Here is a 57671-nt window from a genome sequence, read left to right as displayed (position 1 = left end):
ATCTTTTTGAAGGTTATTAATTATTATGAACTCCTCATTTGTTATCTCATAATAATCCTTAAATATCTTGCTTTCAAAAGCCTTTAGCAGGTCATTTAAAAGATAGGTCTTTCCAAGTTTTTCCTCTTTTCCCATAAGCATCTGAAGCTGAATATTTAAAAACTTAAAGAGCTTTGTATCATCCATAACAGGTCTTTTTGACGGTGCAAAATCATTTGGAAATACCCTGTAAAATATATTTTTTTCAACTGCTGGTGAGTATATATTTCCATTTTGAGCATCTCTCATCTCAATAAGTGAAATTGCCTCCTGAAGCTCATTTTTAAAGATATATACATCTATTTTCTTTTTATCTCCATCTATCTCTGGCACTGATACTTTTTTTAATTTCAGATTTTTCTCATCAAAATCCTCTTTTTTCATCTGAAGTACCAGACTTATATCCATACTCTTTTCTCCAAGTTCATAGATTATATCCCTATATAACTTTGGAAATTCTACTATATCAATAAATATCACTGTTTCAAAATTCTTAATCCATTCCTTGTTAAAATGCTCCATACTTTCCAGCCAGTCACTTGGAATATAGTTGTATCTTTTACACATTTCATCAAAAGAGATTTTTATCTTATGGAAATATTCAAGATATCTCTCCTGCCACTTATGAGGCTCTTTAATTGATGTGTTACAACTTAGATTGAGCTCTCTATAATATGCAAAAAAGTTATTTGCAAAATCAATAATGTCAAAATAAGATGTTATCTCCAGCTCTTTTCTCACATCTTCTGGAATGGATTTGAAAAAGGCTAAGATTCTCTTAGCCTCTTTTAAAACTATCTTGTCAGATAGAAATATTCTCTCTTTTAATTCATCAAAAGTCACAAGAACTGGGTTTTTAGAAAACAGCTTCCCTGCCACTTTTCTTGTGAAAATCTCTTTCATACGGTTATCTACAAAAACAAAAAGTATTTTATCTGAAGAAAAATACTTGTTATCTTCAAATAATTTATAAAATTTTTCATCATACCTAATATAACTAAAACTAACTCCCAAAATATCCTCCTATACTGTTACATAACTCCATTTTCCTTTTTTGAATACTACATAACATGCTATACTTCTAAATGCCAGGTCAATAGTCATAACAATCCATGCTCCAGCAAGTCCTGTATGCAGCTTATATAGGAAAAAGTAAGTTATTGGTATTCTTATAAGGTACATTCCTATTATTGTAATCCACAGTACTGCTCTTGTATCTCCAGCACCTCTTAAACATCCACTTAATACCATTGATACTGCCTGGAATGGCTGACATATTGATACAAGTCTTAAAGCAATTGTTGCCATATAAAGTATCTCAGCTTCCTTGGTAAACATCTTGGTAATTGTACCAGGAATTATAAAGAAGAGAAGACCAAATATTGACATAAGTGCTATTGCAAGATTTGTAGTAGCAACACCATCACGGTAAGCATCCTTTGCAGAGCCTCTACCTAGCTGCTGACCTACTAATGCAGTACCAGCAACAGCAAATCCAAATCCCATATTATAGGAGAATGCTTCTGCTGTAAGTGCAATTTTATGTGCTGTATAAGCCATTGTGCCTAAAGAGATAACCATCATTTCAAATATGAGCATACCTATTCTGAATACACCCTGTTCAACTGCAGCTGGTATACCTACTTTCAATATTCTTCTGGCCATTTTTTTATCTCTTATCTTAAGTGCACTGACAGGTATAGAGACCCAGAATCTGTCTGTAAAAAGTGTTATATATACAAAAAACAGTGTTACAATTCCACGAGATACAGTTGTAGCAAGTCCTGCTCCAAATACACCCCATCCAAATGTAAAAATCATAATATAGTTTAAAAATATATTTATAAATACATTTGCTATATTTGCCACCATTGGAATATTAGCTTTTGAAACTGACCTGTATGCAGCAAAGAATATAACATTAAAACATAGAAATGGCATTCCTAATAATACACTGTTATAATAATCCTTTGTAAGCTGCAGGTTCATATCATCAGCTCTTCCAACCAAGCCCAATATCTGATTGTTAAAAATAAATAAAAGCAGTGTTATCACAATGGAAATAGGTATTGCAAGCAATAGTGACTGTGACATTGCAAGCTGTCCCTCTTCCCTGTTATTGGAACCAAATGCCCTACTCACAAGTGCTGTAGTACCAATACTTACTGCAAAGAATATCGGCATCACTGCATTCATAGGAGCATTACCAATCCCCACGGAACTTATGGCCACAGGACCTAATCTACTTACCATTAGCATATCAAAAAATCCCAGTAAAGTTTGAGCAAATAAATCTGCTATTGCAGGTAATGCTATAGTCATTATTGCTGCAAAAACAACCTTGTTCCTCCTCCACACCCTCTTCAAATTCATATATCCACCACCATTAATATTATTTTATTTTAACCTTGATGAACCTCTGTATTGTTTACTTTATTTTTCTTTGTAACTAACAGCTGGTCAATCTTGAATCTATCAACATCTACAACTTCAAAACTATAATTTTCAAATTCAACTTTTGCAGCTTTTTTAGGTATTGTCTTAAGCATATACATCATAAAACCTGCAATTGTCTCATAAGTATCCTCTTCAGGGAACTTTTCAATATCATCTAAAACCTTTTTAACATCTTCAATAGGAGTAGAACCATCAATAAGCCAAGAGCCCTCTCCACGTGATATTATCTGCTCTTCCTGCTCCTGGTATACTATATCTCCCATCAGAGTATTAATAACGTCATTTAAGGTCACAAGCCCCACTACGAGACCATATTCATTTAGAACTATTGCAAAGTCATCTCTAACCTCATTAAATCTGTCTAAAGCCTCAGAAAGAGTAAGAGTATTAGGGATAACTAAAAGATTTCTATTATAGATATCCTTTATATCTGCAAGGCTATTTAATTCACCTTTAACTATACGAGGAAGGATATTTTTCGAACTCACATATCCAAGGATTGAGTCAATATCATTTTCACACACCAAAAACTTAGAATGTGGCTCTTCAGCTATTTTCTTTCTGATACTTTCCTCTCCCTCTGATACAGTCAGATATACAATATTGTCTCTAGTGGTCATAATGGAGGAAACCCATCTTGACTCAAGCTCAAAAATATTTTCAATTAAAGAGTGTTCTTTTTTCTGAACCACTCCAGCCTCAGCTCCAGCATCAACCATTGCAAATATATCGTCATAGGTTATGCTCTCCTCCCTTGTAAGAGGGATATTAAACATTTTAAAGATAAGATTTGCAATTCCATTGAATATAAATATCAAAGGTTTAGCTGCTTTAATAAGTATCATCATTGGTACCACCACTGTTACAGCTATTTTTTCAGGTGCAATCATAGCTACCCTTTTAGGTATCAAATCTGCAAATTGAATAAATAGTGCAGTAATCAGAATAAATGATGTCAAATTACCAATAAATACAGCTTTTGTCCCTAAAGTTGGAATAAAAGCATCTATAAAATCCACTACATACGGCCCAACAATATTATTTCCAATAATACCACCTAAGATTGAAACAGCGTTGATTCCTATCTGAACAGCTGTAAAAAAGTTTCCTGAATTTTCCTGAATCTTCATTACCTTAGTGGCATTTTTATTCCCCTCATCCTCTAAAATCTGAAGTTTTATATTTCTTGCAGAAGCGAGAGATATCTCACTTATTGACAGAAACATACTGATGCCAATTAAAATCACAATACAAAATATTTTTAGTATCAAACTCATAATAATTCTCCTTGTTTTATCTTGTAAATTTTGTAAAATCCCTTATAAAAAGAAGTTTTAATTATTTGTAGAAACTGTTTTTTTCTTCCCACCAAATCTATCTTAATTTCCTTATAAAAAGCGACTTTTCTAACTTGTTTATACTCCTTTAATTATAGCACACTTTTGTCTACTTTGCCTAGCTTTTAACAAGGTAAAATCACCAGTGAAAGAGTTTTTTCAAAGATTAATTTTTATTGACTTAAATCTACAAATAGTCTAAACTACTTTTATAGATAAAAATTTTAAAATTGGAGGAACAATGAGAAACACAAAAAATCAACTTTCATCACTTTTTTTCGTACTATTTATGGGATGTGGATATCCTTTAATTCGTTTTATAAGTTCAGTTTTTAATCCTGTAAATATTAACGCAATAATGTTTTTATCAGGGGGAACACTTTTCTTACTTATGAGTCTTATAAGATTCAGGGACCAATTCCCTATTCTTATATCAAATAAAAACATCATACCTAGATTGTTTATTTTGGCAGGTTGTACAGCTGCTAATATGTACTGCTTCGTAGCAGGTATGAGCCGTACTTCAGCTTTAGCTGGAAGTATATTTGGACTTTTAAGTATGCCTTTTTCAATACTTATGGCTGCAATATTCTATACAGATGAGAGAGAAAAAGTTAAACATTTTACTTTTATAGCTGGGTCTATTTTAGCAATCATAGGTTCACTTATATTTATCTTCAGTGGAAGCCATCACAGCAACCACAGCTCTGAATTTCTACTTGGAATCCTGCTTCTTGCTGGTACAGTTGTAGTACAGGCTATTCAGGCATTAGTTGTAAAAGGAACTACAAGAGAGGTTCACTCTGCAGTAATAAGCAGTACTACTTCACTTATTACTGGAGCATTTTATCTGATACTTTCAATTGTAACTGGTCATATAAGTGAGATATTAAATGCACCATTTAGTAAAATTGCAATGGTTTCAGGTACAGGAATGTATGCAAACTTTGTTGGAATGGTTTTAACTTTCTATATCATTCAAAAACAGGGAGTAGTTGTGTTAAGTGTACTTAAATTTTTAATTCCACCAGCTACTGCAATTATTGGATACCTTCTTTTGAAAGAAAATGTTTTACCTTTACAAATTGTTGGAGGTCTAGGAGTATTGGGAGGTTGTCTTCTTGCTTTGAGAAGTAATATCAACAAAAATTAAGTATAATTATACAAAATTTAGAAAAAGCTATTGACAAATGAAATAAAATGGTCTATCATTACATTTATCAAATCAATTAAAAAATATAAAAATTGAATAAAATTCGGATGAAGATATAGGGAGAGAGCAGAAATGCCACCGACGAAGTGAATCTTTCAGGTAAAAAGACCTATATTGGACGAGCCTCTGGAGAGACTCTTAGAGCACCGAAGGAGCAAACCCAAGCAATTGGACTAAACTCTCAGGTAAAAGGACAGAGGAATTATGCAGCAAATTTTCATATTAATTTTTAGTGTATAATTCTTTTTTAATAATTCCAGAAGGTATTTTTTGTACCTTCTTTTTTTATTCATTTTTTATTTACACAGGGAGGAATTATAATGGAACAGTTAGTAACAACAATTAACGATTTTTTATGGGGGAATTTTCTTATAGTACTTCTTTTAGGAACAGGGATTTACTTCACTTTCAAGCTTAATTTTATACAGATAAGAAAATTTTTCGAAGGGATAAAACTGGTTACTGGTTCAATAAATTTAAATGGAAAAGCTGCTGATAAAAATGGTATGTCTTCATTTCAGGCTCTTGCTACAGCTATTGCAGCACAAGTAGGAACAGGAAACCTTGCTGGAGCAGCTACTGCTATTGCATCTGGAGGACCTGGAGCAATATTCTGGATGTGGGTAAGTGCTTTCTTTGGAATGTCTACAGTTTATGTTGAAGCTATACTTGGACAGGTATTCAAACGTAGAGTAAATGGTCAAGTTACTGGAGGACCAGCATACTACATTGAAAAAGCAATAAAAAATAAAAAAATAGCTAAATTTTTAGCATGTTTCTTCTCAATTGCATGTATATCAGCTTTGGGACTTATGGGAAATGCAGTTCAAGCAAACTCAATTTCTACAGCTTTTAATAACGCCTTTGGAGTATCTCCTCTAATTGTTGGAGTAATTATAGCTATACTTTCTGGACTTGTATTCTTTGGTGGAATTAAAAGAATTGCATCTGTAACAGAAAAGATAGTTCCTGTTATGGCAGGATTATACATAGGAGCTTGTGTACTTATAATAGTTTTAAATCTTCCTCAAGTTGGACATGCTTTTGCGTCTATATTTGCTTCAGCTTTCAGTTCTAAAGCTGCATTTGGTGGAGTAATGGGTGTAAGTGTTAAACAGGCAATAAGATATGGAGTTGCAAGAGGACTTTTCTCTAACGAAGCTGGAATGGGTTCTACACCTCATGCTCATGCTGTTGCAAAAGTTGCTCACCCTGGACAACAAGGTATAGTTGCTGTTATCACAGTATTTATTGATACATTTGTTGTACTTACAGGTACTGCACTGGTTATCCTAAGTTCAGGAATCTCATTAAATGAAGGTGCAGGAATAATGATTACTCAAAATGCTTTCTCATCTACACTTGGAAGCATTGGATATGGATTTATAGCTATCTGCCTTTTCTTCTTTGCATTTTCTACTATCATTGGATGGTATTTCTTTGGAGAGGCAAATATCAGATATCTATTTAACAGTAACACATCAATAAATGTCTACAGAGTTTTAGTTATGGTTATGATTGTTATTGGATCTCTACTTAAAATCGAACTTGTGTGGCAACTTGCAGATATGTTCAATGGTATGATGGTACTTCCAAACCTTATAGCTGTACTAGCTCTTGGAAAATATGCTAGAACTTCTATGAAAGAGTATGAAGGATATTCAAATCTTTGTGCAATCTAAAACTCTCTAATCTAATATAGTAAAAAACACCCAAATCAATAAAAACAAAAGCTACCAGACTCTGTAATATTTACAGGTTCTGGTAGCTTTTTTATAATAAAAAAACTCTGAAAAAAATTCAGAGTTTAAAATTCAATTTATGGTGCTCCAGAGTGGAATTGAACCACCTACCTCTTGCTTACCATGCAAGCGCTCTGCCATCTGAGCTACTAGAGCAATGCTTGAATTATATCACATAAGATGGTATATTTCAACCAATCATTTCCTTTCTATGGTAATCTGAGAGTTTTCCACTGGAACATAATGTTTATTATGTACAATTGGCATATCTTTATTTACATAGATAACCTCTTCTAATAAAAAGCTTTTCTTTCCATTTACAAGAGGATACTTTGATGATACAAAGTTTCCTGCCTGAGAGTAAGAGAACTTTATATGAGAGTGATTTGGTTTTTTATAGACACTCTCCTCTAAAAATTTTAATAAAGTCTCTTTCTTAGATAGGTCTATATTGTTAGCTGTCACTGTTTCAATTGGGATTATTGAAAGAGTATAGGCTAAAGTCTTTTTATTTTTCTTGTACCATCTATCTACAAAAATCACTGCAGCTGGTTTTACATGCAGTACCTTATTTGTATAATCAGATGGTGGAACTATTTTAAATTCCAAATCCACACTGTCTATCTCCTCTATTAAACTTGCATGTATTGGATTTTGCAACACCTCAAGTCCTCTTTTTACCTCTTTGGAATTTTTAATTAAAAAGTTTCCCTTTCCATGTACATTTTTTATTATTCCATCTTCTCTTAATAATGCAATTGCCTGTCTAAGAGTCATTCTGCTGACTCCCATCATCTGAGCAAGTATTGGTTCTGAAGGTAATTTTTCCTCATTATCAAAATGCCCATCATTTATCATTTTAAAGAGTTTATCATATATTGCCACGCACTTTGGCACTTTCTTTTTACCCTCTATCCACACTTTTAAGTCTTCCATACTAATTTCCTTTCGTTACCTTTGTTTCTTTTACTTCTTTATTTTTGTTTCTTTGTTTTCTTCTTCCCATATACTACTGTATCATATTTTTTCAAAAAATCCTTCTTTATTTCTAAAAATTCCTCAATATCATTTAAAAATTGGAAGAAAATAGCTCTACTTTCAAACTCTACACGGCTTTGTGGAAGTGGCATATTTCCAAATTTTTCTCTCACTGCCACAAGTTCTTTTAATACATTTTCATGCTCATCATCTTTTCCAATAGTATTTGCAACATGTCTTGCAAAATCAGCTACTAAATGTGCATGTTCACTACTTATATAGAATCTATAAAAATGCCCTCTCATCCTCACTAATACCTTATACTGACTTCTCTTCATATTTGCCATATCCAGTTCATATGTAGAAGAGTTAAAAAGGTCATTATTGTACTCTTTAAAGGCAAGATTTCTATAGAGGTCTACATTTCCCTTAAGCTTATTAAAAACTGTCTCTTCATCTATAAATATAGCCCCAGTTATTAGTACCTCTCCAAAATAGTTAAATATTCTTTTCATCCCTTCATCAATTTCCATTTGCACTTTTACTATATCCTCTTTTACATATGGCATATACATATTTAGTACCAGTGCAACAACAGTACCTAAAAGCAGAATCTTAAACTCATTAGCTACACTATCAAGGGATACATCTTTTATAACAAGCATATGGGTCACAAGTACAACAGTTGCTAAAAATCCCTGAAACAGATTAAATTGAATACATATAGGCATAAAAATCAGAACAAAGATTCCAAATACCAAAGGGCTGAACCCAATAGTATTAAAAAGTAATACTGCTATACATAGTCCAACTAAAGAAGCAACAAATCTTTCTATAGCTACTTTTATTGATTCTTTTTTTGTCCCTTGTATAGTGATAATAGTGATTATTCCAGCAGTTACTCCAAAGTTAATATCCAGTAAATCTGCCAGATAAATTGAAATAGCAGTACCTAGAGCTGTCTTTATTATCTTATGGTCAAAATACTTCATCTTTCGCCTCCTTACCTACATTATAATATATATTTTACTATTTGTCATAAATTAAATTTTGTGATAAAATAAGAAGTCACAAAATTTTTGAAAGGAGTTGAAAATGGGAATAAGATACAATAAAATAACAGATAAACATTCTCGTGAAATAGTACTTTTAAAAAGCTTTCCATGCAGATATGGTAAGTGCAGTTTTTGTAACTATATTGAGGATAACTCTATAAATGAAGAAGAGATAGATAAGACTAATTTTCCAGTTTTAGATATGGTAACTGGTGAATATGGTGTTTTAGAAGTTATAAATTCAGGGTCAGTCTTTGAGCTTACACCTGGTACATTAAACAAAATAAAAGAGGTTGTTACCAAAAAGAATATAAAGGTACTTTTCTTTGAAATATATTATGGATATCATAAAAGATTACAGGAGATAAGAGATTTCTTTCCAGGTGTTGAAGTAAGATTTAGAATGGGCCTTGAAACTTTTGATAATGAATATAGAAAAGAAGGGTATAATAAAAACTTCACTTTAACTGAAGAAGACCTTTTAGATTTAGGTAAAAAGCTTTACTCTGTATGTCTTTTAGTATGTACAAAGGGGCAGACTAAAGAGATGATTGCAAAAGATATTGAGCTTGGACTTAAATATTTTACAAATATTACAATAAATATATTTATTGACAATGGAACAGTTGTAAAAAGAGATGAAGAGCTTGTTAAATGGTTTGTAAAGGAGTATGCTCATCTTCAAAATGATGACAGAGTTGAATTATTAATAGACAATAAAGATTTAGGAGTATTTGAACAATGATAAGACTTAACAACGAAATTTTATGGTTTTTTATGCTGGTAGTGAACTTTTCTCTTATAATATTTGCTTATAAGAAATTTGGAAAAATCGGTTTATATATATGGATTCCAGTATCTACAATAATAGCTAATATCCAGGTAGTACTACTTGTTGACCTATTTGGATTTGGAACTACCTTAGGAAATATCCTCTATGCTGGTGGATTTTTAGTTACTGATATATTAGCTGAAAACTATGGTAGAAAACATGCTCAGAAAGCTGTTTATATTGGATTTTTCTCACTTATTGCACTGACTGCTATAATGCAGATTGCTGTATCTTTTACACCAACAAATGTGGAAGAGGCAATAATTCTATTTGACGGTGTAAAAAGAATGTTTGATTTTATGCCAAGAATTGCAATAGCATCTCTTGTAGCATATCTTGTGTCTCAATCACATGATATCTGGGCATATGAATTCTGGAAAAAGAAGTATACAGCACCAAAATATATATGGATAAGAAACAATGCAAGTACTATGGTAAGTCAGATTATAGACAATGCAATATTTACAATGATAGCATTTTACGGAGTTTACCCAAAAGAGGTATTAATTGAGATATTTTTAACTACATATCTTATGAAATTCTTAGTTGCTGTATGTGATACACCATTTGTATATATGGCACATTACCTGAAAAAGAAAAATATGATAGAAGAGATAGACTAAAAAAAGGGAGCTGTTGCAAATTGCAACAACTCCTTTTTTTATTTAATCTCTCTCTCTATTCTGGGACTCAAAATAGATAGTAATTGGTAGATTGGCATATCATTGTGCTGAGTTGAATAAGGTACATTATAGTATAATTGTACTTTATCTCCCTCTTTTACCCTTGAATCTACTTTTAAAAAAGTATTATCCATTGTAACCTGTAAAATTTTATATTCTTTATTTCCAATAAGGCATGTACTTCCCTCATTGCTCTTTAAAAATCCATCTCCATACCCTATTTTTATCTTTCCAATATATTTTACCTCATCATCTATCTCATCTTTTCTTAGGCGATATGCTATATATTTACTGTCCTCAAGATCTTTTACACCTGCTATCTGTGTTTCTAAAGAAAAAACCTGTCTATAGTTTCTTTCATAAAATCCATCATTATGAAGTCCATATACACCCATTCCTGATCTTACATGTGTTACATAGTCACACCCATAAGAGAGTGTTGCTGGTGTATTTTGCAGATGTATCATCTCAAATCTATCTTTTCCTAATTTTTCAACTACTTTATTAAATTTCTCAATATATTCAAATCCATCATCATACTCTACAGTAAACAGATGAGAGTATAACCCTCTGAATTTACCTTTTTCATTATCTATTATCTCTTTTAATTTATCTACTTCAGATACAAATATTCCATTTCTTCCAAAACCTAAGTCAATTTTTATCTGAATTCTATCTGGGGATATTCCATAGGCAAGAATCTCTTTTAGCTCATCTAAGGTATTTGCTGTAATATCCAGTTGAGGCTTATCTTTAACAAGATCCAAATTCCCGATGCTCTCAAATACCAGAACTCTTACATCTTCGTAGCCCATTTTCCGTATTCTCTCTCCCTCTAAATACCTGGCCACTGCAAATTCTCTCTGTCCATACTCATATAAAAGTCCTACTATCTCATCCATACCATGTCCATAGGCATTTGCCTTAACAATTGGCAGTATCTTTTTCCCTTTAGATCTTCTCTTTAAAAAATCCATATTGTGAAAAAGATTCTCTCTATCAAGTATTATCTTCGTTGCATTTACTACCATTAAATCACCCCTTCAGTTTAATAATAACAAACACTACCATATTTCATTATAACGCACTAGAGCTTTTTAATCTATCCTATTTAGGTCTAATCAAATACTAATAAAAAAAAGCACGTAACAACTCTCAAATTGAGAATAACTACGTGCTCTTATAAAAAATCTATTTTATAACTCTCTCTATTCTGGGACTCAAAATAGTAAGAAGCTGATATATTGCCATGTTATTATGTTTAGTGACCTCAGTAACATTGTGATAAAGTATAACTCTATCTCCCTCTTTTACCCTTGAATCCACCTCTATAAAGGTATTATCCATAGTAACCTGAACTATAGTGTACTCTTTATTTCCAATAAGGCATGTGCTTCCCTCATTGCTCTTTAAAAATCCATCTGCATATCCAACCTTAATCTTACCTATATATTTGGCATTTTCTCCATATCCACCTTTTTTTAGGGAATATGCTATATATTTACTATTTTCCAAATCTCTTACTCCAGCTATCTGAGTTTCCAAAGAGAAGACCTGTTTTAGATTTCTTTCACAATATCCCTCATCCTGAAGCCCATATACTGCCATTCCCACTCTTACGTGAGTTACATTTTCACAGTCATAGGTAATAGTAGCTGTACTGTTTTGCAGATGTATCATCTCAAATCTATCTTTACCTAGTTTATCTATCACTTCATTAAATCTATCTATATAGTAAAGTCCATCTTCATAATCCACAGCAAAAAGATGTGAGTATAGGCCTCTAAATTTTAGATCTCTGCTCTCTATAATCTCCTTTACCTTATCTACTTCAGATAGATATATTCCATTTCTTCCAAAACCAAAATCTATCTTTACCTGAATTCTCTCAGTTGGTATACCATATTCCAGAGCAGATTTAAACTCATCTAAAGTATTTACAGATATATCAATCTGAGGCTCATCTATTATCATAGAGTAATCTCCTATGCTTTCAAAAACAAGAATTCTTATATCTTTAAGTCCCATCTTAAGTATTCTTTCAGCCTCTATAAAACGTGCCACTGCAAACTCTCTCTGCCCATACTCATATAGAAGACCAACTATCTCCTCTGTTCCATGTCCATAGGCATTAGCTTTAACTACAGGAAGTATTTTTTTCCCTTTGCTCTCTTTTAGATAATCCATATTGTGATACAGATTATTTTTATCCAGTAAAAGTTTTGTTGTATTTGCTATCATCTATCTTTCTCCTTTATCTTATTCTTTCAATTAATAACTAACAATATAGTACTAATTATATAAAAAAATTCTCTCAAAGTCTACAAAACTTTGAGAGAATACTCTATATAAATACCCATAACCCATTTTAAACTATTTTTAAATACCTGTCATTTTCTTCAAATCATTACAGATAAATTGTGCTTTTGAACCAAATATTGCTTGTACTCCATGAGCTCCTACCTTTAATACTCCTGAAGCTCCAAGTTGTTTAAGCTGGTCATCTTTTACAATCTTAGCATCTTTTACTTCTACTCTAAGTCTTGTAATACATGAATCTAGTGATAATAAGTTGTCTTTTCCTCCTAATGCTTCTAGCACACCCACTGCTAAAGCATCTCCAGATACAGCTTCTTTCTTATCATCAGTAGTATTAGCTGGTGCATCATCTCTTCCAGGTGTCTTTAGATTGAATTTTCTAATTGCAAATCTGAAAAGACAGTAATATACAATTGCAAAACAGATTCCAACTACTATTACCATATACCATCTTGTCTGGAATCCATTAGTTCCTGGTAATACACCAAATACTATATAATCAACTAATCCACCTGAAAATGTAAGTCCCACTCTTACACTTAATAGGTTCATTATCATAAATGATAGACCTGCAAGTAAACAGTGAATTCCATATAATACTGGAGCAACAAATAGGAATGAGAATTCCAATGGCTCTGTAATTCCTGTTAAGAATGAAGTTAATGCTGCTGAGAATAGGATACCACCTACTAATTTCTTTCTCTCAGGTTTTGCTTCATGATACATAGCAAGTGCTGCTGCTGGAAGTCCAAACATCATAAATACAAATTTACCAGTTAGGAATTTCCCTGCTCCCTGATATGTAGCTGAACTGAAGTTTGTAATTCCATCTCTTAACATTGCAAACCATATTGTCTGGTCTCCTTGAACTACCTGACCAGCTTTAGTTGTATACTCTCCAAACTGATACCAGAATGGTGCATAGAAGATATGATGAAGTCCAAATGGAATCAATGATCTTTCTATAACTCCAAATACAAATGTAGATATATTTGTATTAACTTCATTTGCTAAGAATGATAATTTTCCAAGTCCGATTTGGATTGGTTGCCATATTGTTGGCATTGCAAGTCCAATTAAGAATGCTGCTACTGCAGTTACAATTGGAACAAGTCTTTTTCCAGCAAAGAAACCTAAAAATGCTGGTAGTTCTGTCTTGTAGAACTTTTTATAACATATAGCTGCGATTATCCCTGCTAACAGACCCCCAAATACCCCAGTCTGTAATGTAGGAATACCTAAAACAGTTGTGAATGCAAGATTTCCACTAGCTACACCAGCAGCTGCATCTGAAACTATACCCATTGTTGTGTTCATGATAAGTAGTGCTACTACTGCAGCTAAACCTGCTATACCATCTCCACCAACTAGTCCAATTGCCGCTCCTATTGCGAACAGTAAAGGAAGATTTGTAAATATTACCTGTCCTGCCTGCTCCATCAATTGAAAGTGTAACTTATTCCCAAAAGCTAGAAATAATCCTGCTGCTGGAAGAATAGCAACTGGAGTCATTAAAGCTTTACCAATTTTCTGAACTTCTGCAAATACTTTCATAATACCCTCCATTTATTAATATTACATACTAACTATACATTAACTTCTAAAAAAAGTCAATATTTTTTTATTATAATTGAGCCTTTTTTAAATTAAATTTGCTTTTTTTTTATTAATATTGTATTATTTTATTATAGTAAATTCAGATAATTAAGGAGTTTATAACTTTTATGGATAAAGAAATTGAAATTTATCGTTTCAAAATAATTGAGCCTTTTTTGAAAAAAGAAAAAAAGCTTAAAGAGATTGAAAAGGAGCAAAATATCTCCTATGCAACTCTTAAAAGATGGGTTCAGGCATATAAAAAGAATGGGATGTTAGGACTTGAGAAAAAAACTCGTGAAGATAAGGATTCTTTCCGTAATGTAGATGATACCCACCTGAAAAAGATAGAAAAGCTTTGCTCAGAAACTACTGAAACAAATATCACCAAACTATACAGACACTATAAGAAAAAAATTACTAAAGATCTATCAATAAGCTATGCAACATTTTATAGAATTGTTAATAATATAGATGCCTTTTTTAATAAGGATACTATTATGTATTTAGATAAGATTAAAAAAGAACACCAATGCTATATTCTATTGGATATTCCTCTCTATATATTTGCAAACAGAGAGGATAAAAAAGATATTATTCCACAACTTCTTATAATTTTAGATGTTGCATCATTAAAACCTATACATTTCATGATAAACAGTGATGTTGCAAGTCTCAATGTTATCTTAAACTTTATAAGAGAGACTCTTATTAAAACAGCTATTCTCACAGGAAAAAAACTCTTCCCTGAGGATATTTTAGTAGCATCACAGGAGATAAGCAATAAACAGCTTTTAAAAGAGATATATCAGGAGACTGGAATAAGAATCTATGAACACTACACTGAAAATAGTGAAATTGCTAAATTTGTTGAGTTTATAAAAGCTGATATTCAATCTTTTTATGATGAAAATAATAAGAATATCTCTATAGATGAATTGTCAGGTTTTTTAAGCAGCTATCTCTATATTCAGGAGAAAGACTATGCCTTTTCTCCAAATATTAAACTTCTTGAAAACAGTAAGTTCTTAAGAAAACTTGATATACTTCTTCAAAGTGCTACTAGAAAAATTAATGATTCTAAGGTAAGACTTAGAAATCTTCAATATACAAATGAATATTTTTCAGGTATGAATGGTCAGAGTGTCACTATAAAATATCCTGTTATAGATGATAGAATTATCTATATTTTTCATAAAGACAGGTACCTTTTTCCAGCATACCTATTAAAATAAAAAGGCTGTTGCATCTCTAAAATTATAAAAATATAATTTTCCATATTAGAAATGCAGCAGCCACTTTTCTAGAATCCTATTCCGTAAGATATTCCTTTGCTCTTACTCTTTGTTGTTGTTTTAGTAACAGTGTGCGTACTTACACTTCCGTCATCTAATACTGTAGTAGATGTGTTTTTATCCATATTACTACTACTCTTTGTTTTTACTTTGCTCTCTCCTACTGATACTCCGTGATTATTATACAGAGCTGTAGCTATTATTGAGTCTAAAATCAATGCCCCAGTTGAATATTGACTATCTCTATTATTAGTATTGTTATTAGTATTAGTACAACCTATCAACATAAAAACTGTGATAATAAAAAATACTATTTTTTTCATTAAATCTCCTTTGTTAATTTTGTTGATAAATTATACCTATTTCACTCTACTTTGTCAATTATTTTTTACACTTTCTTCACTCTTTTTTGCTCTGTTATCAATAATCTCTTTAACATTGCCGTTTTCCATTACCACAATTCTATCAGATATCTTATTTACAAAATCAAGTTCGTGGCTTACTATTACCATAGTCATATCACTGTTGTCTTTCAGATGCTGAATTACATTTTGAACCTCTTTTACCATCTCTGGGTCAAGTGCTGATGTAGGTTCATCAAATAGCATAACTTCAGGGTTTCTTGCCATTGCTCTGGCTATAGCAACTCTCTGTTTTTGTCCACCTGACAGTGCCTTTGGATAGAAATCTGCTCTATCTGCAAGTCCAACTCTATCTAAAAGCTTCATCCCAATCTTTCTGGCATCTTCCTTTTTCATCTTATCTACCACAACAAGTGATTCCATAATATTTTGAATAGCAGTCATATGAGGGAAAAGATTAAATGATTGAAATACCATTCCCATTTTTTTCAATTCAGGTGTATCAATACTTCCACCATCTATCTCTTCAAGTCCAATTATGCATCTTAGAAGTGTTGATTTTCCACCACCAGAAGCTCCTATAATTGATACTACTTCTCCTTTGTTTATTGTAAGATTTACTCCATTTAAAATATTATCTGTACCATTGTATTTTTTATACACATCTGAAATTTTGATTATCATTATATCATCACCTTTTTCTCTAATTTTTTACAAATAAGAACTACCACAGTTGAAATAATTAGATATATCACTGCACAGATTATAAATGGAGTGATAGAAAAGTCTCTAGTTACTATTTCTCTTGAGTTTCTTAATATTTCTGCCATTCCTATTGCTGATATTAAAGAAGTATCTTTGATTAAAGATATTGCTTCATTAGTAAGAGGTGGCAATGCTGTAATAAGTGCTTGTGGAATTATTATTCTTATCATTGTTTGTGGATAATTCATTCCTAAAACCTTAGCTGCCTCATACTGCCCATCATCTATTCCAAGGATACTTCCTCTAAAAATCTCACAGAAATAAGCTGTATAGTTTACTATAAAAGTTAAAGATGCTGCAGTAAAAGGAGATAAAGTAATCCCAATTACAGGTAATCCATAGTATACAAAGAATAGTTGCAGTAAAAGAGGAGTTCCTCTAAATATCCATGTATACACCTGAATAGCATTGTTTAATATACTATTTTTTGATATTCTTCCTAGTGATAATAAAACTCCAAGGGGAAGAGAAAAAATCATAGTAGCTATATATAGCTTTATTGTAAGTCCTAATCCCTGTAATATAAATAAAATATTTTCTTCCATTTTTATCTCCTTTTTTTATTATAAGTTATTATTTGCCTAGCCATTTATTTTTTAAAGTGTCAAATGTTCCATCAGCTTTCATTGCATTTAGCTGTTTATTAATCTCATCTGTTAAAGCTTTATCATTTTTTCTAAGTGCTACTGCAAACTCTTCATTAGCAAGTTGTTCTACAGAGTAGTTTAAAGTTGATTTCTTTTTGTTGTAGTATTTTCCTGATACTTCATCCATTACTACTGCATCAAGTCTACCAGCTTCAAGGTCCATAAGTGCTTCAACATTTGTAGCATATTTTTTAACATCCTTAATCTCTTTTCTAATAGCACTTTTATCCACTGCTAATGCTCCAGAACTTCCAAGTTGAACTCCTACAACTTTACCAGCTAAATCTTTTATGCTATAAGTTCCTTCATCTTTTCTTGTAAAGATTATTTGGTTATTTGCAAGGTAAGGTTCTGAAAATAGTACCTGTTTTGCTCTTGCTGGAGTTACTGTCATACCATTCCATACCATATCTATATTTTTACTTCTAAGATCAAATACTATTCCATCCCATTCACATGGTTTGAATCTTGCTTCAACACCCATTCTCTTAGCTACCTCTTTAGCAAGATCAATGTCAAATCCAACAAGTTCCCCATTTTCATCTCTATATCCCATAGGTGCAAATGTAGCATCAAGTCCAACTATGAAATATCCTTTATCCTGTACATCTTTTAATGAGTTATCTGCTCCAAAAGCTGAAGTTACTAGAATTCCAAATAACATTGTGATGAATACTAAAATCTTTTTCATTTTTCTCTCTCCTTTTTTATTTTATCACTATTTTAAGAATAAAAAAAGCCATCTGTTTTTATCCAGATGGCTTACAAATTTATGAAACTTTTTTGATTTACCATCATAGACACGACTCTTAATTTGTGCACTAGAACAAGAGTCTGCATCTATGATAAATATCATAACAACAAACTCTTTTACCTATGATGGTGATGATGAATTGTTTTCTTGTTAATTGATAAATCTAAAAACTGTTCCATAATTATCTCCTCTTTAAATATTGTGTTTATATCATACAATAATTTTTTTTAAATGTCAATTATTTTATCTGAAATGGATTTCTCCATTTTCTAGAGAATCAACAATTGCAAGAGATTCAACTCTTAATCCATTTTCTTTTAAAATCTCTTCACCTTTTTGGAATCCTTTAGTAATAGCAATTCCTGCTCCTACTACAGTTCCTCCAGCTGTTTCTACTATTTTTTTTAGTCCCATAACTGCATTTCCCATAGCTAAGAAATCATCAACTATAAGGATTCTGTCTTCTGGTCCTAAAAATTCTTTTCCAATACAAATTGTATACTCTTTCTTCTTAGTGAAAGAAACTACTTTAGTAGTATAAAAATCGTCCATTGTAGATGGTACTTTTTTCTTTGCGAATACTAAAGGTACATTTAGTGCATAAGCAACTGCAAGTCCTATAGCTATTCCTGAAGCTTCAATTGTTAAGATTTTGTTGATTTTTTCTCCTTCAAATCTTTTCTTGAACTCTTTACCAATTTCCATCATAAGATTTGGATCTATCTGATGATTCAAAAAGCTATCTACTTTTAAAACTTTTGAATTTATACTCTTACCATTATTTAATATGTAGTCTTTTAATAACTTCATTAAAATTAAGCCTCCATGTTTAACAAAATGATTCAATGATATTTATATATTATATCATAAAATCCACTTATTTTAAATACATTTTTCTAAATATTTTTTCACTTGTCATTGGAAGACTTCTCATTCTTACATTTGCAGCATTATATATAGCATCTGCAATAGCTGGAGATGCAGTATTTATAACAACCTCTCCAATTGATTTTGCTCCAAATGGTCCTGTTGGCTCATTTGAATAACTGAAAACTACATCAATATTTGTTCCAATATCCTCTCTTGATGGAATCTTATATTGCATAAGAGAATCCTGCAACATCTTTCCTCTCTCATCAAAAGTTATCTCTTCAGTAAGTGCAAGACCTATACCCTGAGCTATTCCACCTTCTACCTGAACTCTTGCAAGAGCCGGGTTAATTGGAAGACCACAGTCTACAACTGATAGGAAATCAATTACCTTAGTTTCCCCAGTTAATTTGTCCACTTCTACCTCTACAAAACTTGCAATAAATGGAGGTGGTGATGTTTCTCCTCCCCAAGTTCCAGTAGTAGTAATCTGATTTTTAGCCTCAAAAGATACTGCTCTCTCTCCAATATCTCTTAAAGTCAATCTGTTTCCATCTTTATCTTCTACATACTCTCCAAAGTACTCAATCTCTTCAACTGGCTTCTTCATAAGTTGTGCAGCCATTTTTATAATCTCATCTTTCATCTTTTTAGCTGCAATTATTACTGCATTACCTGTTACATATGTTCCACTTGATGCATAAGCACCTGGATCATATGGAGATATATCTGTATCAGCAGTATGAACTATTATCTTATCCATTGGTACATCTAAAATCTCTGCTGCTATCTGAGTATGAACTGTATCACAACCCTGTCCCATATCTGTTACTCCTAAAAGAAGTGAAAAATCTCCACTGTCATGGAACTTAATAGTTGCAGAACCAGTATCCAATCCAGCTATACCAGATCCCTGCATTGTAACAGCCATACCTTTAGCTCTCACTTTACCATTTCCAAGGTCTATATTTTTTCTTGTATCCCAACCAAATTTTTCTTTACCAATCTGGATACATCTTTTTATATCTCCACTTACAGTGCTAGACTGGTCTACGAGATTTTTCATTCTTATCTCTGTTGGGTCAATTCCTAATTTATGTGCAAGTTCATTTACAGCTGATTCTACAGCAAATGTTCCCTGTGTAGCTCCGTATCCTCTAAATGCTGCTCCAACTGTTGTATTTGAATATACGATATTGGCCTTACATCTCATTGGTACCTTTGCATATAGCGGGAATGTTTTATATACAACAAGTGCTGTAACTGTTGGAGCATGTTCTCCATAAGCACCTGTATTAGATAGTACATCTATATCTATGGCCTTTATATTTCCCTCTCTGTCTGAACCTATTTTTACTTTTAATCTCATAGCATGACGTGTATTTGAACATGCCTGAGTCTCTTTTCTTGTATAGACTATTTTAGATGGTTTACCAGTTTTTAATGTAACAAAAGCTGGATAGATTTCACAAACAGATGTCTGTTTTCCTCCAAATCCACCACCTAATTTTGGTTTTACCACTCTTATTTTGCTGCTTGGATACTCAAGTGCTCTTGCTAAATGACGTCTTACATGGAATGGTATCTGTGTTGAAGAGATAACATTTAATCTTCCATACACGTCAAAATAGCATGCAGTTCTGTAAGTTTCCATCATTGCATGAATCTGAGGCTGTGTATAGTATGTATTTTCAATAATTACATCACTATTTTTAAATCCCTCATCTACATCTCCCTTTACCTCTAAATATGAAGATGAAAGGTTCCTTTTATTGTCATATCCAATATCATAATTTGTCTGAGCTTTCTCTTTATGAATTATAACATTTGAATCTAAAGCTTTTTCATAGTCAACAACTGCTTCTAATACTTCATATTCAACTTTAATAAGTTTCATTGCCTTTTCAGCAGTTTTTTCATCTACTGCAGCAACTATTGCTACAGGGTCTCCAACATATCTCACATACTCATCTAAGATCTTTCTATCATATGGAGATGGTTCTGGATAAGATTGCCCAGCCAGTGTAAACATAGTTTGTGGCACATCTTTATATGTATAAATTGCCTCTACTCCAGGTACTTTTTCTGCAATAGAGGTATTGATAGTTTTTATTCTTGCATAGGCATGTGGAGATCTTAGAAGTTTTACAATAAGAAATTCCTGATTAGCAACAAGATCATCAGTATAAAAAGGTTTTCCAGTAATAAGACCTATGCTGTCAACTTTTTTAATCTCTTTATTTACAATCTTCATCTTTCTTCACAGCCTCCATATATTTTTTTATTCCTCTTAGCTGAGAAACATACCCACTGCATCTGCAAAGATTTCCATTTAAATAATGTAAAATCTCCTCATCACTTGGGTTTTCATACTCTTTCATCATAGCAAGAACTGTAAGAGTAAATCCTGGTGCACAAAATCCACACTGTTCAGCTCCTTCTGCTGCCATAAATTCAGCAAATCTCTTTGCCTCTTCCTGACACCCCTCTATTGTTGTGATTTTCTTACTCTGTGCTCTAACAGCAAGTGTACTACATGAAAGTACAGGCTTATCCTCTACTAAAACTGTGCAAAGTCCACAAGAACCTGTATCACAACCTCTTTTTACACTGAGATATCCCAATTTTCTAAGTACATCAAGAAGATACTCATCTGGAGAGATTATAGTTTCTCTAACTCTCCCATTTACATTTAATGTCAAAAGCATTATAATACCTCCTTGATTGCTCTATTTACCAGTACCTTTGATACTGCTTCTCTATACTCTTTACTTCCTCTCATATTACCACCATAAGTAACATCATCTGTAATATGATTGCAAGCCTCATCTATTATCTCATCATTTAATTGTGGAGCCTGGTTTAATATCTCCATAGTTTTAAGTGCCAGAGTTGCCTTTCCAGGTCTTACTCCTATTGCCACTCTTATTCCATTTTCATCTTTAGTAACACAGCAGTTTGTAATAGCATAATCTGTCTTACTCTTTCTTATACTTTGAAAACTTCCCTTACCATTTAGATTTCTTATTTTTAATTCTACAAGTATATCTCTTCTCAGTCCTTTTTCATTTAAATAGTCCTCTAAAGGAATCTCTCCACCATTATAAAGCACTACTGTTGTATCCATTGATAATAGTGTTGGAATAAGGTCTGAAAACCCATATTTTGAAAATACTGTTGCACCAACTGTTACATTTCTTCTAAACTGAACTCCTAAAATATGTCTTACACATTGAGATAGTATCCCTGAATATAACTTTTTAGTTATCTCATTTGTCTCTAACTCTCTGAAATTTGTCATTGCACCAATACGAACAAAATCTTTCTCTTCCTTAATATAAGAAAGAGAAAGATTTGAAAGGTCGATTGCTGTATTAAAAGAAACATTACCCATTCTAAGGTAAGATGTTCCTCCTAATATTATATTCTTTTTATTTTTTAACAGTTCATTATAAGCTTCTTCCATTGTAGATGGTGCTATATAATTCTTAAAACTAAACAAAGCCAACCTCCTGTATCTTTAAAAGATTTTATCCTTTTACACTAACGCACTTTTTTTCTTCTTCATCCATTGGAAGTATCATATTAAGTATTACTGCTATAGAACCTGATACAACAATACCTGAACCTCCAAATATTAATCTTATGCTTTCTGGGAAATTAACAAGTGCATTTGGTACACTTCCAAGTCCATAACCAAGTCCTAAAGATACTGAAAGAATAAGTGCATTTCTTCCTCTTAAAGGTTCTTTAGTTATCAGATTGATTCCAGAAATACTTATCATTGCAAATACCATTACCAAACTTCCACCAATTACACTTGCAGGTACTATTGCAAGTAAAGCACCGATTTTTGGTATGAAGGCTCCTAATACCAGAAAAGCAGCTCCAACTGCAACAACAAATCTGCTCATTACTCCAGTCATTGCCACAAGTCCTGTATTTTGGCTAAATGAAGTTGTTGGTAAAATTGAGAAACAACTAGCTAAACAGCTTCCAACACCATCTGCAAGGATTCCTCCAGACAGTTCCTTATCAGTTAACTCTCTGTTAGCTCCACCCATTGTTACACCTGACATATCTCCAACTGTCTCAACTGCTGATACAATAAACATCATAATCATAGCCATACAAGCATCTAAATGGAATGTAAATCCATAAGTGAATGGTCTAGGGATGTTTATATATCCTGCATTATAAACAGCTGACAAATCAACTTTTCCCATAAATATAGCTACTATAAATCCAACTATTGTTCCAATAAATATTGAACCAGTACTTGTGATTCCCTTAGTAAACTGTTTAAAGAAAATTATTGTGATTAAAACAATCATTCCTAAAAATAGATTTGAGAAAGAACCAAAATCTGCAGCTCCAACTCCACCAGCAAAGTTTTTAACTCCAACTGGAAGAAGTGATAAACCAATTGATAGCACAATAACACCAGTTACTACAGGTGGGAAATATCTTCTTATTCTTTTTATAATAAGTCCTATGAATGCTTCAAAAATACCACCAACTAAGGCAGCACCTAATATTGCTTCATATCCATATTGAGTTCCAATTGAAAGTGCGACAGGAACAAAGGCAAAACTTGTTCCAACAACGATAGGTAATCTCGCTCCGACAGGTCCTAGAGTATATGCCTGTAACATAGTGTTTAATCCTGCTACCAGCATAGTACATTGAATTAGAAAAGTCTTAGTATCAGCAGGCAGATTAAGTGCTCCTGATACAATGATTAAAGGTGTGATATTACTTACAAACATTGCAAGTACGTGCTGTAATCCTAATGGTATAGCCTCCTTTAAAGGTGGTATCCCATCTAAGTGATAAGCTGATTTGTTTCTCATTTCCGTCCTCCTAAAGTTTTTTAATATTTTATCTCATATATAGGAGTGAAAATAAAAAGCCCTAAACTGAATACAGCTTAAGATTATATTTTATATTCAACTCATAGCGGCTTGTTACAATGGCAACCCGTAGAAACTCCTGACCTTATTACAGGTATATATGAGTATATTTTTAAATAAAAGTCAATACAATAAATACCAACAGTCCAACTTTCTTAATGATATTTTGTATTCCATAGTTCTGATATCTGAAATGGTATCATAACTTTGAAAAGATTTCAACCATTTTTTACTAAATTTCTATCACAACTTTTCTTTTTTTCTAAATCAGTACATTAATTTTAAAAAAATTTAGCTTTTTTGTATTATATCATTTTTTATCTACTTGTATAACATTTTTTTCTCTTTTTTCCTAATAAAATTATCCTCTATTTTCCTATATTTACTGGTAATTTATCTCAAATAATTATATAATATTACCAATACATTAAAAGGGGGAAGTATTATGAAAAAACCTGTAATTGGAATTACTGTTTTTAAAGAGAGAAAAACAAGAGGAGTATATAATTCTGTAAGTTATGAATATGCAGATTGTGTTATAGCAGCAGGGGGAATACCTCTATTTATACCATTATCTGAACCTGAAAATGCAAAGGATTATATGGATATAGTTGATGGATTGATATTTAGTGGTGGAGAGGATATTGCTCCTAGATATTTTGATGAAGAACCAGTTATCAAATTAGGTGGAGTAGATTCAATTCGTGATGAATTTGAATTTGCACTGTTTAAAGCTGCTACTGAAAATCATAAACCTATCTTAGGTATATGCAGAGGAGTTCAGATAATCAATGTTGCTTTAGGTGGAAACCTTTATCAGGATATAGATTCTCAAATTAAAAATGTCAAAGGACACCATCCAGATGTAACTGCTAAAGATGAGCTATACCACAGTGTAAATATAAAACCTGAAACTATATTAAGCTCACTTTTCAACAAGGAAAAAATATATGTAAACTCATTCCATCATCAGGCTTTAAAAGAGCTGGGAAAAAATTTAAAAGTGTCTGCTCTTTCTGAAGATGGAATAATAGAAGCTGTTGAATACAATGATTTAAATGAACAGTTCATACTTGGAATACAATGGCATCCTGAGGGTCTAGGAAGAAGATATCCTGAATTCATAAAAATATTTAAAGTTTTAATTGATAGAGCAGCTAAATAATTTTTTAAGTGGTAACATATGTTACCGCTTTTTTTTATTTTCTCCTATATGATATTCCTATAAGGAAAAAAGAAATCAAGGAGGAATTAAAATGTGTAATCAAATGTTTTGTTACCAATGTCAGGAAACAGCTATGGGAAAAGGATGCAGTATGATGGGGGTATGTGGTAAAAAGCCTCAAACAGCAAATCTTCAGGATATGCTTATATATACTGTAAAAGGACTAGCTTGTGTAACTTCTATATTAAGAAACAGAGATAAAGAAAATAAAATAATAACTAAAGAGATAAATAGATATATTTTAAACTCACTTTTTATAACTATAACTAATGCCAACTTCGACGACGTTGCAATACTTACAGAGATAAAAAGAGGAATGAAATTAAGAGAAGATTTAAAAGTAAAACTAACTCAAGATGAAAAAACAGCACTTAAAAGATTTGGTGAGATAACTGAATATCTATCTGATTCAGATGAAGAAATCATAGCTTATTCAAGAAATAAAAATGTAGGAATAGCCAGAACTGAAAATGAAGATATCAAATCTTTAAGAGAACTTTTAACTTATGGATTGAAAGGTATGGCTGCTTATGCTGAACATGCTCTAAATCTTGGAAAGTTTGACCAAAATATAGTATCATTTATTGAAAAAGCTCTTATTGCTACAATAGATGACACTTTAAATGCTGACCAACTTGTTGCTCTTACTTTAGAGTGTGGAAAATATGGAGTGGAAACAATGGCTCTTTTAGATAAAGCTAACACTGAAGCTTTTGGTAATCCAGAAATCACTAAAGTAAATATCGGAGTAGGAACAAGACCTGGAATACTTATAAGTGGTCATGACCTAAATGATTTAAAACAACTTTTAGAGCAAAGTAAAGATAGCGGAGTAGATATCTATACTCACTCTGAAATGCTTCCTGGACACTACTATCCTGAACTTAAAAAATACCCTCATTTCTTTGGAAACTATGGAAATGCATGGTGGAAACAAAAAGAGGAATTTGAAAAATTCAACGGACCAATTGTGTTTACAACTAACTGTATAGTTCCACCTGCTCCAAATGCCTCATACAAAGATAGAGTATTTACAACAAATGCTGCAGGATTCCCAGGATGGAAGAAAATAAAAATAAATTCTGATGGAACAAAAGATTTTTCAGAAGTAATTGAAATAGCTAAAAAATGTGCATCTCCAGTTGAAATTGAAAAAGGAGAAATTATTGGTGGATTTGCTCATAATCAGGTTTTAGCTCTTGCTGATAAAGTTGTTGAAAATGTAAAGAACGGTTCTATTAGAAGATTTATAGTTATGGCTGGTTGCGATGGAAGAATGAAAAACAGAGAATACTATACAGAATTTGCTCAAAAACTTCCTAAAGATACTGTAATCCTAACAGCTGGTTGTGCTAAATACAAATATAACAAGCTAAATTTAGGAGATATCAATGGTATCCCTAGAGTTTTAGATGCTGGACAATGTAATGACTCATACTCACTTGCTGTAATTGCATTAAAACTTAAAGAGGTATTTAATTTAGCAGATATAAATGAACTTCCAATTACATATAACATTGCATGGTATGAGCAGAAAGCTGTAATTGTATTACTTGCTCTTCTATATCTTGGAGTTAAAAATATCCATTTAGGACCAACACTACCTGCATTCCTATCTCCAAATGTTGCAAAAATTCTTGTTGAAAACTTTGGAATTGCTGGTATCACAACTGTTGATGAAGATTTGAAAAAATTTGACCTTATGTAATTCTACAAAAATATCTAAAAGCCACAATGACTTTATACAAAATATAAATCTATAAAATAGATAAAAGTACTAACTTCAACTTTATATAAACACAGATATCAAACCCTATGAAAATACAGATAAGAGGTAGCTCTAACCTCCCTTAAAAAAAGCTGATAGAAATGGATTGAAACTACTTTCCACTCTATCAGCTTTTATTCTGTTATTTATTTTATTTTTTCAACTAAGTTTTCCTTACAAAGTTAGAATAAACTTTTTACTCCTTTACACATACAAGAAGAATAATTCCACAGACAATTAGCATAGCTCCTGCAAATCCAGTAACTGCTCTTTCATATTTTCTTACTCCAGCTTCTCCAAATTTGCTTCTGATAATGCTTCTTACCAGTCTTCTTCTTCCCACTTTTCCATAATTACTTATCCAATTCCAATCTAATATAGCTCCAATTATCACTACTAATCCTGCTATAATAAGAAGATACTGATAGTGAAATTTAAAAAAATACTCAAAATCATCAATCATCTAAATACCCCACTTTTTTAATTTATTTTTTTCCCACTTCTGATACTCTTTTTCCAATAAAACTTTAATATTTTTATAGTACTCCTCGCTGTATGGAGTAAATAGATAGTTTTCATCTTTGTATCTATCTTCATTATATCTACTCTCTATATAGAGTTTAGCAGAGTTCATAAACAACCCTGGGACCTTTTTATCTCCATATAGATGTTTTATAAAATCTTTTCCATCGTTATTGAAAAGAATTGTACCAAGTCTACCATTCATACTGTATAAAATAACCTCTCTTAAATCTCTACAGCTATCTATCTCAAGATAATCCCTTAAAAATCCATAGAAGTTATCTAAAAAATCTGATATCATACCCTTTTCAAAAGCAAATCTTAAAATATATGCAAGATGATTTAAAGTAGTAAGTCTTCCAACATTGAGCTCTTTTTTCAATACCTCTTCATAGTGAAATCTGTAATCATCATAAAATTTTCCACCATCTTTATCATTTTTAAAGTACTCATATTCAAATCTCATCCTGTCACTAAATTTACCAAACAGTTCATCTATCTCTTGACTATTGAGACTTTCACAATATATATTATCATACCCAAAACTCTTAATTTTATCCTTTGGTAGATTATTTACAATAAAATAATAATCAAGAGGTGGAGTGAGTTCATGATTTTCCTTTTCAAATTGCACAAACCATGTCTGAAGTTCCCCATAATCTATAATCAATTCATGATTTCTTGGTTCTACATTTGGAGAGATTTTCAGTGTAAATTCTTTTCCATATGGAATAAGATAATATCCATAAACACCTTTTTCATTTTCCTCTGGATTTGTAATATAAAATCTCTGTTCTGGCCTTGACTGGATATTCTTATTACTAACAGTTGCAACCTCATCAAATGATGCTACCATATCACGAGATTTAAGTACCTTACTTAAAGTCTTTTTATCCAAAGTTAAAATATCCATAGTTCCTAAATGAACCTTGTCCATATCATATTTTTCAAACATATCGCTGATATGATAAAGTCCCTCTGCTATATTTTCTCTATAATCAAAGTTTTTTAGCTCTTCTACACTGTATTTTTCCCCTTTATCACCAATTATCTCTCCACTATACTTTTGGACAAAGCTCTCTATAAATTCAAATGCTGTTTCCCAATCTTTAGTGGTACTTGGTGATAACATCCTCACACTGAATACCTTATACTCTTTGGAATATTGAAATCTAAAACCAAAAACTGTTCGCCCTTTTATCCCAAGGTTGATATTACAATCTTCTACTGGTATCTCAAGCATCTCTTTATAATGAAAACTCCCAAAAGGTTCATCATATAGATATTGATATCTGTTTTCAAAATCAGCAAGAAACTCTTTTAATCTCTTTTTTTCAATACCTGTTTTTTCTATTTTTATTATAAAACTCTTAGCCATTATGCTCCCCCAAACTCAAAGTAAATTTTCTATTCTCATATCCTGGATTTTTACTCTCTAATAAATTGAAACTAAGATATTTTTTCTTTTCTGGTATGCCATTCTATAGAAGGCTTTCATATTTTCCATTATCTCTTTTAAATCACTTATTATTATATCTCTATCACTGTCCCAAATATCTGGATAGATATTATTTTCTTTGCAGCTTTCTATATCCAAATGAGATATGACCTTATCTACATCTACTCCCTCTAACGCTCTCACTATCTTATGAACACGCTCTTTAGTAGTATATGAGATAAAATACTCTTCACACAATACATACTCTCCTACTACTGCTTCACTTAAAGGATACTCCTCTATTGGACTGCTTGCACTTATCCCACACAGAATAAAATGTAATACATCCCACATCTCTCCTATATCAAGAATTGGCAAATCCTCATTCTCCTGTGAATCCTCAACAAATTGCAAACATCCCTCATCATCTTCAATATCAAGCAATAATTTTAGCTCCTCATCATCGATTATCTGGTAATTTGCTATCATTCCCATACTAATTTTCCCCCTTTTCACTCCTTAGTTACTCATAGCCTAAGTAAAATAAGATAAAAATTCTGTAATTGAGAACCTATCATCATCCTGAATATTTTCTACCCCTTATTTCTATTATACATTACATCAGTATAATTTCAATTTATTTTTACAATATATTTTAAATAATACTCGATAGAAATGGAATAACATAATACAAAATAAGATGTTTCTTTTAAAAATCATACATATTTTTTATAAATAAATTGACAATTTTTAAATCTTCCTTTATAATTGCTATACGTTTATATTATTATTTATTATATTGATGGAGGTATTAATGAAAAGAATAATTATTAGTTTTTTATCTGCTATGACACTTCTAGCTTCAACAGCCTATGGAGCAGTTGCTGAAGGTGTAGGTAATGGATATAAAGGTGATATAAAGGTTAGAATGACTTATGAAGGTAATGAGATTAAAGAGGTTGACGTATTAGAACACTCTGAATCAAAATTTACTAAAAAAGCAATGAATCAAGTAATTGATAATATAATTGCTACACAAAATGTGGATGTTGATAATGTTTCAGGTGCTACTTATACATCTGAAGGTATAAAAGAAGCTGTAGAAGCTGCAGTTGCTGCTGCTGGAATCACTCTTCAAGCAAAAACTCCTGCTGAAAAAAAAGTAGAAGCTGTAAAAGATACATCTACTGATATAGTTGTAGTAGGTGGTGGAGGTGCAGGACTTACTTCTGCAATCGCTGCTAAAGAAAAAGGAGCTAATGTAATTTTACTTGAAAAAATGTCTATGCTTGGTGGAAACACTAACTATGCAACAGGTGGAATCAATGCTGCTAACTCTAAATTACAAAAGAAATTAAATATTGAAGATAGTGCTGAACTATACTATAAAGACACTATGAAAGGTGGAAAAAATAAAAACAATCCACAACTGTTAAAAACTCTTACAGAAAATTCTGGTGAAATAATCACTTGGCTTACTGATAGAGGTGTTGACTTAACAGAGGTTTCTTACAGTGGAGGACAAAGTGTAAAAAGAATCCACAGACCTACAGGTGGTAAAGCTGTTGGTCCAGTTGTTGTAGATGCATTAGCTGCAACTGCTGAAAAAGAGGGAATCGATATTAGAACTGATAGCTATGTTACTGAAATCTTAAAAGATGGAGATAGAGTAACTGGAGTAAAAGTAAAACACAATGGACAAGTTTATACTATAAAAGCTAAAGCTGTTATTATGGCTACTGGTGGATTTGGAGCTAACCCTGAAATGGTTACTCAATACAAGCCTGACTTAAAAGGATTTGGTTCTACAAACAGTCCAGCTATAACTGGTGAAGGTATAAAAATGGTTGAAAAAGCTGGTGGAGCTTTAGTTGACATGACTGAAATTCAAACTCACCCAACTGTTGTTCACCACAATACTGCAATGATTACTGAAACAGTAAGAGGAGAAGGAGCAGTATTAATCAATAGAGATGGTAAAAGATTTATAAATGAACTTGAAACAAGAGACGTTGTATCTAAAGCAGAACTTGCTCAAAAAGGAAAGAGTGCTTTCTTAGTATTTGACCAAGGAATAAGAGAAAAATTAAAAGCTGCTGATGGATATGTTAAAAAAGGATTTGCAAAAGAAGCTAACACTTTAGAAGAGCTAGGAAAGAAAATCGGTGTAGATTCTAAAAATCTTGTTAATACAGTAGCTCAATATAATAAATACGTAAAAGAAGGAAAAGATACTGAATTCAATAAAAACATTCTTCCTAAAGAATTAAATCAGGCTCCTTTCTATGCTATTGAAGTATCACCTGCTGTACATCACACAATGGGTGGAGTTCGTATCAATACATCTGCAGAAGTTTTAAATGCTAAAGGACAAATAATAAAAGGACTTTATGCAGCTGGAGAGATAACAGGTGGAGTACATGGTGGAAACAGAATAGGTGGAAATGCCATGACTGACATAACTGTATTTGGTAAAATAGCTGGAGATAATGCAGCTGAATTTATAAAAACTGTAAAATAATAGTATCTTTAATAAAAAAATACCAGTGGAATATTCCACTGGTATTTTAATTTATAGCCTATTTATTATTTACTACAAATTTGATTTCATCATTTTCAAGAACTACATCTACATTATCTCTTTCCTTAATCTTGTTAGATAGGATTAATTTAGCAAGTGTAGTTTCTATCTCTTTTTGAATATATCTTCTTAAAGGTCTAGCACCATATTGAGGGTCATATGCACTGTTTGCAAGATACTCAATAACTGGTTCTGAGAAGTTAAGTTTGATATGTCTATCATCAAGTTTTTCTTGAACACCTTTAAGTGAAAGTCTAACAATACCTTTAATAGATGCAAGGTCAAGTGCTTTAAAGACAATGATCTCATCTACTCTGTTTAAGAACTCAGGTCTGAAGTTAGCCTTTAATTCATCTAAAACAGCTTCTTTTGTCTTTTCTCCAAGATTTATATCTTCAAGAATCAATGGGCTACCTATATTTGATGTCATGATAATAAGTGTGTTTTTAAAGTCCACTACTCTACCTTGTCCATCTGTAAGTCTACCATCATCTAGAACCTGTAATAGAATATTAAATACATCTGGGTGAGCTTTTTCAATCTCGTCAAATAGTACTACTGAATAAGGTTTAGTTCTAACAGCTTCTGTTAATTGTCCACCTTCTTCGTATCCTACATATCCAGGAGGGGCACCAATTAATCTAGTGGTTGAAAACTTATCCATATATTCACTCATGTCGATTCTAATTACACTCTCTTCACTGTCAAATAGATTGTATGCAAGTGATTTAGCAAGATATGTCTTACCAACACCAGTAGGTCCTAAGAATATAAATGAACCCATAGGTCTATTTGCATCTTTAAGTCCAGCTCTGGATCTGATCATAGTATCAGCAACTGCTTTTACTGCTTCATCCTGTCCTTTTACTCTCTCTTTTAGTGATTGTTCCAAATGTAATATCTTTTCTTTTTCAGTTTCAGCAAGTTTTGCTACAGGTATTCCTGTCCATTTTGAAACGATATCTGCAATTTCATCTGATGTAACTTCCTGTTTTAGAAGTCCACTTCCACCATAAGCTTCATCAAGCTTATCCTGCTGCTCTTTCAGTTGTTTTTCTAAAGTTCCTAATTTTCCATATTTCAACTCTGAAAGTTTAGTCAGGTCATAGTTTCTTTCTGCCTGTTCCATTTCAAGTTTAACTTTTTCTATCTCTTCTTTTATAGATTTAACTTTTGAAATATCTTTCTTTTCAAGTTCCCATTGAGATTTAAGTAAAGCTTTTTTAGAGTTAACTTCAGCAAGTTCTTTTTCAAGAACATCAAGTCTCTCTTTAGAAGCCTCATCAGTTTCCTTCTTTAAAGCTTCTCTTTCTATCTCAAGTTGCATACTCTTTCTTGTAAGTTCGTCAAGTTCTGCTGGCATTGAATCTATCTCTGTTCTAATCATAGCAGCAGCTTCGTCAATAAGGTCAATAGCCTTATCTGGAAGATGTCTATCAGAGATATATCTATTACTTAATGTTGCTGCAGCAACTATTGAACCGTCTGTAATTCTTACACCATGGTACATCTCAAATCTCTCTTTAAGTCCTCTTAATATAGAGATTGTATCTTCAACTGTTGGTTCATTTACAAGTACAATCTGGAATCTTCTTTCAAGAGCTGGGTCCTTCTCAATATATTTTCTATACTCATCTATTGTAGTAGCACCTATTACTCTTACCTCTCCTCTTGCAAGCATTGGTTTTAGAATGTTTCCAGCATCCATTGCTCCATCAGTTTTTCCAGCACCAACTATTGTATGGATCTCGTCAATAAATAGAATTATCTGTCCATTAGATTCTTCTACCTCTTTTAATACACCTTTTAATCTCTCTTCAAATTCCCCTCTGAATTTTGCTCCAGCTATAAGTGCACCCATGTCAAGAGAGTAGATTTTCTTTCCTTTTAATGATTCTGGAACGTCTCCTCTCAATATTCTTTGTGCAAGTCCCTCTGCAATAGCAGTCTTACCAACACCAGGTTCACCTATAAGTATAGGGTTGTTTTTAGTTCTTCTTGAAATAATCTGTATTGTTCTTCTGATCTCACTGTCTCTTCCTATAATAGGGTCGATTTTACCTTCTCTTGCTAATTCAACTAGATCTTTTGCATATTTTTCAAGAACTTCATATTTAGCCTCAGGATTTTGAGAGTCAACCTTTTGGTTACCTCTTATTTCCTTTACAACTTTTATATAACTATCTTCATTAATACCTAATTTTCTAAGTAATGGTAGATTTCTTATTAAAGCTAAAAATAGATGTTCAACACTTAAATAAGAGTCACCCATCTTTTCCATTATTTTTTCTGCGTCAATAAGCACTCTGTGAGTACCCTGATCCAGACTTACATCTCCCAAACTGCTTCCTTCAACTTTAGGAAATCTCGAAATTTCATTTTCAACTTGGTTTATAATAAAGTTAAGATTTAAGTCAAGTTTTTCAATAATTCTCGGAATAAGTCCTTCGTTATTCTTTAGGAGAGCCAAAGCCAAAAATTCAGGTTTAATAGTTTGTTGTTTAGCCTTCATTGTAAGCTCTTGAGCTTCTTGTAAAGCCAATAAAGAATTTTCAGTAAACTTGTTTTGATTCATATATAGACCTCCTTTTAAATTTCATTACTAAATTGTAATGATTACTACTTTGTATAATTTGATTATAGAACACATTTATTTTTTTGTCAACTGTTTTGATACATTTTTTTTACTGTTTTTTACTTCAAAAAACCATTGATTTATTGCGGAAAATATGGAATAATATAACTATATAGATTAAAGTAATTATAATAGGGAGGGTAATATGGGATTATTCGATTTTTTCAAGAAAAAAAATAATGAGGAATGGTTTGAAATTTATGCACCAGTAAATGGTAAAGTTATCGACCTTTCTGAAGTACCTGATGATGCTTTTGCTCAAAAAATGGTAGGAGACGGATGTGCAATAGAACCAACTGAAGGAGTTATTTGTGCACCAGTAGATGGAGAGATTGATATATTCGAAACTAACCATGCTGTCAGCTTTGAAACTCCAAATGGACTAGAAATGATAGTTCACTTTGGTATCGACACTGTTACATTAAAAGGAGAAGGATTCAAGAGAGTTGCTACTTCTGATACTGTAAAAGTTGGAGACAAATTAGTTGAATATGATTTAGACTTCATTAAAAGCAAAGTTCCTTCTACAAGAACTCCAGTTATCATCAACAACATGGAAGCTGTAGAAAAAATAGATGTAGTTGCATTAGGTAAAGACGTTAAAGTTGGAGACCTAATTATGAAAGTTTTATTAAAAAAATAATTTAACTTAAAAAGGATGTCCTGTGACATCCTTTTTTTATACTATAAGTTTTCTTCTTTTTAAAATTAAAGTTGTAATATAAGTCATAAAATCTGAAATAGGAAGTGCAAGCCACACTCCATTTTCTCCTAAAAACTGTGGTAACACAAATAGAGCTATTGCTACATAGATAGTACTTCTGAGCATAGACAGCATATTTGCATATCTTGATTCCTCTCTTGCCTGAAGATATGCTATCTCTATAAAGTTTGCACCTAAAAAGATTATTGCACTTGTGTAAAGTATCATCCCTTCAGAAGCCTTTGCAACTAAAGATGGATCTGTATTAAAAAGTCTTATCAGATTTTTACTGTAAAAAATTACCCATAAAAGTATCCCACTTGTAAGTATTAAAGATACCTTTTGTCCAAGTTTATATATATCTTTAACCCTATCCATAAGCTTTTCACCAAAGTTATAGCTCACTATTGGCTGAATTCCCTGACCAAGTCCTGTAAATAGCATTCTAAATATATAAGCTACATATCCTACTATACAAAATGCTGATACCCCAATCTCTCCACTATATTTCATAAATGATTTATTAAATAGAATAGTTATAAAAGCTACAGCAAACTCCATAATAAAAGATGGAAAACCAATTGTAACTATCTTAGCTAAATAGTTTCTTTTAATCTTACTAAGCTTAAATTTGAAACCTGAACCAAATCTGAAAAAATATTTTAAAAGAAATACCATAGAGCAGAACTGACCTATAGCAGTTGCAATAGCTCCTCCAAAAATACCCCATTTAAATACCATAATAAATAACCAGTCTAGAAATATATTTGTAAGTGCTCCTATTACCATTGCTATAAAAGCATATGTCGGTGATTTATCATTTCTTACAACAGCATTTAAACTGTTAGCAAGCATTAAAAATCCAACTCCAAAGGCACAAGGATAAGTATATGCTCTCACCATTGGTAAAAGTTCTGTACTTGAACCCATCATATAGAAAAGTTTATCATTAAATAAAAGTACAAGTAACAGAATCACAAGATAGGAAATAACATTTAATATAATAATATATGAAAAACATCTATTCTGTATCTTCTTATTCTTAGGATGCAATGATATAAGTGTAGATCCACCTATTCCTATCATCAGGCTCACTGCAGCTGAAAAGTTAATTATAGGATAACCTATATTAATTGCTGCAAGTCCATCTGCACCTACTCCACGCCCTATAAATATTCCGTCAACTATTGCATAAAATGCTGTAACCAACATTCCAGTTACTGCTGGAACTGAAAAAGCAAAGAAAAGTCTCCCAACTGAGTCCTTTCCTAAACTCATTGATTTAGTCATATCCCCCTCCAAACTCTAAAATAAAAACTGACTCATTGAGCCAGTTCTTCTACAAAAATCTACACAAGATTATTGAAAGTTTAAAATAATATCTTTACCTGTTAAAATCAATCTTCCATTTTGGATCTTAATCTTGTCAACTTTTGATAAATCATTAAGATAACTAGACTCTATCTCCATCACTTTTGGGTCTCCCATCATCAATGTAGAAGCAAGACCATTTATTTTAAGATTGTCACCTTTTTGTTCATAGGTACCAAAATATCTATTTACTCCTGAAAAACCATAGACTCTATCTCCGTCAAAAGTTATAGTTATATCAGAGCCATCCAGATGATACTCTTTAGCATTTATCAGCTGATTATTGGCAACTGTGTTTTTAGATATATTTGACGTACATCCAAAGATAAAAATTGATAAAAATAATAATATAATCTTTTTCATATTGCCTCCTTAAAAAATCAGTAGAGGTATTGTAGCATATTTCCATTCCATTGACAATATTTAATTGACTTTTTATTATTTGATTTTTTTAAACACTGGTTGCATCTTTTCAAAACTGCAAATATAGTTAACTCCAATGCTTTTTAAAAAGTCATAAGCCACATCAAAATCCATTCCAATATACTCATTTATATGTGCATCTGACCCTATTGTAATAATCTCTCCACCTAATTCAAAATATCTCTTAACCAAATCTGTGCAAGGATAAAATCTATCCTCTTTGTATCTGAAACCAGAGGTATTTATCTCAATACCTTTATGCTTATTTATCAAAGTTTTAAGTATCTCATCAATCAGATCCAGATTTTCTTTATAATTTAATCCACGATACTTCTCTCCACCATATCTTGTTATAAAATCAATGTGTCCATATACATTGAACTCATTATAACTTTGTACATTTTTTAATACAGTTTCAAAGTAATGTCTCTGTAACTGCTCTTTATTCATATGCTTTTGCAACTCTCCCATTGCAATATCATGTCTATCCAATGCATGAGTTGAATTTATAACAAAGTCAAATGGGTACTTCTTTACCTCATTTTCCAGATGTTCCCTTGTGTGAGGCTGAATTCCCACCTCTACTCCTAATTTTACATCAATCTGATCTTTATACTTCTCTTTATATTCAAGGATTGTTTTTGTATATCTATCCAGGTCAAGTTTCCATCTATCTGTCATTCCCACTATATCATACTCTAAGTGATCTGTAATAGCTATATCCTTCATTCCTAAATCTATGGCTCTTTTGAAAATCTTATCTAAACTTTCCTGAGAGTCTCCTGAAAATTCACTATGAACGTGATAATCATTTATTAGCATCTCTGCACCTCTTTATCTCATTTATTCTTTAACTCAATTGTAGCATATTTTTTTTAAAAGATACAATTTTTTAATCTATCTTCTATAAAAAAGTTTATAAAAATAAAAGATATTGAATAATTATCCTATGTAGTATAAAATTGAATATGTATAAGACAATATAAAATATTTGGGAGGTTGCTATGTTTGATAAAAAAGTATACGTTGAAAGAAGAGAAAAGTTAAAAGAACTAGTTGGAAAAGGTGTTATAATTCTTCCTGGTAATCCTGAATCTCCAAGAAACTATCGTGGAAATGACTATAACTTTGAGCAGGATTCTACTTTTCTTTACTACTTTGGAATAGATATTCCAAATCTTATTGGAGTTATAGATATATGTAAAAACAGGGAGTATATCTTTGGTACTGATTACACACTTGATGATATTGTATGGATGGGAGAACAGAAGCTTTTAAAAGAGTTTGCCCATGATTCTGGTGTTGATAATTTTGTTGAGATCTCTGAGTTTAAAAAATATGCTCAGGAACTTCTTAAAAATGAAAGAACTGTTAGATTCCTTCCTCAATATAGAAGTGATGTTATTTTGCAATTAAGTGAAGCCTTTGGATTAAATCCATTTAATTTTTCACAACATGTTTCAGAAAAACTTATAAAAGCAGTAGTTGAACAGAGAAATACAAAATCGCAACTTGAAATAGATGAGATAGAAAAAGCTGTAAACATAACACGTGAGATGCACCTTGAAGCTATGAGAACAACTAAGCCTGGAATGAAGGAATATGAAGTTGTAGCTGCTTTAGAAGCAGTTGCTGCAAAGCATAATGCCTCTACATCTTTCTTTACAATATTTACTAAAAATGGTCAGACTCTTCACAACCATTTTCATGGTAATACTCTAGAAGAGGGAGATTTGATTATTTTAGACTGTGGTGCAAGAAGTGAAACTGGATACTGTGGAGATATGACAACTGCATTTCCTGTAAGTGGTAAATTTAGTGAAAGACAAAAAGATATATATTCAATTTTAATTAAGATGTTTGAAACTGCAGAAAATATGATAAGACCTGGAATCAACTATAAAGATGTTCATCTTAAAGTATCTGAAGTTATGGCTCAGGAGATGATAAAACGTGGCCTTATGAAGGGAGATGCTCATGAAGCTGTAAAAGCTGGAGCACATGCTATATTTATGCCACATGGACTTGGACATATGTTAGGACTTGATGTTCACGATATGGAAGGACTTGGAGAGGATTATGTAGGCTATGAAGATTTCCCAAGAGATCCTCAATTTGGTCTAAGTGCCTTAAGACTTGCAAGAAAGTTAAAACCTGGATATATCTTCACAGTTGAACCTGGAATCTACTTTATTCCTGAGCTTATCAAAAGATGGAAAAAAGCTGGTAAATTTGAGGAATTTTTAAATTATGAAGAGATTGAAAAATACTGTGACTTTGGTGGAATGAGATATGAGGGAGATTTTCTTATAACTGAAAATGGTGCCCGTCGTCTAGGAGAAAAAATGCCTAAATATCCAGAAGAGATTGAAAAAGCAATGAAAAGATAATATATAAAAAAAGCCCCCTGACCTTATTTAAGACTCAGGGGGTATTTAATAATCTAACTATTCAACAATAAATCCACTTGCTATTACAGCATGACCATCATCATAAAAAACTACTCCTTGACCTGGAGTAATTGCTCTTACTGGGTCATTTAAAAAGTTAACTTTGATATTTTCTCCATTTACAACTTCAAGTTTACATCTATGAAGTTTATCCTTAGATCTTGTTTTTGCCCAACATTCCATTCCATCTAATTCTTCTAACTTATCTAGAGTAAGAAGATTGATCTTATTTGCAAGTAGAGATTTTTTAAATAGAAGTTCATTATCTCCAACTACAATACTGTTTGTCTTCTGATCTAATTTTACAACATATATAGGCTTTGCAAGAGATACTCCTATCCCTTTTCTCTGTCCAATTGTATAAAATGGAAGCCCTTTATGTTTTCCTAAGACCTTACCAGTAGTTGTAACTATATTACCTGGCCTTTGAGCCTTTCCATTGCTCTTTTCTGTTAAATACTCTTTTAATTTTCCATCTTCTACAAAGCAGATCTCCTGAGAATCTTTCTTTGCATAAACTCTTACACCAAGCATTTGAGCCAACTCTCTTACTTTTGGTTTTTCAAGTTTTCCTATTGGAAACATTATATATTTAACATTTTCTTTTTTTATCTGTGACAGGAAATATACCTGATCTTTATTCTGATCGTCACCCATTACAAGTGCTCCATCTTTTATCTGTGCATAGTGACCAGTTGCCATAAAATCAGCACCTTTTTCACGGGCAAAATCAAGAAGTGCCCCAAATTTAATATGTTTATTACATACCATACAAGGATTTGGAGTTCTTCCATGCATATATTCATCTAAAAAGTAATCCATTACTTTCTCTTTAAACTCTTTTGTTGCATCTAAAATATAGTGTTTGATCCCTAAATCTTTACATACTTTATCTGCATCCTGGTCCTCAAGTCCACAAGTTCTCATTGTTACACCAAAAATATCATATCCCTGTTTTTTTAGTATATAAGCAACTGTTGAACTGTCAACTCCTCCGCTCATTGCAACGGCAATTTTTATATTTTTGTTTTTCTCGTCATAAGTCAAATACTTATCAAATTCCTTATTTTCCATACTTACCTTCCCATAGTTTTATAATATTTTTAAAAGTGAATTTCCAGCAATAAATATTCCAAATAAAAATATCAAAACCCCTGATATTCTAGATATTTTAAGAAGTTTATCCTCATCTAACACCTTAGTAAAGTGAGATAGTATAAATGTAGTTATAAACCACTCTGTTGCTCCTCCTAAAAATATTCCTGAAGCTGCCATAGCTGCAACTCTATAATGGTTACCTCCGTATACCTTCAATGTTGTAAAAATTACCACTATCGTAAAAATACTTGAAATATTTGCAAGTGCAATAAAAAAAGTTGTAAAGTAATCTTTTATCATACCTGCTGGTGTACATTCAATAGAACGTATTTTTTCCTGTGTACTGAATTTTTTCCATCCAACAAAAATCAAAAATATTCCAATTAAAATTTGTAGGTATAACTCATATTTTTTAATAGTGTCCTCTACCTGCGATATAAAAAGCAGTGCAGTGAGACCGTAGATTACATCCACTGTAATCATTCCTAACGCTGATATATAACCTTTTTTCTGACCTTCCAGTAATGTTTTTTCCATACAGTAGATTCCTACTGGCCCAAAAGGTATGGACAATAATAGTCCTGTTATAATTCCTTTAAAAATTGTTAAATCCAAGTTAAATACCTCCACACAACAGCTTTTAATTTTTTAAAGATTTACCACAATGGGGACAAAAAGAATAATCACCAACAATATTTGCTCCACAATTTGGACATATGTGTGTTTCAAATACTATTCTCTCTACATCTTCATACTCAGCACTTTGTGTTTTCAGTACCCTGTCAATAGATTCTTTTTTTAATTTGTACATACTTCTGCACTTATTACACACAATCAAATATTCTTTTTTGAACTTGAATACAGGAATAAAAAATATATCAAAGCTTCTATACAGCTCCATAAGGGAAAATTTGTCATTTAGACACCCTGTACATTTGAACTTTATATCACCTATTTTTTTACTTCTATTCCCTATCCCTAGAATTCCTATAAAAAACATTTTTACTCCTTAAACATTCTGTAAAACCTTGTTATGAATAACTTTCCTTAAATTATAACATATTATCAAACCCTTTTAAAGAAGTTTTAATATCCATAAATTTAAACTTTTCCAAGTGTCCCAACTATATATATTATAGCGACATTTTTATCTTTTTCAACTTAAATTTTAAATTTAATCATATTTACTTTTCCTTAGTAATTTTTATCTCATATAAAAAACAGTTGTTTTAAATCCTCAATTTTTATATAATAATAAATAAAGAGATGAAAGGAGAAAACTTTGAAAAAGATACCTACTGAAAAAGAGATTGAATTACAAATGGAAAAATCACTTAAAAAAATTCCATTTGAAATAAAAAAAATTAAGTTTTTACTTTCTATTATTAAAAGTTACAAAAAATTAATATCTATTTTTAAATAATAAAACTTAGGAGGATAAATGTTATCTGAAAAATTAAGAAAAAAACTTCATACTATTTCTGAGGAATTTGAAAAGAGAGGATTCTCTATTGAAGAGGATTTAGTAGAACTTGCAGAAACACGTGAGGATATTGCTGAAAGAATTGAAAATACAAAATTTAAAAAAATATCATTCTTCCAGGATGAGGAACTAAACTCAGTAGGTTTCACATTGGAAGATGTACAGGTTGAATTTATCGTAACACTTGGTGAAGATGAACAGGGACCATGGTATGAGGCCACTGCAGAAATCAGATTCTTTTAATTACAACGGAGGTCTTTGAGATGAGAATATTTGATGGACATGCTGATATTTGGTATGATGTTGCACAGAAAAGACAAACTGGAATGGATAATATCTTTAAAAATTGTCATTTAGAAAGATTTAAGGCTGGTAAAATCATGGGGGGAATCTTTATTGCATATTTAGAGCATAAAGATGACCTTGATGATGAAAAGCAGATGATACAGATGCTTGCAGCTACAGCACATGAAATTCAAAACAACCCAGACCTTTTTAATATTATAAAGAAACGTGGAGATTTTAATAGAGGTCTTGTAGAGGAAAAAGTTAATGTTCTAATGGGAGTTGAAGGATTAAGAGCTATAGGTACTGATCTTGACTGGCTTGATATGTTTTATTCTATGGGATTTAGACACGCTTCTTTAACATGGAATGAAGAAAATGCCCTTGCTACTGGAGTAAAAGGTGATGAAAAAAGAGGTCTGACAGAGATTGGTAAAAAGGCTATAGGAAAACTTGAAGAGCTTGGTATGATTGTAGATTGCTCTCATACCAATGAAAAAACATTCTGGGACATCTATGATATAGCTACAAAACCTTTTATAGCATCTCATTCCAATGCTAAAACACTTTGCAACCATCCACGTAACCTGACAGATGCCCAAATCAAAGCAATAGCTCAAAGAGATGGTTTAATCGGTATAAACGCATTTAGAAATTTTATATCAGAAGATGAAAATAAGAAAAATATGGAAAACTATGTAAATCATATTGATTATATGGTTTCCCTTGCTGGAATTAACCATGTAGCTTTAGGTTTTGATTTCTGTGAATATCTACATAAAGATAGACAAGATCTGGATTCTAATCCATTGGGTCTTGAAAATGCATCAAAGGCTCAAAATGTAATAGAGGAACTTCGTAAAAGAGGTTACAAAGAGAAAGAGATTAGAAAAATAGCTTACGAAAACTTTATGAGAATTATTGAAACTATCTTAAAATAAAAAAGTCGGACTGAAAAGTCCGATTTTTTATTAGAATTTCATTTTTGAAAAATGTTCTTTTGTTGCTCCACATGGAGGGCAAGTCCAGTCTTCTGGTAACTCTGCAAATGCAGTTCCCTTTGCTATTCCATGTTCTGGATCTCCTACTGCTGGATCATAAACATATCCGCATACTTCGCAAACATAAAGTCCTTTAGTAGCAGTATCATGCTCTTTTAAAGGTGAAAAGTGATCTTTAGTTATTCCACAAGGTGGGCAAGTCCAATCCTCAGGAAGTTGTTCAAAAGGTGTTCCTGCAGCTATTCCATGTTCTGGGTCTCCTACTGCTGGGTCATATACGTATCCACATACTTCACAAACATATTTTTTCATCTTAAACCTCCAACAAGTTAATTTCTACATCTATTATACATTATTTTTCAATTTTGTTAAGCAATTATTTTTTTCTTCTATCTCTTTTGCCAGACTTTTCTCACAGACATAGTTATGCCTGCATATCTCTCTTGTAATATTCAGCAAAAATTTTGAGAAAAGTTTAGGATTTTCTTTAGAAAGATCATGAAATGCAAACTTTGACATCTGCAATACAAAAACCTCAGTTTCAGCAACAGCACTTATTGCATAGGGAAGTATGCCTAAAAGAGCTGTTTCTCCAAATGATTCCCCTTCCATACATACGTGAACTAACTGTTCCTTCCCATCTTCATCTCTCACAAGTTTCACTGATCCCTCTTCAACTATATTTATGTACTCAGGTGACCCTCCCTGTTTAAATATCACATCACCTTTTTCATATTTTTTCAGTGTCATGGAAGAGATTATTTCTTTTAGCTCATCTTGGGATAAAGCTCCAAAAATTGCTATTTTTCCAATGGATTTACTCACTTCAGAATAAGCATCAACATTTTCTTCTTTCATCTTTTCCCCCTTTCAAGTGTAACGTAGTTTTATTCTACTTTCACTTAATAATTCCTTTTATTTTCTCAATTTATTTTTCTTGAATAGTACACCTTTTAATGTTACAATTAGTATAATCAAATTAAGGAAAAACTAATTGTATAGGTGGGATTATGAGATACTTAAAATTTATTTTAATCAAAATGTTTATTTTATCAAGTGTAAGTCTTTTTGCCTTCAATGGTCAAAATGACTGGTCAACAATTGCTGTATATGACAACAAGATACCTGACAATATTATCATCAATGAAAAATACGCAGGTGGACATCCAAAAGTTTTGGATTATGTATTTGTCAGATCAAGAGTTGCTAATTTAAGAGATTTACCATCTACAAAAGGTAAGATTGTCTCTAAGTATTATTATAACACAAAATTAATCGCTCTGGAAAAAATATATGATTACGGTAATATATGGTATCATGTAAGAGATGCAAAAGGTACAGAGGGATATATATCTGGAAACCTTGTTAGAAAGAGAATCTTCAGATTCCAAAAGGCTTTAGATAAAATTGATGAACTTCAAAACTTTATTAAAACACAGGAAGCTTTAGGAAGAGAGATTGCAAGTACAAACTCTTATGTTCCAAATCCTAATAACCAAAACTTCAAAAGACAGAAGGATAAATATGGAACATCACTTGACCAAAGTATAATTGGTAAAGCAGTAGATACTAATGAAGAGATCTATATTCCAGACAGATCAATTCTAGCAATAATTGAAAAAGGAAAAACTACTTCTAAAGTAAAAGTTGCAAGTATAAAAGAGGAGCTTATTATCTCTAACTCTTCTATATCAACAAATCCAAAAGTAAAAGATAATTTTACAAAGGTAGTTGCAATTGACGTTGCAAACCAAAATATGATTGTATTTGAAAAAAATAATGGAAGATGGGAAGTTATCTCTTATGTATATAGTAAAACTGGTATTGAAAGCCAATTAGGTTTTGAAACACCAAAAGGATTCTATATAGCTCCAATGGCTAAATATGTAATGCCATATAACGGAGAGGGTGGAGATAAACAAGGGTATGCAAGATATGCTATCAGATTCTCTGGTGGTGGATATCTTCACGGTACTCCTATCAACTATGATGAAGAGATCAATAAAGAGTTCTTTATGAAACAGAAAGAGACAACTTTAGGAACATTTACAGGTACAAGAAAATGTATACGTACTACTGAAGAGCATGCAAAATTCCTATTTGACTGGATGATTAAGACTCCAAATAAAAAACAAAATGAGCAAAGAGCTCAAGACAATGTTATGTTTGTTATATTCAATTAAATTTATTATAGATTTTAAAGGAGGATTTATTTACATGAAAAAACTGCTTCTTATTTTAGGTATTACAACATTTTTACTAGGTGGTTGTGCATCAACTGACAAAAACATCAGAGAAATTGACATAGAGGAAGGTGATGCTTCATACGTTCTAACTGATATCAATTCAAAGAAAAAACCTCTTGAAGAGATTATAGTTTTCAATCAGGCTGGTGTAACAATTAAAAAAGAGGGAAACAATTTAGTTCTTTCAATGCCTGAAGCAATTCTATTTGACTTTGACAAGACACAGGTTAAAGAAGGAGTTAAGGGAAGTTTAAATACTCTTGCTAAAGCTCTTGAAGAGAATAAAGATATTAAAATCAAAATTAACGGACATACAGATTATATAGGAACAGATCAGTATAACCTTGGACTTTCTATGAGAAGAGCATATTCTATTAAAAATTATCTTGCAAATAGAGGTGTAGACAGAAGCAATATATCTATTGAAGGATATGGTAAACAAAGTCCTGTAGCATCTAATGAAACTGCTGCTGGAAGAGCTCAAAACAGAAGAGTAGAGTTTATAATTTCAAGAAATGATGTTATATTCTAGTTATTCAACTTTAATAGGTGATATCACTATATTTCAGGATGAAGATTATATTTGTAGAATAGATTTTGGTAAGACAAAAGGTGAGGGTAAAAAAGAGGAAACACCACTTATAAAAGAGTGTGCCAAGGAGATTCAGGAATATCTAAAGGGAAAAAGAAAAGAGTTCTCTGTGAAATTCATTCCTCATGGAACAGATTTCCAGCTTAAAGTGTGGAATGCTCTTCTTGAGATTCCATATGGCACTACTGCTTCATATAAGGATATTGCAGTAAAAATAGGAAATGAAAAGGCTTGCAGAGCAGTTGGCAATGCCAATAATAAAAATCCCATTCCAATTATTATTCCATGCCATAGAGTTATTGGGCAAAATGGAAAGTTAGTTGGGTATGCTGGTGGCCTTGGAATTAAGGAATTTTTACTGAATTTAGAAAAGAAAACTGTTTAAAAAAAGGTTGTTGCATTTCTAAAATTTTAAAAATAAAATTCTCGGCATTAGAAATAGTTTCGTAATTTATGCAGTGAAACAGAATACTGAAAATTTGACTGTCTGAACGAAGTGAGTTTCAAATTTTCTTTCTGTGAACAAAATAAATAGAAACTATTGATAGCTTAGAGAATTATATTTTTACAGATTTGCAACAACCTTATTTTATATCTCTATATCATTTATATAATACTCATACTCATCTCTGGTAAATTGTGGTTTTCCATGCTTATATTTAAAAGCATTCTTTTTACTTAATACCTCAACATCAACCTTTATCAACCCTTCTGGCAATTTTGCTATTTTAGAGAAAGCATCCTTGCTCAAATCTATCTTTCTTCCATATTTCTTTTTAAAATTACCTCTGTCTAAAACAACAACTACTACTGATTTCTTGTTCTTTTTATTTGTAACCTTGAGTACCGTCCCAAAAGGATGATCATTTGAGGCACATGTAAGCTGATTTGAAGTATAAATATATCCACTTGCTGATACTTTTCCTTCAAATCCCTTTCCATACCAACTTGCTGTGGCTGAAACAACAGTTGAGCAGATCAGCAATAAAAAGATCAGAAAAAAACCTTTCTTCATCTCATCCCCCTATTTAAATATATTTATCCATATTTGAAATATTGACACTACAATTATTCCAGTTATAAAAAATAGAGTGCTACTTCTGTATTTTGCAAGAAGCATATTTATAAGCTTAGCAATAACAACAAGACCTACTAAAATTCCTATACCAAATGCTGCTATTGGAATTAAATACAGATTATTTACAGCATCCATAAGAGATGAGTAACTTCCAATATGCACAATACCCTTAACAAATCTATTGATAAATCCCAGAACATTGTAGTATTCTCCAAGCATTAAAAGTAGCATAGAGCCAGATATTCCAGGGATTATCATAGCCCCTGCTGCAATTCCACCACATATGAAAAGCTTTATCATGTATCCAAAAGTGATTACATTAGCAAGCTCTCCTGGCTCTGTCTTACCTCCGTAGAAGTAGTCAGCAAGTACAAATACAAGTGCTGCTAAAGCTCCAATTGTAAAAAATGTTATATTTTTTCCATTTTTTTTATCCTCATTTTTTATAATATATGGTATTGATGGCACAATAAGAAGTGTAAATATTCCAGCTGTCAATTTAGGATAATTTGTAACTGAAAATTCTATAAGTTTCGCAAATAAAACTATCCCAACTCCAGCTCCTATCCCAATGTTAGCTAAAAATTTTCCATATTCAATTTTTTTCTTTAAAGGAACAACAGGAAAATTCCCTATTGCCTCTGTAAGCTTGTCATATACTCCTAATACCACTGCAAGAGTTCCTCCAGAAACACCTGGTATTATATTAGCTATTCCTATGATTATTCCCTTTATAAATAATAGTATCATTTTTCCTCCGTATTCCTATCTGTGTTCAAATCCATTGACAACAACATCTACTTTTCCTGTCTTTGGATCCATTATAAGTCCATGAACCACTACATCTTTTGGTACCAATGGATGATTTTTAACTTTATTTACACTGTCTATCACAGAGTGCTCTACACAGTCAAAACCATGCAGCCAGTCTTTTACTTCAATTCCTGAATTAGAGATTATATGTAAAGTATTGCTCTCTATTCCTCTTTTTTCCATCTTTTCAATTATAGTCTCAGTATTTATATTACTTACTCCACAGTCATAGTGTCCAATTATAAATATCTCTTTTACATCAAACTCATAGATACATATTAAAAGACTTCTCATAGCACTTCCAAATGGATGAACTACTGCTCCACCAGCATTTTTTATAATCTTAGCATCTCCATTTTTAAGATTTAAAGCTTTTGGCAATAACTCTGTAAGCCTTGTATCCATACAGGAAACAATTGCAATTTTCTTATCAGGATACTTTGTTGTATTATACTTTTCATACTCTTTACTCTCTACAAACTTACGATTAAAATCCAATATCTCATTTAGATTGTTTTTTTCCATAAAAAAAGACCTCCCCAATATATTAGTCATCTAAGTATTTTAAACTAAATATTGAGGAGTGTCAATGAAAATAATCAGCTATAAAATTCTATCTAATAAAAACCTTCTAAATACTCATCTGCCTTATCTACATTGAGAAAAATCTTTTTCTTTTCCTCTTTTACATACCCTTTATCTTTTAATTTAGAAAAAACATTATAGTATTGGCTTTTACTTATATTAAAATGTTCCACATTAAACTCATCCTTTGAGATAACATTATTACTATCAGAGTATAATTTCAGCAAAGTAAGTATATATCCCTTAGTGTCATAAAAGTGGTACAAAAGTTGAAATATATGTATCTTCATCAGGCTTAACAAAAGTTTATCCATAAATTTATTATTTTTAATATCCTCAATATCAAAGTCAACCTCTTGCAAAACTGTGTCTTCTAATGCTTTTATCTCCAACTCTATATCTGGAACCTCAATCTTCTTCATGTGATAATAACTTAACAGGTCTCCAACAAACTCACCTGCCCTAAGCCAATGCTCATTTGCAATCACTTTTCCATTTGGAAAAATATTTTCCACTAAAATTTTACCTTTTTTTATTACGTAAAATTTATTTTCTAAAATCATTGAATCTTTTGCCTTAATCCTAACCTCTTTCATGAAATCCCCCCGTGATGATGTTTTTGTTACAATACAATTCTACCACATTCGCTTCATTTTTAAAATAGTTTTTGTATTTTTTTAGTATTTATTTTTCAAATCACGAATAAATTAAACTGTATTTAAGTGGAATATATAATTTTTTTAATAATATATAGGCCCAATTTCATTTTATTAAATCACATTAAATAAAAAAAAGACATTAAAAAATGTCTTTTTTATCTTAATCCTTTAAATCCTTCAAATATTCAAGCCTTATTCCAGCTTTTTTTATATACTCATTTAGATAACCTGTATCCTCTTCATGATTTTCAATTTTATATCTCATCATCCCATTTGAAAACTCTCTAAACTCCTGTTCAAGTTCTGATCTTTTATCTTCATCAATCTCATCATCCATAAGCTGATCAAGTTTTCTATCAAGTTTAGCATACCTTCTTGAAACAGAGCCTCTATTATAAGATGATGTACATCCTATCATCAGTAGCAAAAACAAAAATAACATCCATTTAGATTTCATAATTGCCTCCATAAAAAAATGGCGATCCCGATGTGGTTTGAACACACAGCCTATTCCTTAGGAGGGAATTGCTCTATCCAATTGAGCTACGGGATCACTTTGAACATTATACAACATATTCTAAAATTTTAAAAGTACTTTTTTTACTCCTCATGTTTTTTGAGCATATGCATAATATGTTTTTGTCCAATCCCGCTTAAACTACCTAATTTATACAGATAGTCTATAACCTTTTCCCCTTTTTTAAGTTCTAAATTTGAATATCTGTAATATGAAAGGAGATCTCTTAAAATATGTGCATCACTTCCAAAGGTTGCAGTTTTATCATAATCCTCTCTAAGTTTTGTAGCTACCATATTCCTTACTTCTGAAAGTGCATGATTGTGTGTTTCTACAGAATCTGTTCTCTCTAAAATATCATGAATATATGGTTTATTCTTAATAAAGTTCTTCTGTACTAAACCACATATATGTGGAATAGATTTATGGCAGTTATACTCCTCTAAGGCTTCTAGATACTCATAGATATCTCTGTGAGTCTTAGCCATTCTCTTTATATTCTTATAAGGTTCAACCTCTCTTCTATAAAAATCTTCAAGATCCTGCATTTTCTTAAAATACACAAGCATCTCAAAACCATCTTCACATCCTAATTCCAAACCAGGAACATTATTTACACCTAATTCATTGACTCTGACAGCACCACGTATCTCATTGTGATCGGTTACTGCAATAAGATATCTCTTATCCCTTACAAATCCTTCTAAGAATTCAGGCTTTATAAAGCTGTCTGACGCAGTAGTATGAATATGAAGGTCATAATAAAAGTCCCCAATAAACTTAATATCACTCTCTATAAATTCAAAAAAGAAATTAGAGAGTTTCTGAAATTCTACCATAATTTATTTTCTCCCTTCTATTTACATAATTGGAGATAAAAGTCTACATATTGATTCCTTACATTTTATATATAAACTTCTCTTGCTGTACTCACTTCTAAGAAGTCTATCACTATTTTCTATATCCTTTAAAAATATATTTCTAAATTTAACTGCAATCTCTTTTTCATATATATTTACATTAATTTCAAAGTTCTGATAAAAACTTCTGCAGTCAAAATTAGCAGTACCAGTTGTGATTATCTCATCATCAACAATGATTAATTTACTGTGTATAAATCCATTGTTATATTTATAAACCTCTGCTCCTAAATCTAAAAGTTCTCCTACAAAGTATTGATTAATCCAATATATAAACATATGATCTGGCTTATCTGGTATCATTATCTTTATCTGTACTCCAGAAAGAGCCGCCATTTTAAGTGCATCTAATACTGTATCATCTGGTACAAAATAAGGTGTTTGAATATAGATATACTCTTTTGCCTGCATTATCATCTTAAGTGCATTATCTCTTATAGTTCTAAACTGATAGTTTGGACCACTGCTTACTACCTGAATGTGTTCACTTATACGTCCCTTATCTTTCAGATCCTGCAATACATCGTCATAATATTTATACTCTTTATTAACTGTAATATTTTGCTTTTTAACAATACTCCATGAAAAGAAAAACTCTTTTTGAAGCTCTATAACTGCTTCACCTAATATTCTAAGCCCTGTATCACGCCAGTTACCAAGTCTTCCTTTTCCAATATATTCATCAGCTATATTAAATCCGCTAATATACCCTAATTTACTATCTATCAGACAAAGTTTTCTATGGTCTCTATAATTCGCTCTTAGATTTGCAATTTTAAACAGTGGAAAATGTGATGGAAAAAAAACTCCTGTTTCAGCACCACAGTTACGAAGACGTCTCAACATCTTTCTGCTATATCCACCTGCACCATCTACTATTATTCTAATCTTTACTCCCTCTTTTGCCTTTCTCTCAAGAATATCCACTATGCTCTTTCCAAGATTGTCATACCTGAAAATAAAATATTCCATCAATATTGATTCTTTGGCATTTTCAAGATCCTGTTTCATTGAGTTAAAGAATTCATTACCTTCAATAAATATATCTGTACTGTTCATATTGGTAAGTTTATTTTTACATGCAACCTGCAAATATGTAATAGTGTGCTCCCATTTTATAACATCTTTAAATTTATGATCTTTAATAATATCCTGATCATATAAAAACTTCCATTTATAATACTCATTTACAACTCTCTTTTTCCTGAAGCTGAGTCCAAAAAATAAGTAGAGAATAAATCCCAAATATGGGGCCAGTACCAGTAATGTTATCCAGAAAAGTGTAAACACTGGACGTTTACGTTCCAATAATATAATAATCAAAAGAAATATAATGTTTATAAATACTATATAATCCCTGAATAAAGAAATAATAAATCCCATCGTCTCACCTCTTAAGTTTATTGTAACACTTTTTTTTATAAAAATCTTTACTTTTTAGCTTTTTTTGTTGTTTATTTGCTAAATTTAAGTTATACTATTATTGAACGAACTTATAAAATAGAATTGGAGGCAGGTGAAAGAAATGAAAAGTTTTTTTGATAAGTTTGACAAAGAGCAAAAATTCAACCTATTTGTTGGTGATTTTTTAAACAAAATTTCTGGATATCCTACTAGAAATGATATAACTGAAGCCATCTTATCTGAAATTAAACAACCAGCTAAAAGTTACGTTCAAGATATGAATTCTCTTGCTGATATTGTTCAAGCTTATCTTGATGCAGTTATTGATACTAAAGTCAATTTGATAAGACAGATTAGAGAAAATTATGGTCACAGATTCAATACTAGCCTTGATATATATAAAGATATTTTGACTTCTGGTTACTTTCAAAATATTTTTTCTATAAATTTTGACACTGTTTTAGATACAAATTTCTCTAGTATGCTAGCTAGAATTACACCGTTGGAAAAATCTATTCCAACTTCCGATCAGATTAAATATTACAAGATCTTTGGGGATATAACGTCGATGAATAACATTTTTATATCTAGCCAGGATATAAGAAAGCTTAAAGTTTTAGGATTTTACAAAGAATTTTTCAATAGTATTAGAGAGGAATTCAAAAATTATCCTACGCTGTTTTTAGGAGTTAATCTTGAAGATTCTGACTTAATTGATATTCTTGATTTTATCCTAAAACCTTTAAAAGAACATGAACCTATTTACATTGTAAGTTATAGTTCTATAATCAGCAGTAAAAGTGCTGAATTTATAGGAAAATACGATGTGAAACTTATTTCTGCAGACACAACTGAATTTATAGATTTTTTCAGAGAGAAATCTTCAAGAATTGAGGGTGAATTAGCAGAAAAAAAGTTCGTATGGTAGTATCTGGTGATACAGCTGATGGTGATACTACCGAAATAAGAGGTTTTTCATACCCTCTGACACTTCAGTATGACGAAGATGAAATAAAAGAGCAAATTGAAGAAGAAAAACAGGTTGTCCTTGAAGAGGAGACAAAAGAAGATATTCCTCAAACCAATGACAATATAACAGAAGAAGCAGTAAAAGAGGTAGTAGAAGAACCTAAACAGGAAACAGATGAAGAGATAAAAGATGAACAGGATACAGATGTTACAATTGAAGAAGAGGTAACAACAGAAGAAGAGGTTACAGAGGAATGTAGTTCTTCTAGAATATCTAATGAAGAAATACCTGAACGTGAGGCTGAAAAAACAAGAATGGAAATCATCAGTGAAACAGAATTTATTGATGAAAAGGTTCCTTCTAATTTCCATTCATTACCTAAAACTATTGAATTGCCTTTAGCTCCAGGAATTGAAACAGGTTTACAGATACAATTTACCTCTTTAAAATTAAATACATTTCCAATAGAGGAGAGCAATGTGTCTTCTCATCTTAGCATTGATGAAACAGTTAACCTTGCTAATACAAATGTAAATATTGGAGATTTTACACTATATAATGTAGGAGTAAAAATACATAGTTATCCGAAATTTAAAATGGTTGAATTAAAAACAAGAGAATTCAAGCTTGCTTTAAGTGTTGGTCTCTTTGATAAAGACACTCTTAAAAAAGAGGGTGACTATTTTAAATATGAAATATTCAGTAAACTAAAGAACAGTAGACTTTCTAGTGTTGCTAAAACATTTAAGAAGATTTTCTCAGGTGAGGTAATCTCTTTTGAAATCAATGATTTAAAAGCTGAGATCTCATTTGAGAATTTGTTTCAGTACCGTAAGTTTACAATAGTTGAAAATGCTGTCTCTATATACGAAAAGATAAGTAAGAGATACAAGTTAAACAGAAGTAAGAATTTTTCTGAAACACCTATCTCATTCTATACACTTTATCTTCTTGACCAATTTGTCCATGGGAAAAAAGAGATTGATACATGGATTAATTTTGGAATAGATAACACAATGGATATTAAAGCAGGTGATTTTATTACCTTTACAAATATTCATAAACTGGATATTCGTGGTATTAATTTTGACTTAAAAGAAACTATAAAAATTAAAGAACCAATTACTGAGATGGAACTATCACATGTTAAGAATAGAATAACTTGCTATAAAAAGACAGTTACTATAACACTTGAAAAAATAGAAAAATAGTATTAAGAGGTGGAAGAATATTGAAATTACTCGATAAAGATGAGTTTTTTAAAGAATTTTCTATTGATGAAGAATATTTTGATGCAACAGGACTTGAATGGGAAGAACTTGAAAAGATATATGCTGACTATGTCAGTATTGTCCCTCAATTAGAAAAAGAAGCTGAATATATTGTTTCAAAACTTATTGATTTATCAAGTGCTCACTCAGTGAGAAGAAGAGTAAAAAAACCTAAGCATCTGATTGAAAAAATAATAAGAAAAGGTAGAAAATATCTTGATAGAGGAATATCTGTTGATACATATAAAGAGATTGTTACAGACCTTATAGGAATTAGAGTTCTTCATCTTTTTAAAGATGACTGGAAAAACATTCATCACGAAATATTAGGACTTTGGGAAATAAGAGAGACTCCTCAAATAAATATAAGACGTGGAGACTATAACGTACTTCAACTTCAAGAGAGTATTGCAGATATGAATTGTGAGATAATTGTAAGAGACCACGGTTACAGATCTGTTCACTACCTTATTGGAGTTCCTGTAACTAAAAAAGATGAGATTCTTGTAGAGATTCAGGTACGTACAGTTTTCGAAGAGGCTTGGAGTGAGATTGACCATCTTATGAGATATCCTTATGATATGAATAACCCTATTATTACTGAGTATCTTGCTATTTTTAACAGAATAGTTGGAAGCGCTGATGAAATGGGAACATTTATTAAGAAAATGAAATCTGAATTCACTTTAAAACCAGATGAAAATGGTGAAACAAGAGAATTGGACACTAAATTCAAATAGGAATAATTTACTGCATCATGCATAGAACTTCTAATGGTGCAGTTTTTTATTTTCAGGTTGCTATATTAGATAAAACACGTTATAATTTAATAAAAAGCAAATAGGAGGAAAGATATGGATTTTATGAAATTAGGCGGAGCTGCCTTAAATGCTCTTGGAAAAGATGAAAAAATACCTTTTGACAAACTTTTTACTGGTGACTTTATGAGTAAGTATACAAATGTTGCTACTCTTGAGGAACTTCTAAAAAAATGTAACATCTCTGGTGTAGATGAGATTGAAAAGAATCTTGACCTTTTAAATGATAAGATTCAACAATTTACTAAATTTTCAAGCTGGAAGGATATGGTTGATACTGCAACTAAAGAATTCCTAAAAAATAAAGCCTCTGGTCTATTTAAGTAAAAAATAAGGGCTGTTGCATTTCTAAAATGATTAAAAATAAAATTCTCGGCATTAGAAATAGTTGCGTAATTTATGAAGCGAAACAGAATACTGAAAATTTGAATGTCTGAACGAAGTGAGTTTCAAATTTTCTTTCTGTAAGCAATATAAATAGAAACTATTGATAGCTTAGAGAATTATATTTTTAGAAATTTGCAACAGCCCTGTTTTTTATATTATTTATTATTTTTTATAGATTGTTCTACCGTCAGCTTGAGTTGATAGTACCTAATACTACATTTACATTAATATGTATAAAACGTATATCTATCAATGGTTTATTAGTATTAAATAATAAGAGGAGCCTCATTTGAGACTCCCTTATCTATATTTGGTACTATTTTTGTTTGTCATTCCTAATCTGCTCAAATCTTTTTTCAAGTTGTTTTCTAAAACAATCTGGAATAGGAATACCTGCTATTATTGCATTCTCTATAATACTTATCACTTCATTCCCTATAAAAATACATGTTATTATATTTTTGAATTGAATTGGTCCTTTTAATACTTGGTCTGCCTTCCAAACTGCAGTTAAAACTAATATCATCATAACTTTTTTTAATGCTCCCTTAATACCAATCCGAGAATTTGTTTTCTCTGTTATGATGCTCTTTATTATCCCAGATATATAATCTGTGAGCATAACTATTGCAAGGGTAGCTACGAGTTCATCCTGTCCACCTGTAATACAAAAAACAATAGATAATAGTCCACCAAGGATTAAGTTTACTATATTAAACACTGCTTTGCTTACTTCTTTTGCAATTTCAATTATTTGATTAAGCTCATCCACAGTTGCCTCCTTTATAATTTCATTCCAGCTTTAACTCCTATAACTCCTTCAGTCTTTCCGTGAAAGTTTGTACGACCTTCAGCATATCCTTCTACGTATCCTTTGCTATCTCTCATATTTTTTACTAATTCTAAAGTAGCTTTTGTATCTTGAGATTTAGATGCTACATCTATTATTTTATCAAGCATATTGATTTCATCATTCTTCTTACTTTTAAAAACAACTTGCAATGTATCTAAGGCTTTTTCAATATATTCATGTATCATTTCATCAGGTATCAAATCTGACAAACTTAATGGTATTTTACTTCTTATTATTTTTGTGGCAGCATCTAATTTTTTTTGCCCATTTCCGTCCTTATATATTGTTTCTGCAATACATACTGCATAATAAGCAAGTCTATTTAATAATGCTGTAACTTTTTCCTCTTTAGAAATCTTACCTTGTTTTTTAAATACAAATTTTAATATTACTAATGCAACTACAACTAATACCAAAATACCTGTTCCAATATAAAATATTTTATTACTCATTCTTTCCCTCCTTAAGTTGAAAATGTGGATAATCTTTAAAATTTTTCCAGTCTCCACCCCATTCTATATTGAATTTAGCTAATAGCCCTCTTGCTGATTTCACTAACTCTATATATTTAGCTGGATCCCAATTAAGTTTATTTCCTAGTACAATTGCAATATCAAAAGCATATCCTAATCCATCATTTTTTACTTGATGATTAGACTTATATTTATATCCATCACAATTAGTTACCTTTTTACCTGGAATGGTTCTTCCTTGTTGATATAATTTGTTCTGTTCCTCAGCTGTTCTAACTCCTGCTGTTATGATAAAATAATATGGTGAAACTGATAATAATTCTTCTGCAAAGGCTACTAGTTGTGGGTGTAATCCAATTAAATTACTTTTGCTTTTTTTATTAAATTCAGCCATGTACTCCTCCTTAAATCATTTCAATAACACTATCTATTGATTTAATAACATTTTTGCTTTTTTAATCACAAGTTTTATCTTAAAAGTTATAAATAACATTCTTTTGTAACTTTTAATTAGTCTTAGCCAACTAATTTTTTATGTACATCTCTTCTTTTAGCTTCAAATATTTCACTAGATATTTCTTTAACTTCCCCTGTTTTAAAGAAATTCTCTGTGTCATAAATTGATTGTATAAATGAAGTACCATAAAGTAGTAATGTAGCCATATCTTCTAATTTCATTTTCACTCCAAAGTTATCCTCAAAATACCAAGTTATTTCTTTTGATTTTTTTAGAGTTAGTGCAGCTTGAAGTGCAGTGATAGTAGCTACCATGAAAGCTACATCTTTATCTCTACACCTTTGGCGATGACCTTGATAATCAAATCCATATGCAAGTCTCTGGGCTTTAATATCATCTATCTGTTTATAATAATTCTCTTTTCCCTTCTGTCCATCGAAAATCCACTCTTTCCCATTCCAATTCCAGTATGGTTTGTTGTTTGGCTTCTCAACAGTTTTTATCTTCTTATTTTCTATGTATTCTCCATCTACCAATGAAACTTCAATATCGTTTTGTACCATTTCTTCCCTAGTCATTTCTCTGATCATACCACCGTCGATTATGGGGTTAGTTAATTTTGTTTCTGATATTAAATCTCCCTCTGTCCAATCGAGATACCAACTGGTTTTAAATTCTTCTTTTGTATAATTAAGTGTTATTTTATATTTTCCGGTTTTATCATAAATGCTTAACATTTTACCTCCTGTTTAATTTTTAATCATTTAATTTTTATGAATATTTATACT

At 31.5% G+C, this 57671-nt stretch carries 60 protein-coding genes, 2 tRNA genes, 2 pseudogenes and 2 riboswitches (1 of these 66 running past the window's edge); of the genes and pseudogenes, 20 read left to right on the top strand and 44 right to left on the bottom strand.

Annotation, left to right across the window (positions count from 1 at the left end):
- The 3 genes in view from IX290_RS00315 to IX290_RS00305 are tightly spaced (at most 29 nt apart) and all read right to left on the bottom strand, a layout consistent with a single transcriptional unit that may run on beyond the window.
- Positions 1 to 1053, bottom strand: partial view of a PD-(D/E)XK nuclease family protein gene (locus IX290_RS00315; RefSeq protein ID WP_211491226.1) — the 5' end (the start) only. The gene continues 1578 nt to the left of window position 1, outside the view; only the first 1053 of its 2631 coding nucleotides appear in the window; it begins with the start codon at positions 1051 to 1053; its stop codon lies off the left edge, out of view.
- Between the two features lie 9 nt (positions 1054 to 1062).
- Positions 1063 to 2412: an MATE family efflux transporter gene (locus tag IX290_RS00310; RefSeq protein ID WP_211491225.1), complete on the bottom strand. Its 1350-nt coding sequence runs from the start codon at positions 2410 to 2412 to the stop codon at positions 1063 to 1065.
- A gap of 29 nt (positions 2413 to 2441) precedes the next feature.
- On the bottom strand, positions 2442 to 3773 hold the full coding sequence (locus tag IX290_RS00305) for a hemolysin family protein (protein WP_211491224.1): 1332 nt from the start codon (positions 3771 to 3773) through the stop codon (positions 2442 to 2444).
- A 301-nt stretch (positions 3774 to 4074) separates the two neighbouring features.
- On the opposite strand from IX290_RS00305, the gene IX290_RS00300 reads away from it, so the two are divergent.
- Both IX290_RS00300 and IX290_RS00295 read left to right on the top strand, forming a co-directional pair.
- Complete coding sequence (locus IX290_RS00300; protein WP_211491223.1) at positions 4075 to 4986, top strand: DMT family transporter; 912 nt, start codon at positions 4075 to 4077, stop codon at positions 4984 to 4986.
- A gap of 176 nt (positions 4987 to 5162) precedes the next feature.
- A riboswitch (glycine riboswitch) is annotated at positions 5163 to 5253 on the top strand.
- A gap of 113 nt (positions 5254 to 5366) precedes the next feature.
- On the top strand, positions 5367 to 6728 hold the full coding sequence (locus tag IX290_RS00295) for a sodium:alanine symporter family protein (protein WP_211491222.1): 1362 nt from the start codon (positions 5367 to 5369) through the stop codon (positions 6726 to 6728).
- A gap of 140 nt (positions 6729 to 6868) precedes the next feature.
- Here IX290_RS00295 and IX290_RS00290 read toward each other — a convergent pair.
- The 3 genes from IX290_RS00290 to IX290_RS00280 form a co-directional block, all read right to left on the bottom strand.
- A tRNA-Thr gene (locus IX290_RS00290) sits at positions 6869 to 6944 on the bottom strand.
- A 42-nt stretch (positions 6945 to 6986) separates the two neighbouring features.
- Positions 6987 to 7724, bottom strand: a complete 738-nt coding sequence (locus IX290_RS00285; RefSeq protein ID WP_249168781.1) for a GntR family transcriptional regulator — start codon at positions 7722 to 7724, stop codon at positions 6987 to 6989.
- Between the two features lie 38 nt (positions 7725 to 7762).
- Entirely contained in the window at positions 7763 to 8758 is a 996-nt protein-coding gene (locus IX290_RS00280; RefSeq protein ID WP_211491221.1) for an aromatic acid exporter family protein, read from the bottom strand.
- Between the two features lie 103 nt (positions 8759 to 8861).
- Between IX290_RS00280 and IX290_RS00275 the strand changes: the two genes are divergently transcribed.
- Together IX290_RS00275 and IX290_RS00270 are read left to right on the top strand one after the other, a co-directional pair.
- Entirely contained in the window at positions 8862 to 9566 is a 705-nt protein-coding gene (locus tag IX290_RS00275; protein ID WP_211491220.1) for a radical SAM protein, read from the top strand.
- Positions 9563 to 10276 (top strand): queuosine precursor transporter, encoded by a 714-nt coding sequence (locus tag IX290_RS00270; protein WP_211491219.1) that lies wholly within the window; start codon positions 9563 to 9565, stop codon positions 10274 to 10276. Before IX290_RS00275 ends, IX290_RS00270 begins: the two co-directional genes overlap by 4 nt.
- Positions 10277 to 10314: 38 nt before the next feature.
- On the opposite strand, the gene IX290_RS00265 is transcribed toward IX290_RS00270, so the two are convergent.
- The 3 genes from IX290_RS00265 to ptsG all read right to left on the bottom strand — a co-directional run bounded on the left by IX290_RS00265 (position 10315) and on the right by ptsG (position 14209).
- Positions 10315 to 11367, bottom strand: a complete 1053-nt coding sequence (locus IX290_RS00265) for an alanine racemase (protein WP_211491218.1) — start codon at positions 11365 to 11367, stop codon at positions 10315 to 10317.
- 160 nt (positions 11368 to 11527) lie between these two features.
- Positions 11528 to 12577 (bottom strand): alanine racemase, encoded by a 1050-nt coding sequence (gene alr / locus IX290_RS00260; protein WP_211491217.1) that lies wholly within the window; start codon positions 12575 to 12577, stop codon positions 11528 to 11530.
- Between the two features lie 138 nt (positions 12578 to 12715).
- A complete protein-coding gene (gene ptsG / locus IX290_RS00255; RefSeq protein WP_211491216.1) occupies positions 12716 to 14209 on the bottom strand; it encodes a glucose-specific PTS transporter subunit IIBC in 1494 nt (497 codons plus the stop codon).
- A 170-nt stretch (positions 14210 to 14379) separates the two neighbouring features.
- On the opposite strand from ptsG, the gene IX290_RS00250 reads away from it, so the two are divergent.
- A complete protein-coding gene (locus IX290_RS00250; RefSeq protein ID WP_211491215.1) occupies positions 14380 to 15486 on the top strand; it encodes a Mu transposase C-terminal domain-containing protein in 1107 nt (368 codons plus the stop codon).
- A 68-nt stretch (positions 15487 to 15554) separates the two neighbouring features.
- Here the strand turns inward: IX290_RS00250 and IX290_RS00245 are convergent, their stop codons facing one another.
- The 10 genes from IX290_RS00245 to IX290_RS00200 form a co-directional block, all read right to left on the bottom strand.
- Positions 15555 to 15869: a hypothetical protein gene (locus IX290_RS00245; protein WP_211491214.1), complete on the bottom strand. Its 315-nt coding sequence runs from the start codon at positions 15867 to 15869 to the stop codon at positions 15555 to 15557.
- A gap of 54 nt (positions 15870 to 15923) precedes the next feature.
- On the bottom strand, positions 15924 to 16592 hold the full coding sequence (locus IX290_RS00240) for an amino acid ABC transporter ATP-binding protein (protein WP_249168782.1): 669 nt from the start codon (positions 16590 to 16592) through the stop codon (positions 15924 to 15926).
- Positions 16592 to 17218: an amino acid ABC transporter permease gene (locus IX290_RS00235; protein WP_211491213.1), complete on the bottom strand. Its 627-nt coding sequence runs from the start codon at positions 17216 to 17218 to the stop codon at positions 16592 to 16594. The genes IX290_RS00240 and IX290_RS00235 overlap by 1 nt, the downstream gene beginning before the upstream one ends.
- Before the next feature lie 28 nt (positions 17219 to 17246).
- Positions 17247 to 18011: an amino acid ABC transporter substrate-binding protein gene (locus IX290_RS00230; RefSeq protein ID WP_211491212.1), complete on the bottom strand. Its 765-nt coding sequence runs from the start codon at positions 18009 to 18011 to the stop codon at positions 17247 to 17249.
- A 27-nt stretch (positions 18012 to 18038) separates the two neighbouring features.
- Positions 18039 to 18176 carry a hypothetical protein gene (locus IX290_RS00225; RefSeq protein ID WP_211491211.1) on the bottom strand — a complete coding sequence of 46 codons (138 nt, stop codon included), beginning with the start codon at positions 18174 to 18176 and terminating at the stop codon, positions 18039 to 18041.
- Between the two features lie 141 nt (positions 18177 to 18317).
- Positions 18318 to 18884: a xanthine phosphoribosyltransferase gene (locus IX290_RS00220; RefSeq protein WP_211491210.1), complete on the bottom strand. Its 567-nt coding sequence runs from the start codon at positions 18882 to 18884 to the stop codon at positions 18318 to 18320.
- A gap of 67 nt (positions 18885 to 18951) precedes the next feature.
- Entirely contained in the window at positions 18952 to 21198 is a 2247-nt protein-coding gene (locus IX290_RS00215; RefSeq protein ID WP_211491209.1) for a molybdopterin cofactor-binding domain-containing protein, read from the bottom strand.
- Entirely contained in the window at positions 21182 to 21652 is a 471-nt protein-coding gene (locus IX290_RS00210) for a 2Fe-2S iron-sulfur cluster-binding protein (RefSeq protein ID WP_211491208.1), read from the bottom strand. Before IX290_RS00210 ends, IX290_RS00215 begins: the two co-directional genes overlap by 17 nt.
- Entirely contained in the window at positions 21652 to 22446 is a 795-nt protein-coding gene (locus tag IX290_RS00205) for an FAD binding domain-containing protein (protein WP_211491207.1), read from the bottom strand. The genes IX290_RS00210 and IX290_RS00205 overlap by 1 nt, the downstream gene beginning before the upstream one ends.
- Before the next feature lie 28 nt (positions 22447 to 22474).
- Entirely contained in the window at positions 22475 to 23797 is a 1323-nt protein-coding gene (locus tag IX290_RS00200) for a nucleobase:cation symporter-2 family protein (protein ID WP_211491206.1), read from the bottom strand.
- A gap of 84 nt (positions 23798 to 23881) precedes the next feature.
- Positions 23882 to 23981, bottom strand: a riboswitch (purine riboswitch).
- Between the two features lie 321 nt (positions 23982 to 24302).
- Between IX290_RS00200 and IX290_RS00195 the strand changes: the two genes are divergently transcribed.
- Positions 24303 to 25022, top strand: a complete 720-nt coding sequence (locus IX290_RS00195) for a gamma-glutamyl-gamma-aminobutyrate hydrolase family protein (RefSeq protein ID WP_211491205.1) — start codon at positions 24303 to 24305, stop codon at positions 25020 to 25022.
- Between the two features lie 91 nt (positions 25023 to 25113).
- Complete coding sequence (gene hcp, locus IX290_RS00190) at positions 25114 to 26790, top strand: hydroxylamine reductase (RefSeq protein WP_211491204.1); 1677 nt, start codon at positions 25114 to 25116, stop codon at positions 26788 to 26790.
- 256 nt (positions 26791 to 27046) lie between these two features.
- On the opposite strand, the gene IX290_RS00185 is transcribed toward hcp, so the two are convergent.
- The 3 genes from IX290_RS00185 to IX290_RS00175 are packed head-to-tail and all read right to left on the bottom strand — an operon-like array spanning position 27047 to position 29305.
- Positions 27047 to 27313: a hypothetical protein gene (locus tag IX290_RS00185; RefSeq protein WP_211491203.1), complete on the bottom strand. Its 267-nt coding sequence runs from the start codon at positions 27311 to 27313 to the stop codon at positions 27047 to 27049.
- Positions 27314 to 28750, bottom strand: a complete 1437-nt coding sequence (locus IX290_RS00180; RefSeq protein ID WP_211491202.1) for a DUF4299 family protein — start codon at positions 28748 to 28750, stop codon at positions 27314 to 27316.
- A gap of 57 nt (positions 28751 to 28807) precedes the next feature.
- Entirely contained in the window at positions 28808 to 29305 is a 498-nt protein-coding gene (locus IX290_RS00175; RefSeq protein ID WP_211491201.1) for a YfbM family protein, read from the bottom strand.
- A gap of 319 nt (positions 29306 to 29624) precedes the next feature.
- Between IX290_RS00175 and IX290_RS00170 the strand changes: the two genes are divergently transcribed.
- Positions 29625 to 31331: a flavocytochrome c gene (locus tag IX290_RS00170; protein ID WP_211491200.1), complete on the top strand. Its 1707-nt coding sequence runs from the start codon at positions 29625 to 29627 to the stop codon at positions 31329 to 31331.
- 58 nt (positions 31332 to 31389) lie between these two features.
- On the opposite strand, the gene clpB is transcribed toward IX290_RS00170, so the two are convergent.
- A complete protein-coding gene (gene clpB, locus IX290_RS00165) occupies positions 31390 to 33966 on the bottom strand; it encodes an ATP-dependent chaperone ClpB (protein WP_211491199.1) in 2577 nt (858 codons plus the stop codon).
- Between the two features lie 205 nt (positions 33967 to 34171).
- On the opposite strand from clpB, the gene IX290_RS00160 reads away from it, so the two are divergent.
- Positions 34172 to 34669, top strand: coding sequence for a PTS glucose transporter subunit IIA (locus tag IX290_RS00160; RefSeq protein ID WP_211491198.1), 498 nt, complete (start codon positions 34172 to 34174; stop codon positions 34667 to 34669).
- A gap of 36 nt (positions 34670 to 34705) precedes the next feature.
- Here IX290_RS00160 and IX290_RS00155 read toward each other — a convergent pair whose 3' ends face one another.
- The 3 genes from IX290_RS00155 to IX290_RS00145 all read right to left on the bottom strand — a co-directional run bounded on the left by IX290_RS00155 (position 34706) and on the right by IX290_RS00145 (position 37345).
- Positions 34706 to 36019 carry an MATE family efflux transporter gene (locus IX290_RS00155; protein ID WP_211491197.1) on the bottom strand — a complete coding sequence of 438 codons (1314 nt, stop codon included), beginning with the start codon at positions 36017 to 36019 and terminating at the stop codon, positions 34706 to 34708.
- 69 nt (positions 36020 to 36088) lie between these two features.
- Positions 36089 to 36463, bottom strand: a complete 375-nt coding sequence (locus IX290_RS00150; RefSeq protein WP_211491196.1) for an META domain-containing protein — start codon at positions 36461 to 36463, stop codon at positions 36089 to 36091.
- 75 nt (positions 36464 to 36538) lie between these two features.
- On the bottom strand, positions 36539 to 37345 hold the full coding sequence (locus IX290_RS00145; protein WP_211491195.1) for a histidinol-phosphatase HisJ family protein: 807 nt from the start codon (positions 37343 to 37345) through the stop codon (positions 36539 to 36541).
- Positions 37346 to 37527: 182 nt separating this feature from the next.
- Here IX290_RS00145 and IX290_RS00140 point away from each other — a divergent pair, with 182 nt between their 5' ends.
- On the top strand, positions 37528 to 38913 hold the full coding sequence (locus tag IX290_RS00140) for an aminopeptidase P family protein (protein ID WP_211491194.1): 1386 nt from the start codon (positions 37528 to 37530) through the stop codon (positions 38911 to 38913).
- A gap of 57 nt (positions 38914 to 38970) precedes the next feature.
- Here the strand turns inward: IX290_RS00140 and mnmA are convergent, their stop codons facing one another.
- Genes mnmA through IX290_RS00125 form a run of 3 tightly spaced genes read right to left on the bottom strand, consistent with a single transcriptional unit; the run spans position 38971 to position 41071 of the window.
- On the bottom strand, positions 38971 to 40047 hold the full coding sequence (gene mnmA, locus IX290_RS00135) for a tRNA 2-thiouridine(34) synthase MnmA (protein WP_211491193.1): 1077 nt from the start codon (positions 40045 to 40047) through the stop codon (positions 38971 to 38973).
- Positions 40048 to 40065: 18 nt separating this feature from the next.
- Positions 40066 to 40686 (bottom strand): LysE family transporter, encoded by a 621-nt coding sequence (locus IX290_RS00130; protein ID WP_211491192.1) that lies wholly within the window; start codon positions 40684 to 40686, stop codon positions 40066 to 40068.
- 25 nt (positions 40687 to 40711) lie between these two features.
- Complete coding sequence (locus IX290_RS00125) at positions 40712 to 41071, bottom strand: zinc ribbon domain-containing protein (RefSeq protein ID WP_211491191.1); 360 nt, start codon at positions 41069 to 41071, stop codon at positions 40712 to 40714.
- Between the two features lie 282 nt (positions 41072 to 41353).
- Here IX290_RS00125 and IX290_RS00120 point away from each other — a divergent pair, with 282 nt between their 5' ends.
- Genes IX290_RS00120 through IX290_RS00110 form a run of 3 tightly spaced genes read left to right on the top strand, consistent with a single transcriptional unit; the run spans position 41354 to position 42780 of the window.
- Positions 41354 to 41494, top strand: a complete 141-nt coding sequence (locus IX290_RS00120) for a hypothetical protein (RefSeq protein ID WP_211491242.1) — start codon at positions 41354 to 41356, stop codon at positions 41492 to 41494.
- 18 nt (positions 41495 to 41512) lie between these two features.
- Positions 41513 to 41797: a hypothetical protein gene (locus tag IX290_RS00115; RefSeq protein WP_211491190.1), complete on the top strand. Its 285-nt coding sequence runs from the start codon at positions 41513 to 41515 to the stop codon at positions 41795 to 41797.
- A 20-nt stretch (positions 41798 to 41817) separates the two neighbouring features.
- Positions 41818 to 42780 (top strand): dipeptidase, encoded by a 963-nt coding sequence (locus IX290_RS00110; protein WP_211491189.1) that lies wholly within the window; start codon positions 41818 to 41820, stop codon positions 42778 to 42780.
- 30 nt (positions 42781 to 42810) lie between these two features.
- On the opposite strand, the pseudogene IX290_RS11555 reads toward IX290_RS00110, so the two are convergent.
- The 3 genes and pseudogenes from IX290_RS11555 to IX290_RS00100 all read right to left on the bottom strand — a co-directional run.
- Positions 42811 to 42966, bottom strand: a pseudogene (locus IX290_RS11555) (rubredoxin); the annotation flags it as partial.
- Positions 42967 to 42993: 27 nt separating this feature from the next.
- Positions 42994 to 43152 (bottom strand): annotated as a pseudogene (gene rd / locus IX290_RS11550) (rubredoxin); the annotation flags it as partial.
- 33 nt (positions 43153 to 43185) lie between these two features.
- Positions 43186 to 43698 (bottom strand): Crp/Fnr family transcriptional regulator, encoded by a 513-nt coding sequence (locus IX290_RS00100; RefSeq protein ID WP_211491187.1) that lies wholly within the window; start codon positions 43696 to 43698, stop codon positions 43186 to 43188.
- Between the two features lie 152 nt (positions 43699 to 43850).
- Between IX290_RS00100 and IX290_RS00095 the strand changes: the two genes are divergently transcribed.
- Genes IX290_RS00095 through IX290_RS00085 form a run of 3 tightly spaced genes read left to right on the top strand, consistent with a single transcriptional unit; the run spans position 43851 to position 46063 of the window.
- Positions 43851 to 45023 (top strand): SH3 domain-containing protein, encoded by a 1173-nt coding sequence (locus IX290_RS00095; protein ID WP_211491186.1) that lies wholly within the window; start codon positions 43851 to 43853, stop codon positions 45021 to 45023.
- A 34-nt stretch (positions 45024 to 45057) separates the two neighbouring features.
- Positions 45058 to 45618 carry an OmpA family protein gene (locus IX290_RS00090; protein WP_211491185.1) on the top strand — a complete coding sequence of 187 codons (561 nt, stop codon included), beginning with the start codon at positions 45058 to 45060 and terminating at the stop codon, positions 45616 to 45618.
- Positions 45602 to 46063 carry a methylated-DNA--[protein]-cysteine S-methyltransferase gene (locus tag IX290_RS00085; RefSeq protein ID WP_211491184.1) on the top strand — a complete coding sequence of 154 codons (462 nt, stop codon included), beginning with the start codon at positions 45602 to 45604 and terminating at the stop codon, positions 46061 to 46063. The genes IX290_RS00090 and IX290_RS00085 overlap by 17 nt, the downstream gene beginning before the upstream one ends.
- Before the next feature lie 204 nt (positions 46064 to 46267).
- On the opposite strand, the gene IX290_RS00080 is transcribed toward IX290_RS00085, so the two are convergent.
- From IX290_RS00080 to cls, 8 genes are all read right to left on the bottom strand, one after another.
- Complete coding sequence (locus IX290_RS00080; protein ID WP_211491183.1) at positions 46268 to 46693, bottom strand: septal ring lytic transglycosylase RlpA family protein; 426 nt, start codon at positions 46691 to 46693, stop codon at positions 46268 to 46270.
- A 9-nt stretch (positions 46694 to 46702) separates the two neighbouring features.
- Complete coding sequence (locus IX290_RS00075) at positions 46703 to 47506, bottom strand: DUF368 domain-containing protein (protein WP_211491182.1); 804 nt, start codon at positions 47504 to 47506, stop codon at positions 46703 to 46705.
- 15 nt (positions 47507 to 47521) lie between these two features.
- A complete protein-coding gene (locus tag IX290_RS00070; protein WP_211491181.1) occupies positions 47522 to 48094 on the bottom strand; it encodes a carbonic anhydrase in 573 nt (190 codons plus the stop codon).
- 92 nt (positions 48095 to 48186) lie between these two features.
- Complete coding sequence (locus tag IX290_RS00065; RefSeq protein ID WP_211491180.1) at positions 48187 to 48750, bottom strand: hypothetical protein; 564 nt, start codon at positions 48748 to 48750, stop codon at positions 48187 to 48189.
- 223 nt (positions 48751 to 48973) lie between these two features.
- Positions 48974 to 49270: a hypothetical protein gene (locus tag IX290_RS00060; RefSeq protein WP_211491179.1), complete on the bottom strand. Its 297-nt coding sequence runs from the start codon at positions 49268 to 49270 to the stop codon at positions 48974 to 48976.
- Between the two features lie 19 nt (positions 49271 to 49289).
- Positions 49290 to 49366: transfer RNA gene (locus IX290_RS00055), tRNA-Arg, on the bottom strand.
- Positions 49367 to 49413: 47 nt separating this feature from the next.
- On the bottom strand, positions 49414 to 50169 hold the full coding sequence (locus IX290_RS00050) for a PHP domain-containing protein (RefSeq protein ID WP_211491178.1): 756 nt from the start codon (positions 50167 to 50169) through the stop codon (positions 49414 to 49416).
- Positions 50170 to 50190: 21 nt separating this feature from the next.
- Entirely contained in the window at positions 50191 to 51633 is a 1443-nt protein-coding gene (cls, locus tag IX290_RS00045) for a cardiolipin synthase (protein WP_211491177.1), read from the bottom strand.
- Positions 51634 to 51775: 142 nt separating this feature from the next.
- Between cls and IX290_RS00040 the strand changes: the two genes are divergently transcribed.
- From IX290_RS00040 to IX290_RS00025, 4 genes are all read left to right on the top strand, one after another.
- On the top strand, positions 51776 to 52582 hold the full coding sequence (locus tag IX290_RS00040; protein WP_211491176.1) for an SIR2 family protein: 807 nt from the start codon (positions 51776 to 51778) through the stop codon (positions 52580 to 52582).
- Positions 52576 to 53835, top strand: coding sequence for a hypothetical protein (locus tag IX290_RS00035; protein ID WP_211491175.1), 1260 nt, complete (start codon positions 52576 to 52578; stop codon positions 53833 to 53835). The genes IX290_RS00040 and IX290_RS00035 overlap by 7 nt, the downstream gene beginning before the upstream one ends.
- A gap of 20 nt (positions 53836 to 53855) precedes the next feature.
- Complete coding sequence (locus IX290_RS00030) at positions 53856 to 54635, top strand: GTP pyrophosphokinase (protein ID WP_211491174.1); 780 nt, start codon at positions 53856 to 53858, stop codon at positions 54633 to 54635.
- Positions 54636 to 54749: 114 nt separating this feature from the next.
- Positions 54750 to 55040, top strand: a complete 291-nt coding sequence (locus IX290_RS00025) for a hypothetical protein (RefSeq protein WP_211491173.1) — start codon at positions 54750 to 54752, stop codon at positions 55038 to 55040.
- A gap of 376 nt (positions 55041 to 55416) precedes the next feature.
- Here the strand turns inward: IX290_RS00025 and IX290_RS00020 are convergent, their stop codons facing one another.
- The 4 genes from IX290_RS00020 to IX290_RS00005 all read right to left on the bottom strand — a co-directional run bounded on the left by IX290_RS00020 (position 55417) and on the right by IX290_RS00005 (position 57620).
- Positions 55417 to 55872, bottom strand: coding sequence for a phage holin family protein (locus tag IX290_RS00020; RefSeq protein WP_211491172.1), 456 nt, complete (start codon positions 55870 to 55872; stop codon positions 55417 to 55419).
- An 11-nt stretch (positions 55873 to 55883) separates the two neighbouring features.
- On the bottom strand, positions 55884 to 56405 hold the full coding sequence (locus IX290_RS00015) for a hypothetical protein (RefSeq protein WP_211491171.1): 522 nt from the start codon (positions 56403 to 56405) through the stop codon (positions 55884 to 55886).
- The gene (locus IX290_RS00010; protein ID WP_211491170.1) at positions 56398 to 56820 is read right to left on the bottom strand and encodes a M15 family metallopeptidase; all 423 of its coding nucleotides are present in this window, start codon (positions 56818 to 56820) and stop codon (positions 56398 to 56400) included. The genes IX290_RS00015 and IX290_RS00010 overlap by 8 nt, the downstream gene beginning before the upstream one ends.
- 122 nt (positions 56821 to 56942) lie before the next feature.
- Entirely contained in the window at positions 56943 to 57620 is a 678-nt protein-coding gene (locus tag IX290_RS00005) for a penicillin-binding protein (protein WP_211491169.1), read from the bottom strand.
- Between the last annotated feature and the right edge of the window lie 51 nt (positions 57621 to 57671).

This window comes from Fusobacterium sp. DD2 (assembly GCF_018205345.1).
GTDB lineage: Bacteria > Fusobacteriota > Fusobacteriia > Fusobacteriales > Fusobacteriaceae > Fusobacterium_A.
The sequence above is the reverse complement of the archived record's forward strand: the minus strand, read 5'-3'. Positions and strand labels throughout refer to the sequence as shown.

What these genes read in the sequence shown, in the direction of transcription:
- IX290_RS00310 (WP_211491225.1), bottom strand. Translation starts at nt 2,412, where the DNA reads ATGAATTTGAAGAGGGTGTGGAGGAGGAACAAGGTTGTTTTTGCAGCA.
- IX290_RS00305 (WP_211491224.1), bottom strand. Translation starts at nt 3,773, where the DNA reads ATGAGTTTGATACTAAAAATATTTTGTATTGTGATTTTAATTGGCATC.
- IX290_RS00300 (WP_211491223.1), top strand. Translation starts at nt 4,075, where the DNA reads ATGAGAAACACAAAAAATCAACTTTCATCACTTTTTTTCGTACTATTT.
- IX290_RS00295 (WP_211491222.1), top strand. Translation starts at nt 5,367, where the DNA reads ATGGAACAGTTAGTAACAACAATTAACGATTTTTTATGGGGGAATTTT.
- IX290_RS00285 (WP_249168781.1), bottom strand. Translation starts at nt 7,724, where the DNA reads ATGGAAGACTTAAAAGTGTGGATAGAGGGTAAAAAGAAAGTGCCAAAG.
- IX290_RS00280 (WP_211491221.1), bottom strand. Translation starts at nt 8,758, where the DNA reads ATGAAGTATTTTGACCATAAGATAATAAAGACAGCTCTAGGTACTGCT.
- IX290_RS00275 (WP_211491220.1), top strand. Translation starts at nt 8,862, where the DNA reads ATGGGAATAAGATACAATAAAATAACAGATAAACATTCTCGTGAAATA.
- IX290_RS00270 (WP_211491219.1), top strand. Translation starts at nt 9,563, where the DNA reads ATGATAAGACTTAACAACGAAATTTTATGGTTTTTTATGCTGGTAGTG.
- IX290_RS00265 (WP_211491218.1), bottom strand. Translation starts at nt 11,367, where the DNA reads ATGGTAGTAAATGCAACGAAGATAATACTTGATAGAGAGAATCTTTTT.
- alr (WP_211491217.1), bottom strand. Translation starts at nt 12,577, where the DNA reads ATGATAGCAAATACAACAAAACTTTTACTGGATAAAAATAATCTGTAT.
- ptsG (WP_211491216.1), bottom strand. Translation starts at nt 14,209, where the DNA reads ATGAAAGTATTTGCAGAAGTTCAGAAAATTGGTAAAGCTTTAATGACT.
- IX290_RS00250 (WP_211491215.1), top strand. Translation starts at nt 14,380, where the DNA reads ATGGATAAAGAAATTGAAATTTATCGTTTCAAAATAATTGAGCCTTTT.
- IX290_RS00245 (WP_211491214.1), bottom strand. Translation starts at nt 15,869, where the DNA reads ATGAAAAAAATAGTATTTTTTATTATCACAGTTTTTATGTTGATAGGT.
- IX290_RS00240 (WP_249168782.1), bottom strand. Translation starts at nt 16,592, where the DNA reads ATGATAATCAAAATTTCAGATGTGTATAAAAAATACAATGGTACAGAT.
- IX290_RS00235 (WP_211491213.1), bottom strand. Translation starts at nt 17,218, where the DNA reads ATGGAAGAAAATATTTTATTTATATTACAGGGATTAGGACTTACAATA.
- IX290_RS00230 (WP_211491212.1), bottom strand. Translation starts at nt 18,011, where the DNA reads ATGAAAAAGATTTTAGTATTCATCACAATGTTATTTGGAATTCTAGTA.
- IX290_RS00225 (WP_211491211.1), bottom strand. Translation starts at nt 18,176, where the DNA reads ATGATATTTATCATAGATGCAGACTCTTGTTCTAGTGCACAAATTAAG.
- IX290_RS00220 (WP_211491210.1), bottom strand. Translation starts at nt 18,884, where the DNA reads ATGAAGTTATTAAAAGACTACATATTAAATAATGGTAAGAGTATAAAT.
- IX290_RS00215 (WP_211491209.1), bottom strand. Translation starts at nt 21,198, where the DNA reads ATGAAGATTGTAAATAAAGAGATTAAAAAAGTTGACAGCATAGGTCTT.
- IX290_RS00210 (WP_211491208.1), bottom strand. Translation starts at nt 21,652, where the DNA reads ATGCTTTTGACATTAAATGTAAATGGGAGAGTTAGAGAAACTATAATC.
- IX290_RS00200 (WP_211491206.1), bottom strand. Translation starts at nt 23,797, where the DNA reads ATGAGAAACAAATCAGCTTATCACTTAGATGGGATACCACCTTTAAAG.
- IX290_RS00195 (WP_211491205.1), top strand. Translation starts at nt 24,303, where the DNA reads ATGAAAAAACCTGTAATTGGAATTACTGTTTTTAAAGAGAGAAAAACA.
- hcp (WP_211491204.1), top strand. Translation starts at nt 25,114, where the DNA reads ATGTGTAATCAAATGTTTTGTTACCAATGTCAGGAAACAGCTATGGGA.
- IX290_RS00185 (WP_211491203.1), bottom strand. Translation starts at nt 27,313, where the DNA reads ATGATTGATGATTTTGAGTATTTTTTTAAATTTCACTATCAGTATCTT.
- IX290_RS00180 (WP_211491202.1), bottom strand. Translation starts at nt 28,750, where the DNA reads ATGGCTAAGAGTTTTATAATAAAAATAGAAAAAACAGGTATTGAAAAA.
- IX290_RS00175 (WP_211491201.1), bottom strand. Translation starts at nt 29,305, where the DNA reads ATGGGAATGATAGCAAATTACCAGATAATCGATGATGAGGAGCTAAAA.
- IX290_RS00170 (WP_211491200.1), top strand. Translation starts at nt 29,625, where the DNA reads ATGAAAAGAATAATTATTAGTTTTTTATCTGCTATGACACTTCTAGCT.
- clpB (WP_211491199.1), bottom strand. Translation starts at nt 33,966, where the DNA reads ATGAATCAAAACAAGTTTACTGAAAATTCTTTATTGGCTTTACAAGAA.
- IX290_RS00160 (WP_211491198.1), top strand. Translation starts at nt 34,172, where the DNA reads ATGGGATTATTCGATTTTTTCAAGAAAAAAAATAATGAGGAATGGTTT.
- IX290_RS00155 (WP_211491197.1), bottom strand. Translation starts at nt 36,019, where the DNA reads ATGACTAAATCAATGAGTTTAGGAAAGGACTCAGTTGGGAGACTTTTC.
- IX290_RS00150 (WP_211491196.1), bottom strand. Translation starts at nt 36,463, where the DNA reads ATGAAAAAGATTATATTATTATTTTTATCAATTTTTATCTTTGGATGT.
- IX290_RS00145 (WP_211491195.1), bottom strand. Translation starts at nt 37,345, where the DNA reads ATGCTAATAAATGATTATCACGTTCATAGTGAATTTTCAGGAGACTCT.
- IX290_RS00140 (WP_211491194.1), top strand. Translation starts at nt 37,528, where the DNA reads ATGTTTGATAAAAAAGTATACGTTGAAAGAAGAGAAAAGTTAAAAGAA.
- mnmA (WP_211491193.1), bottom strand. Translation starts at nt 40,047, where the DNA reads ATGGAAAATAAGGAATTTGATAAGTATTTGACTTATGACGAGAAAAAC.
- IX290_RS00125 (WP_211491191.1), bottom strand. Translation starts at nt 41,071, where the DNA reads ATGTTTTTTATAGGAATTCTAGGGATAGGGAATAGAAGTAAAAAAATA.
- IX290_RS00115 (WP_211491190.1), top strand. Translation starts at nt 41,513, where the DNA reads ATGTTATCTGAAAAATTAAGAAAAAAACTTCATACTATTTCTGAGGAA.
- IX290_RS00110 (WP_211491189.1), top strand. Translation starts at nt 41,818, where the DNA reads ATGAGAATATTTGATGGACATGCTGATATTTGGTATGATGTTGCACAG.
- IX290_RS00100 (WP_211491187.1), bottom strand. Translation starts at nt 43,698, where the DNA reads ATGAAAGAAGAAAATGTTGATGCTTATTCTGAAGTGAGTAAATCCATT.
- IX290_RS00095 (WP_211491186.1), top strand. Translation starts at nt 43,851, where the DNA reads ATGAGATACTTAAAATTTATTTTAATCAAAATGTTTATTTTATCAAGT.
- IX290_RS00090 (WP_211491185.1), top strand. Translation starts at nt 45,058, where the DNA reads ATGAAAAAACTGCTTCTTATTTTAGGTATTACAACATTTTTACTAGGT.
- IX290_RS00085 (WP_211491184.1), top strand. Translation starts at nt 45,602, where the DNA reads ATGATGTTATATTCTAGTTATTCAACTTTAATAGGTGATATCACTATA.
- IX290_RS00080 (WP_211491183.1), bottom strand. Translation starts at nt 46,693, where the DNA reads ATGAAGAAAGGTTTTTTTCTGATCTTTTTATTGCTGATCTGCTCAACT.
- IX290_RS00075 (WP_211491182.1), bottom strand. Translation starts at nt 47,506, where the DNA reads ATGATACTATTATTTATAAAGGGAATAATCATAGGAATAGCTAATATA.
- IX290_RS00070 (WP_211491181.1), bottom strand. Translation starts at nt 48,094, where the DNA reads ATGGAAAAAAACAATCTAAATGAGATATTGGATTTTAATCGTAAGTTT.
- IX290_RS00065 (WP_211491180.1), bottom strand. Translation starts at nt 48,750, where the DNA reads ATGAAAGAGGTTAGGATTAAGGCAAAAGATTCAATGATTTTAGAAAAT.
- IX290_RS00060 (WP_211491179.1), bottom strand. Translation starts at nt 49,270, where the DNA reads ATGAAATCTAAATGGATGTTATTTTTGTTTTTGCTACTGATGATAGGA.
- IX290_RS00050 (WP_211491178.1), bottom strand. Translation starts at nt 50,169, where the DNA reads ATGGTAGAATTTCAGAAACTCTCTAATTTCTTTTTTGAATTTATAGAG.
- cls (WP_211491177.1), bottom strand. Translation starts at nt 51,633, where the DNA reads ATGGGATTTATTATTTCTTTATTCAGGGATTATATAGTATTTATAAAC.
- IX290_RS00040 (WP_211491176.1), top strand. Translation starts at nt 51,776, where the DNA reads ATGAAAAGTTTTTTTGATAAGTTTGACAAAGAGCAAAAATTCAACCTA.
- IX290_RS00035 (WP_211491175.1), top strand. Translation starts at nt 52,576, where the DNA reads ATGGTAGTATCTGGTGATACAGCTGATGGTGATACTACCGAAATAAGA.
- IX290_RS00025 (WP_211491173.1), top strand. Translation starts at nt 54,750, where the DNA reads ATGGATTTTATGAAATTAGGCGGAGCTGCCTTAAATGCTCTTGGAAAA.
- IX290_RS00015 (WP_211491171.1), bottom strand. Translation starts at nt 56,405, where the DNA reads ATGAGTAATAAAATATTTTATATTGGAACAGGTATTTTGGTATTAGTT.
- IX290_RS00010 (WP_211491170.1), bottom strand. Translation starts at nt 56,820, where the DNA reads ATGGCTGAATTTAATAAAAAAAGCAAAAGTAATTTAATTGGATTACAC.
- IX290_RS00005 (WP_211491169.1), bottom strand. Translation starts at nt 57,620, where the DNA reads ATGTTAAGCATTTATGATAAAACCGGAAAATATAAAATAACACTTAAT.